Origin of the sequence: Peribacillus sp. NPDC097895 (assembly GCF_050277555.1) — a bacterium.
Classification (GTDB): domain Bacteria; phylum Bacillota; class Bacilli; order Bacillales; family DSM-1321; genus Peribacillus.
In genome coordinates this window covers 230,687-288,357 of record NZ_JBNNSH010000002.1, presented here as the reverse complement: position 1 = coordinate 288,357, position 57,671 = coordinate 230,687, and the positions used below count along the sequence as shown (strand labels likewise).

General features: G+C 39.5%; 61 protein-coding genes, 1 pseudogene and 2 other annotated features (1 of these 64 cut by a window edge). Of the genes and pseudogenes, 45 read left to right on the top strand and 17 right to left on the bottom strand.

The features are described 5' to 3' along the window. The 3 genes from ACQKMH_RS12700 to ACQKMH_RS12690 form a co-directional block, all read left to right on the top strand. A protein-coding gene (locus ACQKMH_RS12700; RefSeq protein ID WP_427587823.1) for an EAL-associated domain-containing protein crosses the window boundary here: on the top strand, positions 1 to 285 show its 3' portion. The gene continues 921 nt to the left of window position 1, outside the view; 285 of the gene's 1,206 nt are visible here — the last part of the coding sequence; its start codon lies off the left edge, out of view; it ends in the stop codon at positions 283 to 285. Between the two features lie 74 nt (positions 286 to 359). Then, positions 360 to 587: a hypothetical protein gene (locus tag ACQKMH_RS12695; RefSeq protein WP_427587822.1), complete on the top strand. Its 228-nt coding sequence runs from the start codon at positions 360 to 362 to the stop codon at positions 585 to 587. Between the two features lie 186 nt (positions 588 to 773). Then, positions 774 to 1,247: a DUF3993 domain-containing protein gene (locus ACQKMH_RS12690; protein ID WP_427587821.1), complete on the top strand. Its 474-nt coding sequence runs from the start codon at positions 774 to 776 to the stop codon at positions 1,245 to 1,247. 94 nt (positions 1,248 to 1,341) lie between these two features. Here ACQKMH_RS12690 and ACQKMH_RS12685 read toward each other — a convergent pair whose 3' ends face one another. Together ACQKMH_RS12685 and ACQKMH_RS12680 are read right to left on the bottom strand one after the other, a co-directional pair. After that, positions 1,342 to 1,575 (bottom strand): glutaredoxin family protein, encoded by a 234-nt coding sequence (locus tag ACQKMH_RS12685; protein WP_061462251.1) that lies wholly within the window; start codon positions 1,573 to 1,575, stop codon positions 1,342 to 1,344. Between the two features lie 92 nt (positions 1,576 to 1,667). After that, positions 1,668 to 2,627, bottom strand: coding sequence for an MBL fold metallo-hydrolase (locus tag ACQKMH_RS12680; RefSeq protein ID WP_427587819.1), 960 nt, complete (start codon positions 2,625 to 2,627; stop codon positions 1,668 to 1,670). Positions 2,628 to 2,810: 183 nt separating this feature from the next. Between ACQKMH_RS12680 and ACQKMH_RS12675 the strand changes: the two genes are divergently transcribed. From ACQKMH_RS12675 to ACQKMH_RS12660, 4 genes are all read left to right on the top strand, one after another. After that, positions 2,811 to 3,050, top strand: coding sequence for a YkuJ family protein (locus ACQKMH_RS12675; RefSeq protein WP_034314086.1), 240 nt, complete (start codon positions 2,811 to 2,813; stop codon positions 3,048 to 3,050). Positions 3,051 to 3,173: 123 nt separating this feature from the next. Next, entirely contained in the window at positions 3,174 to 3,320 is a 147-nt protein-coding gene (locus tag ACQKMH_RS12670; protein ID WP_427587817.1) for a hypothetical protein, read from the top strand. A 123-nt stretch (positions 3,321 to 3,443) separates the two neighbouring features. Then, positions 3,444 to 3,881, top strand: a complete 438-nt coding sequence (gene cbpB / locus ACQKMH_RS12665; protein ID WP_230157540.1) for a cyclic-di-AMP-binding protein CbpB — start codon at positions 3,444 to 3,446, stop codon at positions 3,879 to 3,881. Positions 3,882 to 4,011: 130 nt separating this feature from the next. Continuing rightward, the gene (locus ACQKMH_RS12660; protein ID WP_427587816.1) at positions 4,012 to 5,511 is read left to right on the top strand and encodes an MDR family MFS transporter; all 1,500 of its coding nucleotides are present in this window, start codon (positions 4,012 to 4,014) and stop codon (positions 5,509 to 5,511) included. Here ACQKMH_RS12660 and ACQKMH_RS12655 read toward each other — a convergent pair. Then, positions 5,508 to 6,245: a sulfite exporter TauE/SafE family protein gene (locus ACQKMH_RS12655; RefSeq protein WP_427587815.1), complete on the bottom strand. Its 738-nt coding sequence runs from the start codon at positions 6,243 to 6,245 to the stop codon at positions 5,508 to 5,510. The genes ACQKMH_RS12660 and ACQKMH_RS12655 overlap by 4 nt on opposite strands. A gap of 112 nt (positions 6,246 to 6,357) precedes the next feature. On the opposite strand from ACQKMH_RS12655, the gene ACQKMH_RS12650 reads away from it, so the two are divergent. From ACQKMH_RS12650 to ACQKMH_RS12630, 5 genes and pseudogenes are all read left to right on the top strand, one after another. Then, positions 6,358 to 7,242 (top strand): LysR family transcriptional regulator, encoded by an 885-nt coding sequence (locus tag ACQKMH_RS12650; protein WP_427587814.1) that lies wholly within the window; start codon positions 6,358 to 6,360, stop codon positions 7,240 to 7,242. A gap of 125 nt (positions 7,243 to 7,367) precedes the next feature. Next, entirely contained in the window at positions 7,368 to 8,078 is a 711-nt protein-coding gene (gene dapD, locus ACQKMH_RS12645) for a 2,3,4,5-tetrahydropyridine-2,6-dicarboxylate N-acetyltransferase (RefSeq protein WP_427587813.1), read from the top strand. 74 nt (positions 8,079 to 8,152) lie between these two features. Continuing rightward, positions 8,153 to 9,277, top strand: coding sequence for an N-acetyldiaminopimelate deacetylase (locus tag ACQKMH_RS12640; protein WP_427588495.1), 1,125 nt, complete (start codon positions 8,153 to 8,155; stop codon positions 9,275 to 9,277). A 67-nt stretch (positions 9,278 to 9,344) separates the two neighbouring features. Beyond that, complete coding sequence (locus ACQKMH_RS12635) at positions 9,345 to 10,004, top strand: potassium channel family protein (protein WP_427587812.1); 660 nt, start codon at positions 9,345 to 9,347, stop codon at positions 10,002 to 10,004. A gap of 295 nt (positions 10,005 to 10,299) precedes the next feature. Beyond that, a pseudogene (locus tag ACQKMH_RS12630) lies at positions 10,300 to 10,410 on the top strand (IS1595 family transposase); the annotation flags it as partial. A 428-nt stretch (positions 10,411 to 10,838) separates the two neighbouring features. On the opposite strand, the gene rnjA reads toward ACQKMH_RS12630, so the two are convergent. Together rnjA and ACQKMH_RS12620 are read right to left on the bottom strand one after the other, a co-directional pair. Beyond that, on the bottom strand, positions 10,839 to 12,509 hold the full coding sequence (gene rnjA / locus ACQKMH_RS12625; RefSeq protein WP_427587811.1) for a ribonuclease J1: 1,671 nt from the start codon (positions 12,507 to 12,509) through the stop codon (positions 10,839 to 10,841). A gap of 3 nt (positions 12,510 to 12,512) precedes the next feature. Beyond that, the gene (locus tag ACQKMH_RS12620; protein WP_427587809.1) at positions 12,513 to 12,722 is read right to left on the bottom strand and encodes a DNA-dependent RNA polymerase subunit epsilon; all 210 of its coding nucleotides are present in this window, start codon (positions 12,720 to 12,722) and stop codon (positions 12,513 to 12,515) included. 957 nt (positions 12,723 to 13,679) lie between these two features. On the opposite strand from ACQKMH_RS12620, the gene ACQKMH_RS12615 reads away from it, so the two are divergent. Next, positions 13,680 to 14,447 carry a Cof-type HAD-IIB family hydrolase gene (locus tag ACQKMH_RS12615; RefSeq protein WP_427587808.1) on the top strand — a complete coding sequence of 256 codons (768 nt, stop codon included), beginning with the start codon at positions 13,680 to 13,682 and terminating at the stop codon, positions 14,445 to 14,447. 50 nt (positions 14,448 to 14,497) lie between these two features. Here ACQKMH_RS12615 and def read toward each other — a convergent pair whose 3' ends face one another. Further along, positions 14,498 to 15,052 carry a peptide deformylase gene (def, locus tag ACQKMH_RS12610; RefSeq protein ID WP_427587807.1) on the bottom strand — a complete coding sequence of 185 codons (555 nt, stop codon included), beginning with the start codon at positions 15,050 to 15,052 and terminating at the stop codon, positions 14,498 to 14,500. 238 nt (positions 15,053 to 15,290) lie between these two features. Next, positions 15,291 to 15,446, bottom strand: coding sequence for a YjcZ family sporulation protein (locus tag ACQKMH_RS12605; protein WP_427587806.1), 156 nt, complete (start codon positions 15,444 to 15,446; stop codon positions 15,291 to 15,293). A gap of 216 nt (positions 15,447 to 15,662) precedes the next feature. Between ACQKMH_RS12605 and ACQKMH_RS12600 the strand changes: the two genes are divergently transcribed. The 7 genes from ACQKMH_RS12600 to ACQKMH_RS12570 all read left to right on the top strand — a co-directional run bounded on the left by ACQKMH_RS12600 (position 15,663) and on the right by ACQKMH_RS12570 (position 23,353). Beyond that, the gene (locus tag ACQKMH_RS12600) at positions 15,663 to 16,325 is read left to right on the top strand and encodes a YkyA family protein (protein WP_427587805.1); all 663 of its coding nucleotides are present in this window, start codon (positions 15,663 to 15,665) and stop codon (positions 16,323 to 16,325) included. A gap of 641 nt (positions 16,326 to 16,966) precedes the next feature. Then, a complete protein-coding gene (gene pdhA, locus ACQKMH_RS12595; protein ID WP_427587804.1) occupies positions 16,967 to 18,082 on the top strand; it encodes a pyruvate dehydrogenase (acetyl-transferring) E1 component subunit alpha in 1,116 nt (371 codons plus the stop codon). A gap of 3 nt (positions 18,083 to 18,085) precedes the next feature. After that, a complete protein-coding gene (locus ACQKMH_RS12590; protein ID WP_061462266.1) occupies positions 18,086 to 19,063 on the top strand; it encodes an alpha-ketoacid dehydrogenase subunit beta in 978 nt (325 codons plus the stop codon). A gap of 121 nt (positions 19,064 to 19,184) precedes the next feature. Next, positions 19,185 to 20,543 (top strand): dihydrolipoamide acetyltransferase family protein, encoded by a 1,359-nt coding sequence (locus ACQKMH_RS12585; RefSeq protein ID WP_063231988.1) that lies wholly within the window; start codon positions 19,185 to 19,187, stop codon positions 20,541 to 20,543. 3 nt (positions 20,544 to 20,546) lie between these two features. Then, a complete protein-coding gene (gene lpdA, locus ACQKMH_RS12580) occupies positions 20,547 to 21,959 on the top strand; it encodes a dihydrolipoyl dehydrogenase (protein ID WP_427587803.1) in 1,413 nt (470 codons plus the stop codon). Between the two features lie 263 nt (positions 21,960 to 22,222). Continuing rightward, the gene (locus ACQKMH_RS12575; protein ID WP_356714203.1) at positions 22,223 to 22,480 is read left to right on the top strand and encodes a hypothetical protein; all 258 of its coding nucleotides are present in this window, start codon (positions 22,223 to 22,225) and stop codon (positions 22,478 to 22,480) included. Positions 22,481 to 22,525: 45 nt separating this feature from the next. Beyond that, positions 22,526 to 23,353, top strand: coding sequence for a polysaccharide deacetylase family protein (locus ACQKMH_RS12570; protein WP_427587802.1), 828 nt, complete (start codon positions 22,526 to 22,528; stop codon positions 23,351 to 23,353). A 27-nt stretch (positions 23,354 to 23,380) separates the two neighbouring features. On the opposite strand, the gene ACQKMH_RS12565 is transcribed toward ACQKMH_RS12570, so the two are convergent. After that, positions 23,381 to 23,815 (bottom strand): DUF1885 family protein, encoded by a 435-nt coding sequence (locus tag ACQKMH_RS12565; protein WP_427587801.1) that lies wholly within the window; start codon positions 23,813 to 23,815, stop codon positions 23,381 to 23,383. A 373-nt stretch (positions 23,816 to 24,188) separates the two neighbouring features. Here ACQKMH_RS12565 and ACQKMH_RS12560 point away from each other — a divergent pair, with 373 nt between their 5' ends. Then, positions 24,189 to 24,314 carry a GapA-binding peptide SR1P gene (locus tag ACQKMH_RS12560; RefSeq protein ID WP_072272684.1) on the top strand — a complete coding sequence of 42 codons (126 nt, stop codon included), beginning with the start codon at positions 24,189 to 24,191 and terminating at the stop codon, positions 24,312 to 24,314. A gap of 177 nt (positions 24,315 to 24,491) precedes the next feature. Here ACQKMH_RS12560 and ACQKMH_RS12555 read toward each other — a convergent pair whose 3' ends face one another. Beyond that, positions 24,492 to 25,949, bottom strand: coding sequence for an aminotransferase class I/II-fold pyridoxal phosphate-dependent enzyme (locus tag ACQKMH_RS12555; protein ID WP_427587799.1), 1,458 nt, complete (start codon positions 25,947 to 25,949; stop codon positions 24,492 to 24,494). Positions 25,950 to 26,367: 418 nt separating this feature from the next. Between ACQKMH_RS12555 and ACQKMH_RS12550 the strand changes: the two genes are divergently transcribed. The 9 genes from ACQKMH_RS12550 to trpA all read left to right on the top strand — a co-directional run bounded on the left by ACQKMH_RS12550 (position 26,368) and on the right by trpA (position 34,817). After that, positions 26,368 to 27,327: an NAD(P)H-dependent flavin oxidoreductase gene (locus ACQKMH_RS12550; RefSeq protein ID WP_427587798.1), complete on the top strand. Its 960-nt coding sequence runs from the start codon at positions 26,368 to 26,370 to the stop codon at positions 27,325 to 27,327. 55 nt (positions 27,328 to 27,382) lie between these two features. Next, positions 27,383 to 27,655, top strand: coding sequence for a UPF0223 family protein (locus tag ACQKMH_RS12545; protein WP_427587797.1), 273 nt, complete (start codon positions 27,383 to 27,385; stop codon positions 27,653 to 27,655). A 73-nt stretch (positions 27,656 to 27,728) separates the two neighbouring features. After that, positions 27,729 to 27,966 (top strand) — a binding site (T-box leader). A 35-nt stretch (positions 27,967 to 28,001) separates the two neighbouring features. After that, positions 28,002 to 28,239, top strand: a binding site (T-box leader). A gap of 147 nt (positions 28,240 to 28,386) precedes the next feature. Beyond that, a complete protein-coding gene (gene trpE, locus ACQKMH_RS12540) occupies positions 28,387 to 29,781 on the top strand; it encodes an anthranilate synthase component I (protein WP_427587796.1) in 1,395 nt (464 codons plus the stop codon). Continuing rightward, entirely contained in the window at positions 29,778 to 30,383 is a 606-nt protein-coding gene (locus tag ACQKMH_RS12535; protein WP_427587795.1) for an anthranilate synthase component II, read from the top strand. The genes trpE and ACQKMH_RS12535 overlap by 4 nt, the downstream gene beginning before the upstream one ends. A 27-nt stretch (positions 30,384 to 30,410) precedes the next feature. Beyond that, positions 30,411 to 31,433, top strand: coding sequence for an anthranilate phosphoribosyltransferase (trpD, locus tag ACQKMH_RS12530; protein ID WP_427587794.1), 1,023 nt, complete (start codon positions 30,411 to 30,413; stop codon positions 31,431 to 31,433). Continuing rightward, the gene (trpC, locus tag ACQKMH_RS12525) at positions 31,434 to 32,210 is read left to right on the top strand and encodes an indole-3-glycerol phosphate synthase TrpC (RefSeq protein WP_427587793.1); all 777 of its coding nucleotides are present in this window, start codon (positions 31,434 to 31,436) and stop codon (positions 32,208 to 32,210) included. A gap of 10 nt (positions 32,211 to 32,220) precedes the next feature. Then, complete coding sequence (locus tag ACQKMH_RS12520) at positions 32,221 to 32,835, top strand: phosphoribosylanthranilate isomerase (RefSeq protein ID WP_427587792.1); 615 nt, start codon at positions 32,221 to 32,223, stop codon at positions 32,833 to 32,835. A 4-nt stretch (positions 32,836 to 32,839) separates the two neighbouring features. Next, positions 32,840 to 34,045 carry a tryptophan synthase subunit beta gene (trpB, locus tag ACQKMH_RS12515; protein WP_427587791.1) on the top strand — a complete coding sequence of 402 codons (1,206 nt, stop codon included), beginning with the start codon at positions 32,840 to 32,842 and terminating at the stop codon, positions 34,043 to 34,045. Next, positions 34,038 to 34,817, top strand: a complete 780-nt coding sequence (trpA, locus tag ACQKMH_RS12510) for a tryptophan synthase subunit alpha (RefSeq protein ID WP_427587790.1) — start codon at positions 34,038 to 34,040, stop codon at positions 34,815 to 34,817. The genes trpB and trpA overlap by 8 nt, the downstream gene beginning before the upstream one ends. A gap of 103 nt (positions 34,818 to 34,920) precedes the next feature. On the opposite strand, the gene ACQKMH_RS12505 is transcribed toward trpA, so the two are convergent. Then, positions 34,921 to 35,541 carry a YktB family protein gene (locus ACQKMH_RS12505; RefSeq protein WP_427587789.1) on the bottom strand — a complete coding sequence of 207 codons (621 nt, stop codon included), beginning with the start codon at positions 35,539 to 35,541 and terminating at the stop codon, positions 34,921 to 34,923. Positions 35,542 to 35,741: 200 nt separating this feature from the next. Between ACQKMH_RS12505 and ACQKMH_RS12500 the strand changes: the two genes are divergently transcribed. Further along, positions 35,742 to 35,939 carry a hypothetical protein gene (locus ACQKMH_RS12500; RefSeq protein WP_034314018.1) on the top strand — a complete coding sequence of 66 codons (198 nt, stop codon included), beginning with the start codon at positions 35,742 to 35,744 and terminating at the stop codon, positions 35,937 to 35,939. A gap of 406 nt (positions 35,940 to 36,345) precedes the next feature. Next, entirely contained in the window at positions 36,346 to 37,149 is an 804-nt protein-coding gene (locus ACQKMH_RS12495; RefSeq protein WP_427587788.1) for an inositol monophosphatase family protein, read from the top strand. A 144-nt stretch (positions 37,150 to 37,293) separates the two neighbouring features. Here ACQKMH_RS12495 and ACQKMH_RS12490 read toward each other — a convergent pair whose 3' ends face one another. Beyond that, on the bottom strand, positions 37,294 to 37,476 hold the full coding sequence (locus ACQKMH_RS12490) for a YlaF family protein (protein WP_427587786.1): 183 nt from the start codon (positions 37,474 to 37,476) through the stop codon (positions 37,294 to 37,296). A 124-nt stretch (positions 37,477 to 37,600) separates the two neighbouring features. On the opposite strand from ACQKMH_RS12490, the gene typA reads away from it, so the two are divergent. The 3 genes from typA to ACQKMH_RS12475 are packed head-to-tail and all read left to right on the top strand — an operon-like array spanning position 37,601 to position 40,068. Continuing rightward, positions 37,601 to 39,448 (top strand): translational GTPase TypA, encoded by a 1,848-nt coding sequence (typA, locus tag ACQKMH_RS12485; protein WP_427587785.1) that lies wholly within the window; start codon positions 37,601 to 37,603, stop codon positions 39,446 to 39,448. Positions 39,449 to 39,470: 22 nt separating this feature from the next. Further along, on the top strand, positions 39,471 to 39,779 hold the full coding sequence (locus ACQKMH_RS12480; RefSeq protein ID WP_427587784.1) for a YlaH-like family protein: 309 nt from the start codon (positions 39,471 to 39,473) through the stop codon (positions 39,777 to 39,779). A gap of 4 nt (positions 39,780 to 39,783) precedes the next feature. Then, on the top strand, positions 39,784 to 40,068 hold the full coding sequence (locus tag ACQKMH_RS12475) for a hypothetical protein (protein WP_427588494.1): 285 nt from the start codon (positions 39,784 to 39,786) through the stop codon (positions 40,066 to 40,068). A gap of 37 nt (positions 40,069 to 40,105) precedes the next feature. Here the strand turns inward: ACQKMH_RS12475 and ACQKMH_RS12470 are convergent, their stop codons facing one another. The 3 genes from ACQKMH_RS12470 to ACQKMH_RS12460 all read right to left on the bottom strand — a co-directional run bounded on the left by ACQKMH_RS12470 (position 40,106) and on the right by ACQKMH_RS12460 (position 41,480). Further along, positions 40,106 to 40,585, bottom strand: coding sequence for a hypothetical protein (locus ACQKMH_RS12470; RefSeq protein ID WP_427587783.1), 480 nt, complete (start codon positions 40,583 to 40,585; stop codon positions 40,106 to 40,108). Continuing rightward, positions 40,521 to 40,721 carry a YlaI family protein gene (locus ACQKMH_RS12465; RefSeq protein WP_230157486.1) on the bottom strand — a complete coding sequence of 67 codons (201 nt, stop codon included), beginning with the start codon at positions 40,719 to 40,721 and terminating at the stop codon, positions 40,521 to 40,523. Before ACQKMH_RS12465 ends, ACQKMH_RS12470 begins: the two co-directional genes overlap by 65 nt. Positions 40,722 to 40,880: 159 nt before the next feature. Next, positions 40,881 to 41,480, bottom strand: coding sequence for a YhcN/YlaJ family sporulation lipoprotein (locus tag ACQKMH_RS12460; RefSeq protein WP_427587782.1), 600 nt, complete (start codon positions 41,478 to 41,480; stop codon positions 40,881 to 40,883). A 264-nt stretch (positions 41,481 to 41,744) separates the two neighbouring features. Here ACQKMH_RS12460 and ACQKMH_RS12455 point away from each other — a divergent pair, with 264 nt between their 5' ends. Then, entirely contained in the window at positions 41,745 to 43,076 is a 1,332-nt protein-coding gene (locus tag ACQKMH_RS12455; protein WP_427587780.1) for a PhoH family protein, read from the top strand. A 65-nt stretch (positions 43,077 to 43,141) separates the two neighbouring features. Here ACQKMH_RS12455 and ACQKMH_RS12450 read toward each other — a convergent pair whose 3' ends face one another. Then, entirely contained in the window at positions 43,142 to 43,654 is a 513-nt protein-coding gene (locus tag ACQKMH_RS12450; protein ID WP_427587778.1) for a peptidyl-prolyl cis-trans isomerase, read from the bottom strand. A 213-nt stretch (positions 43,655 to 43,867) separates the two neighbouring features. On the opposite strand from ACQKMH_RS12450, the gene ACQKMH_RS12445 reads away from it, so the two are divergent. Next, positions 43,868 to 44,149, top strand: a complete 282-nt coding sequence (locus tag ACQKMH_RS12445) for a YlaN family protein (protein ID WP_034313996.1) — start codon at positions 43,868 to 43,870, stop codon at positions 44,147 to 44,149. Positions 44,150 to 44,793: 644 nt separating this feature from the next. After that, the gene (gene pyc / locus ACQKMH_RS12440; protein ID WP_427587777.1) at positions 44,794 to 48,231 is read left to right on the top strand and encodes a pyruvate carboxylase; all 3,438 of its coding nucleotides are present in this window, start codon (positions 44,794 to 44,796) and stop codon (positions 48,229 to 48,231) included. 191 nt (positions 48,232 to 48,422) lie between these two features. Here pyc and ACQKMH_RS12435 read toward each other — a convergent pair whose 3' ends face one another. Next, on the bottom strand, positions 48,423 to 49,409 hold the full coding sequence (locus tag ACQKMH_RS12435; RefSeq protein WP_427587776.1) for a COX15/CtaA family protein: 987 nt from the start codon (positions 49,407 to 49,409) through the stop codon (positions 48,423 to 48,425). Positions 49,410 to 50,012: 603 nt separating this feature from the next. Here ACQKMH_RS12435 and cyoE point away from each other — a divergent pair. The 7 genes from cyoE to ACQKMH_RS12400 all read left to right on the top strand — a co-directional run bounded on the left by cyoE (position 50,013) and on the right by ACQKMH_RS12400 (position 56,895). Beyond that, entirely contained in the window at positions 50,013 to 50,951 is a 939-nt protein-coding gene (gene cyoE / locus ACQKMH_RS12430; RefSeq protein ID WP_427587775.1) for a heme o synthase, read from the top strand. A gap of 250 nt (positions 50,952 to 51,201) precedes the next feature. Next, complete coding sequence (gene coxB / locus ACQKMH_RS12425) at positions 51,202 to 52,284, top strand: cytochrome c oxidase subunit II (protein WP_427587774.1); 1,083 nt, start codon at positions 51,202 to 51,204, stop codon at positions 52,282 to 52,284. 24 nt (positions 52,285 to 52,308) lie between these two features. Beyond that, a complete protein-coding gene (ctaD, locus tag ACQKMH_RS12420; RefSeq protein WP_427587773.1) occupies positions 52,309 to 54,180 on the top strand; it encodes a cytochrome c oxidase subunit I in 1,872 nt (623 codons plus the stop codon). Continuing rightward, positions 54,180 to 54,809, top strand: coding sequence for a cytochrome (ubi)quinol oxidase subunit III (locus tag ACQKMH_RS12415; protein WP_427587772.1), 630 nt, complete (start codon positions 54,180 to 54,182; stop codon positions 54,807 to 54,809). Before ctaD ends, ACQKMH_RS12415 begins: the two co-directional genes overlap by 1 nt. 3 nt (positions 54,810 to 54,812) lie before the next feature. Beyond that, positions 54,813 to 55,148, top strand: a complete 336-nt coding sequence (gene ctaF / locus ACQKMH_RS12410) for a cytochrome c oxidase subunit IVB (RefSeq protein WP_427587771.1) — start codon at positions 54,813 to 54,815, stop codon at positions 55,146 to 55,148. A gap of 153 nt (positions 55,149 to 55,301) precedes the next feature. Beyond that, positions 55,302 to 56,204: a cytochrome c oxidase assembly factor CtaG gene (ctaG, locus tag ACQKMH_RS12405; protein ID WP_427587770.1), complete on the top strand. Its 903-nt coding sequence runs from the start codon at positions 55,302 to 55,304 to the stop codon at positions 56,202 to 56,204. Between the two features lie 229 nt (positions 56,205 to 56,433). After that, the gene (locus tag ACQKMH_RS12400) at positions 56,434 to 56,895 is read left to right on the top strand and encodes a DUF420 domain-containing protein (RefSeq protein ID WP_427587769.1); all 462 of its coding nucleotides are present in this window, start codon (positions 56,434 to 56,436) and stop codon (positions 56,893 to 56,895) included. A gap of 94 nt (positions 56,896 to 56,989) precedes the next feature. On the opposite strand, the gene ACQKMH_RS12395 is transcribed toward ACQKMH_RS12400, so the two are convergent. Further along, on the bottom strand, positions 56,990 to 57,352 hold the full coding sequence (locus tag ACQKMH_RS12395) for a YugN family protein (protein WP_427587768.1): 363 nt from the start codon (positions 57,350 to 57,352) through the stop codon (positions 56,990 to 56,992). Between the last annotated feature and the right edge of the window lie 319 nt (positions 57,353 to 57,671).

Below are 57,671 nucleotides of genomic sequence, written 5' to 3'. Positions count from 1 at the left end.
ATTTGTGATGAAGAGGGATATCAAAAATCACCCAATATCCTTCAAAAGGACGGACAATGGTTAGTCCAACCGAGTTATATGAATAAAAATTGGAGCTGGAGACCTTATTTTCTCGAAAATATAGTAAAGATGCGCAATGAGAAAAAAGGAATTTTATCCGATTTATATAGTGATATCGAATCAGGCGAAACCATCAGGACCTTTTCATATCCTCTTAATAATAAGGAATACATTTTCTTTGATCTTTCTTATAGTTATTTATATGAAAATGACGCACTTTTATAGAAAAACATCCATGCATATAATCGCTCGAAATGTGTAACGATAAGCAGAAATGATGCGCTTGGAGGAGACATATTTTGAGCACCTACATCTGGATATTACTCATAATTGTAACAATCATGGCTTTATATTTGCTCTATTATACTTATTCAGTAGCAAGGTCACAGAAAGTGAAAGCGAGATATGATTCAACTCTCGATGATTCTGTTAAGGAACACCCTTATTTAAAAAACCCGGTATTCGTTTCTCTTTTTGTTGGAACGATTTTGGTTGCCGGTTTTATTTTTTACTATGCATTTCAATAAATGTAAGAAGGAGATTTCACTTCCATGGAATCTTCTTTTTTTAATGTGAAGAAAAAATCATCTGTAGCAGGATATCATAAGACTTTGGCATTTTGTAGTTTGGCTTTGTTCTGGACGGGTATTGAAATACATAGGCAGTAATAGGAACCATTAGGAGATAAATACTATAACTAGGAGCTGATAGGAATGAGTAAATATTTAGTTGCATGTCTAGCCAGTGTTCTTCTTTTTTTAGGAGGCGGGTTCACAGCTTCAGCGGAGGGCTTACATAGAGAGGAAGTACTTTCTTTAGTGCAAGATGCAATGGATAATCAAGGCTCGATCAGTGAGGAAGTACGTACGAAAGAGGCGATTAAAGGGAAGTTGGATAAACATTTTACAGATGATTTCATAGAAAAGTTCGTTCAAGCTAATGTAGTGAAAGTCGATGGAGGGTATACTGCATTTGGATCGGATTTTGCACCCTATTATATCCCATTTTTCAGTTACGATGAGAATACAGAAGTTGTATATGGGGAAAATGGAGAATTCATTTATGTTCAGGAAGAATTCCAAGAATCTGGGGACGGCCCTGTATCAATGGAAAAACATGTTGAATCAGTTACATTGAAAAAAGAAAATGGCGTTTGGAAGGTAAATAATGTAAAGTACGAAAAGTGAAATGAGATTTTTTTTAGGAAAGCTCGTCAAAGTTGAAAACATGGAGGGCGAACATGAAAAGTCTAGAGGAGGTTAGCCTTCTCTAGACTTTTTGTTATATATTCAGTTCTTTTTTTATTTCGTCAAGTTCAAACCCAATAATGGCTTTCCCATCGATGACGACCGTTGGTGTGGAATAAGCGCCATATTTATTCGTTAGTTCTTTACGTGCATGTCCATCTGCTTTAATATCTTTTTCTTTGTATACGACATTATTATCATCAAAGAACATTTTCATGATTTTGCAGGGAGGGCAATCAGGCTGGGTATAAAGCGTAACGTCTTTCATTTCATTCCTCCATGTTTGCTTTAGGTATGGTTTACTTTTTCATTATAGAGAAAGCCAAGACATTTGAATAGGAAAAAAACTTGAAGACCCTTTTACTTTTTACTGTCCTGTTTTACCAGATAATCTATCAATCCCATGGAACAAACCTTTAAGTCCATGGCGATGATTTCAAAAACAGGATGGTCAGTTGTAATTCCTTTTTCCCCTAAATGAACCGTGACCTCCGTGAAAAGATTTTTACTTGTTGCTGCGACCTGTTCCTCAAAGGAATTATAATCCCTATATGCCGATTTTGCAGTCTCGACGAATTTAGGCAACCAGTAATGAAGCTGTTTATAAACTTCATTTGGATTTTCCGATACTCCGTAATGGCCAAAATATATACGCTCGGCGCCGATGCTTTCATACAATTTTGCTGCGGCAAGCATTGCTTCAGGATTAAATTGATTTGGTGATGTGGAAGGTAAATAAAATTCCAAACCGTCATCATCGAGTTCACGATAGTAGATACCTACGGTGTCACCTGAAAATATCCCTTTAGAAACGGAATCGTAAATGCTTAAATGATGGTTTGCGTGCCCTGGGGTGTCATAAAAAATCAACGAGGATTTATCGCTGATTTGTAGGGTGTCCCTATCATGCTTCGTCATCATTCTTTCAAATGGTATAGGTAAAATCGGATTGAACAGCTCGTTGAATTCTTCGCCATAGACAGCTTTGGCCCCTGCGATCAAGCGTGTTGGATCTTCCAGATGCCTTGCTCCTTTCGGATGAACGATCACTTTGGCGTTCGGGCAATGTTGTAAAAAAAGTCCAGCTCCACCTGCATGGTCCAAATGAATATGGGTAAGAATGATATATGTAATATCCTCGAGGGCGATTCCCAGCTCATCTAGTCCCTTTAATAAATGGGGGATGGAAGGGCTGGCGGAAGTTTCAACTAAAGTGATGTCTGTATCGGCAATAACATATGTTCCTGTTCGATTTCTTCTATCCAAATCAAAACCGTCAATCAAAGAAATGCGATAACCAAGTTCACTAATGTTTTGCAATGGAATCTACCTCCAGAAAATTTTTCATGTACAAAATCCATTCCTTATTTTATTCTGTTAATAGTGCCATGTAAAGAATGAAGTTTTAAATTATTCTGAATTTATTTCAGCGTGGATACTGGATAGAAAAGTATGGTATAGTGAAACCTATCGAAAAGGTTTTATTCAGAAAGGAGAGGGAGTATGTCTCAATTACAGGGCATTCTTACCAGATTGAAAAGTCTTCAAGAGCAAGCAAAGGAATCTGAATCTGCTCAACGTTTTTTTGAAATAGATGGTGTGAAAAAGTGCCAAGTTACATATTTCAGCAAAACAGAAATGTTCGAGCTTGAAGTATACAGTGATAAAGGGAAATCATCAAAATATCAATTCGATAATATTGATATGATTACCATTGAAATCTTTGATCTTCTTCAATCCTAAGAAAATCACGAAAAGCCGACTTCCTTTTGGAAGCGGCTTTTTATTTTATATGAAGCCGTTCCCTTTTCACTTTTTGAATGAAGAAGTGATTTTAACGACATCTTATTAATTGGAGGGATGTAAATGAAAAATCCGATGGTAATATGCCCTGTTTGCGGTGAGGAAAGGGAAATGGATCATGTTTTGACGGCACAATCCAACCAAAATGTGATTTATCAATGCCCGGAATGCGGTTTTAAGCAGGTTAATATTAAAACTAGTAAGGGATAAGGATCTCTTGCAAAAATCCCACAGTTTGGGATTTTTATTGGTCTAGGAATGAGCCTTTTCTGCTTACATATGTTAAACTATAGAAAGAGCTGTATATAAAAACATATGGTAAGGGGTTTTAACATGATCGGTACTCATGATGGGGATTTATTGGAATCCAGCGTTAAAGACTTAATGATTTCTTCTGAACGCGTGGCCCACGTGCAGGTAACCAATAATTTAGAACATGCGCTATTGGTATTGACAAAGAGTGGATATACGGCCATTCCTGTTTTAGATCCGATGTATAAATTGCATGGCTTAATTAGCACACCAGTCATTCTTGATTCAATCTTGGGACTGGAACGAATTGAATTTGATAATCTTGAGAATAAAAAAGTTTCGGAAATAATGAATATAGACATACCTCGCCTGCATATTGAAGATACATTGACTAAGGGTGTGGAATTGTTAATAGATCATCCTTTTGTCTGTGTGGAGAATGACGATCATGTATTTGAAGGTATCTTAACGAGAAGAGCAATCTTGAAAAAGGTATTTAAACAAAATACAGCTGAATGAATATGCATGGCTAAACATTATGGGTAACCTCACGACTCGCCAATTGGCGAGTTTTCTTTTTTTACATATTTATTTCAGGTGCAGGTAAAACCTATATACTGCTATTGCAAATTTGGAAAGGATGCGAAAATTGGTACAAGCATTGGATCGTACAAAAGTACAGAATAAAAAATTGAAACGTCCATTCATTTTAGCTGCCATCATGTTGGCTATGTTTATGAATGCTATTGAAGGAACGATCGTTTCGACAGCAATGCCGGCGATTGTAAGTGATTTGGGTGGTTTTTCTCTTTACAGCTGGGTGTTTTCAGGTTATTTGTTAATGAATGCCGTGACAGTCTTGATATATGGAAAGTTATCCGATATTCTGGGGAGAAAACCTGTTTTATTATTCGGAATCGTTGTTTTCTTAATAGGCTCCCTTCTTTGTGGCATCGCCAATTCCATGACTGAACTCATTATTTATCGCTTCGTACAAGGTTTTGGGGCGGGGGCTGTAGCTCCTGTAGCTTCCACGATTGTAGGTGATATCTATAAAAATGAAGAGCGGGCACGCGTTCAAGGGTATCTATCAAGTGTATGGGGCATTTCTGCGGTCATGGGGCCGGCTTTAGGCGGCTTGCTCGTTGAATCCCTTACTTGGAAGCTTGTATTCTGGGTGAATATTCCTTTGGGCTTACTATCTTTTATTGGTATTTGGCTTTTCCTTCATGAAAATATTGAAAAGAAAAAACGTGAGATCGATTACCTGGGTGCAACGCTACTGACTTTATCCATATCTACTCTTATGGTGATCCTTGTAGAAGGAGGGGTAAAATGGTCATGGGCTTCAGCTCCGGTCATTTCCTTAGCATCAGTGGCCATCATCGCCTTTATTATGTTTATTCTTCAGGAAAAGAAAGCAGCCGAACCGATGATGCCATTTGAAATCTGGCAGGAGCGCTCCATCTTGATCGCAAATCTTGTTTCTCTGACGACTGGAATAATGATGATTGGATTGTCGAGTTTTCTTCCAACATTCGTTCAGGGTGTGATGGAACGTTCGCCAACTGTAGCTGGCTTTACATTGACGGCCATGTCAATTGGCTGGCCAATCGCATCGATGATTTCAGGCAGGTTATTGATGAAAATAGGATTCAAATCAACTTCGCTGCTTGGAGGGGGGGCATTGATCCTTGGGAGCATCATCCTAGTATGGATGAAGCCAGAAGCAGGGCCGATTATGGCTGCCATGGGATCCTTCTTTGTGGGAGTGGGGATGGGCTTGACTTCGACTTCATTCCTAGTCGTCATTCAGAAAACCGTCAGCTGGGAACGCAGGGGGATTGCGACAGCATCTAATATGTTCATGCGTAATTTAGGAAATACGGTAGGCGCAGCTTTACTTGGAGGAATCATGAATACGAGACTTCAAGCTTATTTAAACGAGCATGCACCAGCAGGCTCGGGGGTGACGATTGATACGGCAAATAAACTGTTGAACAGTGAAGAACGCAGGTTGCTTCCTGAAGATGTGGTAAAGGTTTTACAGGAAGGACTCACCCTGTCTCTACAGACGATTTATATCATTGTTCTAATCTTCTCTGTAATCAGCTTCATATTACTAACGAGACTAAGAAAGAATCATTAAGGAAATGCGACGCGGATAATCAATTGGATCAATAGGGCGATCGTGACCATATGTAAAATGAATTTCAACTGTCGGGTAGAAATTTTCTGAGCCACGCGTAAGGCTAGCTGTGATCCGATAAGGGAGCCAATCGTGTAATAAATGGCAATCTCCCATGCAAGGTTACCGGCAATGAAATAGGTGATGAATGCAGCTGTACAGCTGATGAAAGTTTGAAATCTGGTAAAGGCCAGGGATTGAAGGTAAGTGGCTCCATTTCTTAAAAAGGTATACATAAGCATGGTGGCCTGTCCTGGTCCGAACATTCCGTCGTAAACACTGATTCCGAATAGGGTTGGATAAACTCTTTTTGGAAGGTGCCAAATCGGTTCAGTAGAGGGTTTTGGTTTCTTGATGAAGTTCATGATCAAAGCGATCGACAAAAGGCAGATGGCTAACAAATTCATCATCTTTTCAGAGAATGAATTAGCAAGCAGACCACCACAAAAACCACCGAATAAGGCATAGGGGATCAATTTGAGTGCATCCTTCAGTTTTAACTGTTTTTTCTTGAATAAAGTATAAAAACTGGAAAAAGAAGAAAACATATTCGAAAACTTGACGGAACCAATAACCTGGTGGATCGGTAACCCTATCAATAGGAGGGATGGCATGCCAATAAGACCGCCGCTGCCAGCCAAGGTGCCTACGAAGGATGCTGCAAAACTGATGACCAGCAATAAAATGATCGTCAATGGATATCACTCCTTTTCTTTTCCCTTGTATTATAAGCGGACTTTGTTGATAATTAAATTTAAATAATTTAAATCATCATCATAAGAATTAATTATCAAGAGGCTGGTGTATATGTCGTTTTCAGAATTTCATTTATTATCCGTACTTGCTCAGGAAATGAATATGAGAAAAGCTGCTGAGCGGTTGTTCGTTTCCCAACCGGCGTTATCACAGCGTTTACAATCAATAGAAAAGGATTGGGGCTCGAAACTGTTTCTGCGTTCACAAAAAGGACTATCGTTGACTCCTGCAGGAGAAGCGGTGATTCGTTTGGCCAATGAGGTAATAGAAAAAGAAGAAAAAGTAAGGGAAAGTATCCAAGCTATGGATCATGAAGTATATGGCACTTTGAAAATTGCCTGTGCTTCGATTGTCGGTCAAAACTGGCTGCCGCAAGTATTGAAAAAGTTTGTCCAAAAATATCCGTATGCTAAAATTTCTTTAATCACAGGCTGGAGCAGTGAGATTTTAAAGTCTTTGTATGAAGGCCAAGTACATATTGGCATCATAAGGGGAGCCCCGGATTGGAAAGGGGTAAAACAGCATTTGTTTACAGATATGCTTTATTTGGTCGATACTGAAATGAAGGAACTGAATCAGGTGTTCGAAACGGACCGGCCATTCATTCAATTTAAAAGTGACTCGAATTATTATCAGGAAATTCAGGACTGGTGGCATCGGCAATTTAAAACGACACCAAAAAACACCATCGTCGTGGATCAAATCGAAACGTGCAAACAAATGGTGTTCAATGGTATAGGTTATGCGATCCTGCCTGCCATCACTTTACATGATAAAGATACGAATATTTTTAAAATCCCACTTTTAGATGGGCATAATCATTCTATAGAACGGGATACATGGCTTTGCGGCTATGAATCTGCTTTCCAGTTAAAGCAAGTCCAAGCATTCACTGAAGTGGTGAAAGAACATATTCGCGACCAAGGAATGTTATAGGTCCGATGACGCCAATGTCAATAGGGCAGAATAATATATTGTCGTGACATTCAGCTTGTCTTGCAGACAGTTGTCTGTTAAATTTAAAACGAGTAATGATACATATTTAGGAGGTTTTACCCGGAATGAATAAAATGGATGCAAACGAGATTATTGCTTTTATCTCAAATAGTAAGAAATCGACACCAGTAAAGGTATATGTCAAAGGCGAATTAGAAGGCATGGATTTTGGAACGGCTTCTAAAACTTTCATTACAGGGAATACAGGTGTGGTATTCGGTGAATGGTCTGAAATCGAAGAGGCAATCAAGGCTGCGGGAACTAAAATCGAGGATTATGTAGTAGAAAACGATCGCCGTAACTCTGCCATTCCTTTATTGGACCTTAAAGGCATCAAAGCCCGTATCGAGCCTGGCGCTATAATCCGTGATCAAGTATCGATTGGTGACAACGCAGTGATCATGATGGGTGCATCAATCAATATCGGCTCTGTCATTGGCGAAGGTACAATGATTGACATGAATGCAATACTTGGCGGACGTGCAACAGTAGGTAAAAACTGTCACGTAGGTGCTGGTGCAGTTTTAGCAGGTGTCATCGAGCCTCCTTCCGCACAACCGGTCATCTTGGAAGACGATGTTTTGATCGGAGCTAATGCGGTCGTACTTGAAGGAGTGAAAATCGGTCAAGGTTCAGTTGTAGCGGCCGGTGCCGTTGTAACAAAAGACGTTCCTCCATACTCTGTGGCTGCTGGTATCCCGGCAAAGGTCATTAAACAAATTGATGAAAAAACCAAGTCAAAAACAGAGATCATGCAAGAACTTCGTCAACTTTAATTCTTACGTGAATATTGTCAAAAGCGTGGATAATTTTATCCACGCTTTCTGTATAGGGAGGGAATAATGTGAAAATAAATCCATTTGCCGAGATCCGGCGTGATTTGCATCAAATTCCGGAAATAGGTTTTAAGGAATTCAAGACTCAGAAGTATCTATTGAATTACATAACGAATTTAGCCTCGGAGCGTATCGAGATAGAAACTTGGCGAACAGGGATATTCGTGAAAGTGAAGGGAAGGAACCCGAGGCAAACAATTGGCTACCGAGCTGATATAGATGGTCTGCCGATTAAAGAAGAAACCGGATTGCCTTTTGCATCCACCCATGAAGAATATATGCACGCCTGCGGACATGATTTTCATATGAGCATCGGTCTGGGGTTATTAACCTATTTCACCGAGAATCCGATCGATGATGACTTATTATTCATTTTCCAGCCGGCCGAAGAAGGACCTGGCGGAGCTGAACCGATGCTGAAATCGGATACCATGAAAAAATGGAAACCGGATATGATTCTTGCCTTGCATATTGCTCCAGAGTATCCAGTTGGAACGATCGCCGTTAAAGAAGGCCTTTTATTTGCCAATACATCTGAATTATTCATCGATTTGAAAGGGAAAGGGGGGCATGCAGCTTACCCACATGAAACAAAGGATATGGTCATTGCTGCTTGTTCTCTTGTCGGGCAGCTACAAACCATCGTTTCCCGGAATGTCAATCCACTTGATTCAGCTGTCATTACAGTTGGGAAGATTACAGGAGGAACCGTTCAAAATATTATTGCGGAGACAGCGCGGTTAGAGGGTACAATACGCACGCTTAACCCAGAATCGATGGTAAAGGTCAAGTCGAGAATAAAAGCGCTTGTCGACGGCATACAAGTTGGCTATGAATGCTTGGCAGAAATCGACTATGGTGCGATGTACCACCAGGTGTATAATGAAGAACTTTTGACCCAGGAATTCATGGAGTTTACGGAGAAGTCATCTTCCGTTCATCTGCATCGCTGCACTGAAGCGATGACAGGTGAAGATTTTGGATATATGTTAAAGGAGATTCCGGGTTTCATGTTTTGGCTAGGTGTATCATCAGAATATGGTTTGCACCATGCTAAGTTATGTCCGGATGAAGATGCCATTGAACTTGCAATTAACCATTTAACTAACTATATAACGTTTAAAGGAAACGAAGCTTAACTGTTCTTCCTTACTGGAATTTAAATCATGCTAAAAGGAAAGAACGAATGATGTAGGAGGGCTTGTTGTGAAAAAAGAATTTGCAGTGATTGGACTCGGCCGTTTTGGCGGCAGTATAGTCAGAACGTTAGCTGAAGAAGGATTAGGAGTTCTGGCTATCGATGCAGATGAAGATCGTGTCAATGAATTCGCCAGAATTGCTTCACATACCGTAGTAGGGGATACCACTGATGAAAATGTGCTGAGAAACATAGGGATTCGTAATTTCGATCACGTCATTGTTGCAATAGGTGAGAATATTCAGGCGAGTATATTGACAACTCTTATACTTAAAGAATTGGGTGTCGGCAATGTTACGGTAAAAGCGCAGAATGATTATCATGAGAAGGTGCTTCGAAAAATCGGAGCTGATTTTGTCGTGCATCCCGAAAGAGATATGGGGAGAAGGATTGCGCATAAAATGGGCTCCAACAATATTCTTGATTATTTGGAGCTTTCAGATGAACATTCCATCGTTGAAATTGTTGCAAGCCAAAAGATGAATGGCAATTCTATATTTGATCTGGATATCCGCGCCCACTACGGGCTGAATATCGTTGCGATTAAAAGAGGGAATGAAATCAATGTCTCTCCTCAAGCTAACGATTTAATTCATAAAGGCGATATATTAATCGTCATTGGAGCAGATTCAGACATCAATCGTTTCGAAAAAAAGATTGTAGAATAAGAAAGTGTCCTGCTAAAATCGAACAGCGCTCACTTTCTTTTATCAAAGGAAAACAAAAGGGTTTCGGAATGGTCTCATTCCGAAACTTTGTTTTTTTATTGGATTTGAAGCAGTTATAGAGAATAGCTGCATCGATAATTTTTTAAGCCCCCTTAAAGTAGTCCTACGAATACCATTCTTTTCTTTTGCATCAACGAATACACGCAATATCTTTACTTTGCGTTTCGCATATTTACACCTGCATTATGACGCCGGTGATCTGATTCTTCTATAATTTTTTCCAAATGGCTCACCATGGATCATGCGATTCAAAGGTGTTGCAACAAAATATTTGCAACACTATTTGGGTTGGTTTAATTTCTTGGATACACTTGCTTTTAATACAGATGAACGTAGTATTCGCACGTTTGCGGTGGAAAGTTGCTTACACCCAATAAACGAAACAAACGCAACGAAGAAAAGAGAAGGTGTTTTTGAAAAGTTGACTATTTTTAAGATTGTATATTAGCATTTAATTTAGTTTTTTTATCAGGAGGAATTGTTTTATGGATTTTTTATAAGCGTTATAAAGATAAAGAAGTTTATGTTCTTACATTGCAACGTATCATTACAATTATGATAATTCTTATTATTTCGGATATATTGTTAGGGCTAATTAATGTGTTTTTGGATTTTTCGGGAGGCAATTATTAATTATTCGCTTTTTAATTTGAATGAAATCAACAATCAAGTTAAACATGGCCTAAAACAAAAAAAACTGTAGACAAACTCAATTATTATAGAGATTGTCTACAGTCTGAAAAACCCAGCCGAATGATGGCTGGGTTTTTTTGTTTATTGAACTTCCATGATGATCGGTAGGATCATTGGACGGCGTTTAGTTTTTTCATATAAGAATGGAGACAATGTATCTGTAATTTCATTTTTAATTTCAGACCATTGTGTAGTTTTGCGATCCATCACTTTATTCAAATGCTTTGTGATCAAGGATTGAGCATCGCTAATTAGGTCTCCTGATTCCCTCATATAAACAAATCCACGTGAGATGATGTCAGGGCCGGATGCAATTTTGAATTCCTTCATATTTATGCTGACAACGACAACGACAAGGCCTTCTTCAGAAAGAATCCGACGATCGCGTAAAACGATGTTACCGATATCCCCGATGCCGCTTCCATCGATATAAACCGAACCCGAAGGAATTTTACCAGCGATTTGTGCTGTGTTTTCACTTAAGGAAAGTACTTCACCATTATCCATGATAAAGCAATTTTCCTCAGGGACACCGCAATCGACTGCATGGCGGGCATGAAGTTTTTGCATACGGTATTCTCCATGGATTGGCATGAAGAATTTTGGCTTGATCAAACGAAGCATTAGTTTTTGTTCCTGCTGTCCGCCATGCCCAGATGTATGAATATCATTCAGTGGACCTGAAATGACGTCAGCTCCAGCACGATATAATTGATTAATCGTTCTGGAAACACTGATTGTGTTACCTGGAATTGGTGAAGAAGAAAATACGACTGTATCACCAGGAATGATTTGAATTTGACGGTGAGTGCCATTTGCAATCCGCGAAAGAGCTGCCATTGGTTCACCTTGGCTGCCAGTACAAAGGATGGTTACTTTGTTCGCAGGCATACGATTTAATTGCTGTACATCAATGAATGTATCTTTTGGCGCTGTGATATAACCAAGGTCTTGGCCAATTGATATGGCAGAATCCATGCTACGCCCAAAAACAGCTATTTTACGTCCATTAGCCACGGCTGCTTCAACCACCTGTTGAAGACGATGGATGTTCGATGCGAATGTTGCAAAAATAATCCGGCCGTCCACCTTGCGGAAAATATCTTGAATGGTATCGCCGACACGGCTTTCTGACATAGTGAAATTCTGCACTTCACTATTTGTACTATCCGAAAGTAAGCACAATACGCCTTCTTTTCCGATTTCAGCCATCTTGGTCAAGTTGGCTGGCTCGCCTACTGGAGTAAAATCAAATTTAAAATCACCAGTATGAACAATTTGTCCTGGTGGCGTTTTTACAACAATTCCATATGAATCGGGAATACTGTGAGTTGTACGGAAGAAAGAGACGGAAGTCTTCCGGAACTTAATCACTTCATCTTCACTGATTTCAATCATCGTCGTCTGGCGTAAAAGGCCGTGTTCCTCCAATTTATTACGAAGCAACCCAAGTGCTAGCTTTCCGCCGTATACAGGAACATTCACTTTTCTAAGTAAATAAGGAATCCCGCCAATATGGTCTTCATGGCCATGAGTGATGAAAACACCTTTAATTTTATCTACATTTTTCTCTAAATAGCTGTAGTCTGGAATCACATAATCAATACCTAGAAGTTCATCTTCCGGAAATTTAATTCCAGCATCAATGACGATGATCTCATCTTGAAACTGAACAGCATATGTGTTCTTACCGATTTCGCCTAAACCGCCCAGGGCGAATACAGCTGTTTGATCATTTTTTACAAATTTCATAAATTATAGCTCCAATACTTTGTAATCTTCATTTTGTTTTTCATATTCTAAATATGCTCCTGTTACAGGTAGTACAATTTCGACGTTATAAGGTTCTTTTTTTAATTTTAAACGGACGTCACGAACGGATTCACCTTCGACGAACATTGTTTTAGTATTCTCCCTGATGGGAACCTCTGCTATGGTTACTTGATAGTATACCTTAAAAACCATTTTAATCTCTCCTCACTTGTTTGCATTGCTTTTTTCATTATATATAAAAACAACAATTTTTTCATGTTTTTCAACATCATGTAAAAATAAACCCAGCTCCGCCATAAAAACGGAAGGGGTTTTGATGAACTCAATATACCAATGTCTTAAGTATATAAAAAATAGATGGCAATTTCGGGTATCAATCCAATTGTAGCTTCCTCTATCCTCTATCCTATCCGTTTTTACTATGTGTAAAACTTAAATCGACAAAGAAAGTTTCTGACCACTCGTTTTCATTCGGAATTCAGTTTATCTCACTTTACCTTAATTAAACAAAATCATTTTTTTCGCAAACGATTTCTTTCATAATTAATATAGTACCACTGGGTACAGCGTTTCATGGAATGACAACGGCTCATATTCTAAATAGAAATATGTATTCACTTGGCCATTTACAAAGCCAAGGTAGAAAGAATGCTTATCAAGAACTTTACAACAAGGAAGAAGCCCTCCGCAAGTTTTTGAAGGGCTGTCCGAAAAAAACTCGCATACGGATGACGGCCATGGCAGAATATGAATGGCAAATCATGCGATAGATTTTTTTCTTAAAAGATCTTTCCATTGTTTAACAAGCTTTTTACGAAGCTTTTTTAACATGGCGATCACACTCCCTTAGTTATTATTGTATAGGATTATTCAATAAAGTAAATATGTCTTTACAAGTACTTGGTCCATTTTTGAAAAAAAAGGCTCATTAATACTGGTAACTGTGATTTTAGAGGCAAGAAGGAGGGCGAGGCACTAAACTGAAGTTAAGGGTTACTACTATATAAGAGTAGTATATGCTCATTCGTGAATAAAAAACTAAACTTCGAGAGTGGAATTCAGTGGAGTTACTTGACTTATCTTGATGACAATTATTAAATGAGTACATATTAAAAAGGAAAAAATGAATGAATTGGAAGTGAATCGTTAGTGAAAATCGTATTTTTTGATATTGACGGAACATTGCTTGATCATGAAAAAAAGTTACCTGCCTCAACGAAAAAAGCAGTTAAGCAGCTACAGGATAACGGGGTTTTTGTGGCGATTGCCACTGGCAGGGCTCCGTTCATGTTCGAGTCTTTGAGGGAAGAGCTAGGCATAGATACATTCGTAAGTTTCAACGGACAATATGTTGTTTTTGAAGGAAAAGTCGTTTACAAAAATCCTTTGAACAAACTTGAGATAAAACGTCTTCACGAACATGCTGAAAATAATCAAATACCGATCGTTTTCATGAATGAGGAGACAATGAAATCCAGTGTGCCCCATCATAATCGAATCGAAGATGCATTAAGCAGTCTGAAGTTCCCCCACCCAGAACAAATGGCTGATTTTTATGAGGACCATGATATATACCAAGCGTTATTATTCTGCTCGGAAGATGAAGAAGGGAATTTTGTTGGGAACTATGATGACTTTCATTTTATTAGATGGCATACGTACTCTACGGATGTACTTCCATTCGGAGGTTCAAAAGCAGAAGGTATTAAAATATTAATGGAGAAAGTTGGGTTCGCTCTCGAGGACGTTTATGCCTTCGGAGATGGGTTGAATGATATTGAAATGTTAAAAGTAGCGGGATATGGCGTGGCAATGGGGAATGCCGGTCAACTGTTGAAGCAAGAGGCAGACTTTGTTACGAAAGATGTCGATGACGATGGCATACTTTTTGGATTGAAGGAACTTGAACTGATTTAAAAATAAAAACTCCCGTCAAACAATAGACGGGAGTTTTTAGATTATTACGCTCACCTTTCTACCGCGATGGAATTTTCCGGAACGGTATAGGGGTCATCTTGATTGATATGATCATAAAACATGATTCCATTAAGATGATCGATTTCATGCTGGAAACAAATAGCTGCGGTGCCTTTAAGGCGGAGTTGAACCGACTTTCCTTCCAGGTCCGTTCCCACTACCGTTATTCGAGCATAACGTGGCACATAGCCGGAAACGGGCCGATTAACGGAGAGACAACCTTCTCCGGTTGTTAAGTATGCTTTTTCCACTGAATGACTGATGAGTTTAGGATTAAAAAGTGCATAGCTATACAGTTGATCATCTTTTTCTTTCAAATGAACTGCAATCATCCTTTTTGACACATTAACCTGTGGTGCAGCCAAGCCAATTCCTGCTCTTAACCCGTATAGGGCAGCAATATCAGGCATTTGGCTGTTTTGGACATATTCCATCAAGCTGGCTAAAATTCGCTTATCTTCATCTGATGCCGGAAGTGGGACTTCCAACGCGACTTTCCTTAAAATAGGATCATCTTCTTTAACAAAATCATCCATAGTAAGCATAATTTTTCACCCCATAAAAATTATTATTATATGTATAGGGTTATTTTAACAAAAAAAATGCTGAAAGTTAATGGACTGGTCTAATTAAACAGAATGGGATAGGGATGGAATCATTTGATCATTCCCTATCCCAGCCATTATTTTATTATCTTGTTGTACTTTTTAAAAAAATACATCATTTTTGTGAAACAGGGTAAATAGATATCATATTCGGGTAAAGGTAATAAAAATTACCTGTTTAGCATAAGCAAGCTCCGACAATGATGAGCAGAATGAAAAGGACAATGATTATGGCGAAGCCGCTACCAAAGCCCCCACCACATTGTTCACCATAACCAAAGCTGGGTGCAACGGAAACCGGATAACAACAATCCTGGGTGTAACCTCCATACATAATTTCATACCTCCGTTTTTGTATTGTTAATTTGTTGACCACTTTGATTTGAAACGGTCCCTACAGCCTATGCAGTATGATATAAAGGGTGTAGGCTTACGCCCAGTAATGAAAAATTCCTGTTCGGAATATGTTTTAGTACGAGTGTCTGCAGCTTAAACAGAAATTTAGAGAAATATAAATCTTAGAAGAACTATCAGAAGGAGAGAGCTGTCTATGTTAAAGCGTTTTGGCCCATATGTTATTTTACTTCTTTCTTTAGCGATCATGACCGGTTGTTTTAATGGTTCGCCTGAAGAGAAAATCCACAAGATCCTAGAGAAAACGGCAGAAAAGGAAGGTGATTTCAACGAGAATCAAGTGCCACTCAATGAATTGGAGAAAAAGGAAAAAGAACAGTATGAGAAAATCATTAAACTTGGAATGGATGAGTACCAACAAATCATAGAGCTCTCAGATGAAGCGACCAAGAATATCGACGAACGCGAGGATATAATTGAAAAGGAACAAAGCAGTATGCAATCGTCAAAAGAACAGTTCAAAAAAATTGATGAACAAATTGGAAAAATAGAAGATGAAAAGATAAAAAAAGAAGCGACTGAAATGAAAAAAGTCATGAGTGAACGTTACAGCACATACGACGACTTATACGATGCCTATCAACAAAGTCTGGTTTATGATCGTGAATTATATGAACTGTTTAAAAAAGAGGATTTGAAAATGGATGAATTACAAGGTCAAATCGAGAAAATTAATAACTCTTATACAAAAGTTTTGAAAGCGAATGACCAATTTAATGCATTAACGGAAAAATCCAATCAAAAAAAGGAAAGTTTTTATGATAGTTCTGGCATAGAAATGGCTGATTCAACGAAATAATAACTAATGATGGGCTGTGATCCTCACTCACAGCCCATTTTTGTGCATCCCGTTCATTTATCGATAGAAAAGTCCCGGAAAAAATTTTTTGAGCAAACCGATGATATTAAAAATTTCAGTACCTGTACTAAAAAAAAACGAAAATAGAAAATCAAACAGCAGCCTGAAATGAAAGCGGTTGAATATTTTTTTGGAATATTATCTTACCTGCTCAAATGCCCTTACTTAAAGCGGTTTTGGAATCGATGGGATTTGCGAAGGAAATGAAATATTATCCTTCGTCCTCCCCAATATGATAATTTAGGCCAATTTATTAGTACAGTTATAAAACCAAAACTAATACAGTGGAGAAGAATTAGGAATGGGAATTCAATTAAATCAAAAAGATAAGGAACTCCAAGTGATTGACTTGAGGATATTTCTTCTTGTAAACTTAAATTATAAAAATTTCTTGTATCATATATCTTGATTTTTTTTATAGTACAGAATAAGATTGAGACATATTAAGCAGATCCACGTTTGAGGGATTGGTCTTAAGGGAAAAATAAAAGAATGCATTGTTGCAAAAACTAAAAAGCAAACTATTTTTGCTTTATAGAATAATAATAGCAAACCTTTTTAATGAAAGGATGAGGTGCCAAATGGCTCAAAAAACTAAGCAAGCTAAAATTAATATCCAAGATCAGCTTAAGAAAGTGGAAGAACAATTTGAAACTTTTCAAATTTTAAATGAAGAGGGAGAAGTCGTCAACGAAGCGGCAATGCCTGATTTAAGTGATGAACAATTGCAAGAATTAATGCGTCGTATGGTTTATACTCGCATCTTGGATCAACGTTCCATATCACTGAACCGTCAAGGTAGATTAGGGTTTTATGCACCGACTGCCGGTCAAGAAGCTTCTCAAATCGCTTCACAGTATGCTTTGGAGAAAGAGGATTTCATTCTACCTGGTTACCGTGATGTTCCGCAAATCGTTTGGCATGGTCTTCCGCTATGGCAAGCATTCTTATTCTCCCGGGGACATTTTAAGGGAAATCAAATTCCTGAAGACGTTAATGTCATTTCCCCGCAAATCATTATCGGCGCTCAATATATCCAAGCTGCCGGAGTGGCTCTTGGTTTGAAAAAACGCGGCAAAAAAGCTGTAGCGATCACATATACGGGTGACGGTGGAACCTCACAAGGTGACTTCTATGAGGGAATTAACTTTGCAGGTGCATTTAAAGCGCCAGCTATCTTCATCGTGCAAAATAACCGTTTCGCAATCTCGACTCCGGTTGATTTACAATCAGCAGCGAAAACATTAGCCCAAAAGGGTGTGGCTGCAGGTATTCCTGGAATCCAAGTTGATGGTATGGATGCGTTGGCCGTATATACAGCAACTAAAGAAGCACGCGAACGTGCAATTAATGGTGAAGGCCCAACATTGATTGAAACATTAACTTACCGTTATGGACCGCATACGATGGCTGGGGATGACCCGACACGTTACCGTACTTCTGATATGGATAACGAATGGGAACTGAAAGATCCATTGGTGCGTTTCCGCAAGTTCTTGGAAAACAAAAAACTTTGGAATGAAGAACTAGAGAACGAAACGATAGAAAAAGCAAAAGAAGATATTAAAGAAGCAATCAAATTGGCAGATGCAGAACCTAAGCAAAAGGTTACAGACCTAATTGAAAACATGTTTGAAGAAATGCCTTATAACTTAAAAGAACAATATGAAATTTATAAAGAGAAGGAGTCGAAGTAAGCCATGGCTCAATTGACGATGATTCAAGCAATTACAGAAGCATTACGTACAGAACTTAAAAATGACGAGAATGTACTCGTTTTTGGGGAAGATGTTGGTCTTAATGGAGGAGTTTTCCGTGCAACGGAAAATCTTCAAAAAGAATTCGGCGAAGATCGTGTATTCGATACACCTCTTGCTGAATCTGGAATCGGTGGATTAGCGGTCGGTCTTTCTTTACAAGGTTTCCGTCCTGTTCCTGAAATTCAATTCTTCGGATTTATATATGAAGTAATGGATTCCGTAAGCGGTCAGCTTGCTCGTATGCGCTACCGTTCAGGCGGACGTTACAGTGCGCCGGTTACAATTCGCTCACCTTTTGGCGGTGGAGTTCATACTCCTGAAATGCATGCTGATAGCTTAGAAGGTTTAATGGCACAGCAACCAGGGTTAAAGGTAGTTATCCCTTCCACTCCTTACGATGCAAAAGGTTTATTGATTTCAGCGATTCGTGATAATGACCCTGTCATTTTCCTTGAGCACATGAAATTGTACCGCTCTTTCCGTCAGGAAGTTCCTGAAGAAGAATATACAATTCCATTAGGAAAAGCGGATGTGAAAAGAGAAGGAACGGATTTATCCATTATTACTTATGGTGCGATGGTACAGGAATCCATCAAGGCTGCTGAGGAATTGGCTAAGGAAGGTCATTCCGTCGAAGTGGTCGACTTACGGACTGTATCTCCATTGGATATTGATACAATCATTGCTTCTGTAGAGAAAACTGGACGCGCTATCGTTGTTCAAGAAGCACAAAAGCAAGCTGGTATTGCAGCGAATGTTGTAGCGGAAATTAACGAACGTGCCATTTTGAGCTTGGATGCACCAGTACTGCGAGTGGCGGCTGCTGATACGGTATTCGCGTTTTCACAAGCTGAAACAGTATGGTTACCTAATTATAAAGACATTATTGAAACGGCGACTAAAGTCTTGAAATTTTAACAATCTTAAGTATTGGGAATGAATGTCCTTCATGGGAAAGTAATTTCGCATTATCGGTAATGCAAGATAAAGGACTTTATTCAAAGCACTAAGTATGATTTAATATAGGAGGTTGAACTCAGTGGCATTCCAATTTAGACTCCCTGATATCGGAGAAGGTATACACGAAGGTGAAATAGTGAAATGGTTTGTAAAACCAGGAGATAAGATTCAAGAAGATGACGTGCTTTGCGAGGTTCAAAACGACAAGGCCGTTGTTGAAATCCCATCACCGGTGGAAGGTACCGTTGAAGAAATCCTTGTTCAAGAAGGAACGGTTGCCGTTGTTGGCGATGTACTTGTAACATTCGATGCTCCAGGTTATGAAAATCTTCAGTTTAAAGGGGATCATGGAGAAGAAGCGAAGGCAGAAGGCGAGAAGGATACGGAGTCCCAGGTTCAAGCAACTGCTGAAGCTGGACAGGAAGTCAAGAAAGAGGCTGCTCCGGTTCAAGAAAATAATGGAGTAACGGGCGCGGGATCACAACCACAGGTTGAGGTGGATCCTTCACGACGTATTATCGCCATGCCTTCTGTTAGAAAATATGCACGCGAACAAGGGGTAAATATTCGTGAGATTTCTGGTTCTGGGGATAACGGCCGCATCATGAAAGAAGACATCGATGCTTTCAAAAACGGCAAAACGGCTCCACAGCAACCAGCAGCTCAAAGTGAAGCTTCTCAACAAAATGATACGGAAACAACCGAAAAACAAAAAGTGTCAATTCCAGAAGGGCAATATCCTGAAACTCGCGAGAAAATGAGCGGCATGAGAAAAGCGATTGCCAAAGCGATGGTTAAATCCAAACAGACAGCTCCGCATGTAACATTAATGGATGAAGTCGATGTGACGCTACTGGTTGCTCACCGTAAGAAATTCAAGGAAATTGCTGCAGAAAAAGGAATCAAGCTTACATTCCTACCTTATGTTGTTAAAGCGTTAACAAGTGCATTGCGTGAATTCCCTATGCTTAACACATCATTTGATGATGAGGCTAGTGAGATTATCCATAAACACTATTACAATATCGGAATTGCGGCAGACACAGACAAAGGACTGCTCGTTCCAGTTGTAAAAGATGCAGATCGTAAATCAACTTTTGCTATTTCACAAGAAATTAATGAATTAGCGACGAAAGCTCGTGACGGCAAATTGGCTCCTAATGAAATGAAAGGTGCTTCTTGCTCCATTACGAATATCGGTTCCGCAGGCGGTCAATGGTTCACACCTGTAATCAATCATCCAGAAGTTGCCATTCTAGGGATTGGACGCATTGCCGAAAAAGCAATTGTACGCGACGGGGAAATTATCGCCGCTCCAGTTCTGGCATTATCACTGAGCTTTGATCACCGCATGATTGATGGAGCAACAGCTCAACATGCATTGAATCATATCAAAAAGTTATTGAACGACCCAGAATTATTGTTAATGGAGGCGTAAACAATGGTAGTAGGAGATTTTCCAATCGAAACAGATACTTTAGTGATCGGTTCAGGCCCAGGGGGATACGTTGCCGCAATTCGCGCAGCACAGCTTGGACAGAAAGTAACGGTCGTTGAAAAAGGAACAATCGGCGGAGTTTGTTTGAATGTAGGCTGTATCCCATCGAAAGCGTTAATTTCAGCGGGACACCGTTTCCATGAAGCTCAGCATTCAGAAGACATGGGTATCTTTGCAGAAAAAGTTACTGTTGATTTTTCTAAAGTACAAGCTTGGAAAGGTACTGTTGTAAAAAAATTAACTGGCGGCGTAAGCAGCTTGTTAAAAGGTAATAATGTTGAGGTAGTAACAGGCGAAGCTTATTTCGTTGATGAAAACAGCATCCGTGTTATGAATGAAGACTCAGCCCAAACATATACATTTAAAAACGCAATCATCGCTACTGGTTCATCACCAATCGAGATTCCGTCATTTAAATATACGAAACGTGTACTTAATTCTACTGGTGCTCTTGCTTTGGAAGAAGTTCCAAGTTCGATCGTAGTAATCGGTGGAGGTTACATTGGTACTGAGCTTGGTGGAGCTTTCGCAAGTTTTGGCACTAAAGTAACTATTCTTGAAGGTACGGAAGAAATTCTTTCTGCAGGCTTTGAAAAACAAATGGCAGCACTTGTTAAACGCAACCTTAAAAACAAAGGTGCTGAAATTGTTACAAAAGCAAATGCTAAAGGCGTGGAAGAAACTGAAACAGGCGTAACCGTTACTTATGAAGTAAAAGGTGAAGAGAAAAAAGTCGAAGCTGATTACGTTTTAGTAACTGTGGGACGTCGCCCTAATACTTCGGAAATCGGTATTGAACAAGTTGGAATCAAAATGACTGACCGTGGTCTTATCGAAACTGATAAACAATGCCGTACAAGCGTGAAAAACATCTATGCTATCGGTGATATCGTTTCTGGACCTCAATTGGCTCATAAAGCTTCTTATGAAGGTAAAATTGCTGCAGAAGCCATTGCAGGACATTCATCTGAAATCGACTATCTTGCTATTCCGGCTGTTGTATTCTCTGAACCGGAACTTGCTTCTGTCGGTTATAATGAAAAAGAAGCGAAGGAAGCTGGAATTGAAGCGCTTGCTTCTAAGTTCCCATTCGCTGCAAATGGACGAGCTCTTTCATTAAACAATACGGACGGATTTGTGAAGCTTATCACTCGCAAAGAAGACGGATTGGTAATAGGAGCACAAATCGCAGGACCAAACGCATCTGATATGATTGCGGAGCTTGGTTTAGCTATCGAAGCGGGAATGACTGCCGAAGATATCGCGATGACAATCCATGCACATCCAACTTTAGGGGAAATTACAATGGAAGCTGCAGAAGTGGCCCTTGGAACTCCTATTCACATCATTAAGTAATTGAACTATAGTAAGCGTGCTGCCTAGGCAGTACGCTTTTTTTAGTGGCCAGATCTTGATTGAATTCACCCCCAATCAAGATTTTCTTTCTACTATTTAAATGAAAAGGACAAAAAGGGCATAAGCTATAAAAAGGACTTCTTACTTTTTTCCTTAAAAAGGTTTGAATAAGGTAAAAGAGGATAAAAAATAAGATGAGCGATGTCGAAAGAATAATTTTGTCAATACAAATAGTATGGCTGATTTATTCATTTTAAAATGGGGTGGATCACTTGAAAAATTATCTGGTAATCCTCTTTCAACTAATCGTATGGAGCGGGTATACACTAGTTGAATGGCTATCTGTTAATGATCGGTTTGTTTTCAAAGTATTCATGTTTCTGGTCTTTTCTTATTTGGCTATTTACATTGGTAAAATGATTTTGAAATCCAATAAGCGAACCATGCTTGTTACTGTGATAAGTCTTTTATGTTATGGAGTTTTGCAAATCCTATTGGAAACCCTAGTACCCGTTTATTGAATTTTTCGTAAGCTCGCAAACGACACATCAAATAACGGAGGAACCATGATTAACAAAGTGTTATTTTTATTTGCATTAGTAGCCCTTTTTTTAATCGGCTGCAGTGATTCAGATTCTGATCGAACAGAAAAAGAGAATCATAAAAGTGTGGAAACGACCACATTCATCCATGATGAAAGCGAGCAAGAAAAAAATGTGAAAGTAGAGACAGCCAAAACAAATACGGAAGCGAAAGTAAAGGCAGAATATCGGGTGGATAAAGGGAATTGGTCATTTAAACCGATTGGTGATCCAGATCCGAAGGTAGTCTTGTTGACATTTGATGATGCACCTGATAAATATTCGCTTGATATTGCCAAAACGCTTAAAAGACTCGGGGTTCCTGCGATCTTTTTCGTAAATGGACACTTTCTTGAAAATGATAAAAATAAAGCGATGTTAAAAGACATTTATGAAATGGGTTTTGCTATCGGCAATCATACATATTCACATGTAAATTTAAAAGAGTTGCCTGAAAAGGAACAGGAGAGAGAAATTATAAAATTAAATAATTTGGTTGAGGGCATCATAGGAGAACGCCCTAAGTACTTCAGGGCGCCTTTTGGAGCGAATACCGACCATTCAAAAAAAGTTGCTGAGGAAGAAAAAATGTTGGTCATGAATTGGACGTATGGATACGACTGGGAAAAGGAGTATCAGGATAAAAAAGCATTAACAGAGATCATGTTGAACAGTCCTTATTTAGGAAATGGTGCGAACCTGCTGATGCATGATCGAAAATGGACGAGTGAAGCGATAGAGGATATTGTGAAAGGTTTTCAAAAGAAAGGGTATAAGATTCTTGATCCCAAATTAATTGATACGCCTGCATGAGCTGAATTTTCAGCTTGTGCAGGTCTTTTATTTCCTTGGATAGTAATACATCACGCGTTTATTAAAGAGATGGAGCTGTCCCTTTAATTTCTTTGCGAGGAACTTGCATAACTCATTCGCTTTTCCTTTATCACCGAAGGTTGCTGTTTCAGGGAGGGTGAATTGGATATAGGATTGAATGCGCTCTAGCCCATCCTCATCCTTCACGACTTCCTGGTCAACCCCTATCAATATCATGTGATAACGATCCTCTTTGGATTGAAGATAAATGGCCTTATCTTTCATTCTTTCAGGTTCTTTCATTTCATAAGGAAATGCTTTCTTATCATAATCCCAATCCAGTTGCTTTCCGGTTTTTGCTGTGATCATTTGGTAATAGGTCAGCAATTCCTTCACGTCCTCGATGGTTACTGTCGATTTCACGGACTCAGGAACAAGCTTTATATAGGCATTTTCAGACATCTGGATCCCCCTTAGATTCTATCGCATGTATGAATATATTAACATTTTATGGTTGTAATATATACATATCTATATGTAAAATTGTAGGCGAAATTCCTTTTTCCCCTTGCCTGGCTGAAAAAGGAGTGTGATGGATTATGTAAAAAGAGATTCTAGAGCCTTTCATTTTTAAAAATATTCGCACGTATTATAAAAAGAATCGGTATAAAGAACGATTGGAATCGTTTTCCCCCACATGAGGTTTCTTTATATGGGTAAAAATATATATGTTATACTTTTTAGCTTGAAATAATAAATGTGTTATATTATAATTCATTTAAAGCGGTTACATTATGTAATTGATGCATACAATATAGAGGAAGGGGTTGTAAAAATGGGAACTATCGTATGTCAAACTTGCAATAGCACGATTGAACATTTTGAAGATGAAAAAGTAAGTGTACTTTATACACACAATCACAACTGCCAAAGCTGTGATACAGCTGCCTCTGAAAAATAAATGGAAAAAGACTTTAAGATTAATAGAATTTAAGGGTGTTTCAGGATTGTAACCTGGAGCACCCTTTTTATAGGAGTTAATTTGAGGATATTCTGGGTTTTCATCCGCAGCTCTTTGCAAAATGAAATGGGCAAAAGAAACCAGAGCATGCGTCTGCTCTGGTTTGATGAGTCTCGTTCAATTTTTAATGATGCGTAAATATTTTATCTCTGGATCCTCTGGACCTTGTACTGGTAGACCAGCCTCGATGTTTTTCTGGATGTAATTGATATTATCTTCAGTAATCAGCTCGCCAGGTATAAAAATAGGGATTCCAGGCGGGTAAACCATGATGAATTCCGCACTGATTTTGCCGACGGATTCTTCGATGGGAACCACTTCGGTTTCTGCATAAAATGCCTCCCTTGGCGATAAAGCAAGAGGTGGTGTATCGGGAAGGAGGACTTCGATTTTCTCATGTTCAGCAGCCATTTCCTTAAACTCATCCGATAGGTCTCTAAGGGCGGCAATCAAAAGGTCCGCTTCTTTTTTTGAATCTCCCGGTGTAATCAGGCAAAGTATGTTATACAAGTCAGAAAGTTCAACTTCGATATTATGCTTTTCCCGAAGCCATTTCTCAACGTCGTACCCGGTAATATTCAATTCCTTAATGGAGATGATCAGTTTTGTTGGATCATAACTAAAGGCTGCTTTACTGGATAGAATTTCCTTGCCAACACAGTATAGATAAGGAATCTCATTCACGGCCTCCCGGATATATCCAGCAAGATTGATGGCATCATCGATCATTTCCCTGCCTACGGTCGCAAGTTGTCTTCTGGCTGTGTCCAGGGAAGCTAGAAGGATATAGGAGGTTGAGGTGGTAGTGAGCATGCTCAATATTGCTTGAACCCGATTTGCGGAAACCAATCCATTCTTAACATTTAAAATGGAACTTCCCGTAAGTGAACCACCCAGTTTATGAACGCTCGTTGCGGCCATATCTGCTCCAGCTTGCATGGCTGACATAGGCAAGTCTTCATGGAAGTGAATATGGACACCATGTGCTTCATCTACGAGGACTGGGATTTGGTAGGAATGAGCAACTTCCACTATTTTTTGCAAATCAGCAGAAATGCCGAAATAGGTTGGATTGATGACAAGCAATCCTTTGGCATCACTATGTTCCTTTAAAGTTTTTTCAACGGCATCGACGGTGATTCCGTGTGAGATGCCCAAATCTTTGTCTATTTCAGGATTGATGAAAATGGGAACAGCTCCGGAAAATACAATGGCAGACATTACGGATTTATGTACATTCCTCGGGACGATGATTTTGTCCCCAGGTCCGCAGACTGTCATGACCATCGTCATGATTGCTCCACTTGTTCCTTGAACGGAAAAGAATGTATGATCGGCACTAAAGGCTTCAGCGGCAAGATCCTGAGCTTGTTTAATGATCCCCTTTGGCTGATGGAGATCATCGAGTGGGGCGATATTGATTAAATCTATGGATAATGCATTTTCTCCAATGAAATCACGGAAGTCAGCGTCCATTCCTTTTCCTTTTTTATGACCGGGAATATGAAATTGAACGGGATTTTTTTTGGCATGCTGCAATAAGGCAGTGTATAAGGGTGTTTCATTCTGTGACAATTCTTTGTGGCCCCTTTTCAATATAATAAGTACGAATATTGGGGGAGAAGATACTCCCTTTCTATTAACGATAAGTATGTTTGTCCGATCCCGTAAACATCCAAATGGTTAGTGAGCTTATGGAAGGACATAAAACATATGAATTATAGCACGTCTTATAATAAATGCCTAGCGTGACTTTAATGTCCTTACATAAACAATGCCTAAAAGAAGTGGATGTTAAGGGAATCAATAAAATATAACAGCCAGTTATAATTGTCTATATACCTAGTATTAACAGGATTGACTCAAGAATTCTTTTTTTATAAACATTAAAAACTATGAGTTTAAAAATTGAACGGTAAAACAATATTTGCCATAATGAAGTTATGATATAGAATATATAACTTCATTTTAAATGAATAGGGAGATGAGGAGCTTGAAGTGGAATACGCGTGTGACCGATTTGTTAGGAATCCAATATCCAATTGTACAAGGGGGATTGGCGCATTTAGCCTATGCAGAATTGGCTGCGGCCGTTTCGAATGCAGGAGGGCTTGGACAGGTAACTGCCATGTCTTTGGACAACCCCGAACAATTGATAGATGAAATAAGGAAAACTAAATCATTGACGGATAAACCGTTTGGTGTGAATTTTGCGATTGGTCAGCATGGAAGACCTTATGAACACATGCTTGAAGCAGCCCTGAAGGAGGAAATCGCAGCTGTTTCCGTAACGGGCGGTAACCCAGCACCATTCCTTGATTTCGTCAAAGGTACTGGAGTGAAAAAACTTGTGCTTGTTGCTGCAAGAAGGCAGGCAGTGAAGGCCGAACAGCTGGGCGCAGACGCGGTGATGGTGGTTGGTCAGGAGGGTGGTGGACATTTAGGACGTGATGATATTGGAACTTCTGTATTGATTCCTCAAGTCGTGGATTCCGTTAAAATTCCGGTCATCGCCTCGGGTGGCTTTGGAGATGGGCGCGGTCTGATGGCGGCATTGACCCTTGGAGCCGAAGGAATTGAGATGGGAACCAGATTCATTGCAGTCAAGGAGTGTGTTCATGCACATGAATTATATAAAAATGCCTTGGTTTCCGGCACAGAAAATGATACCGTTGTCATTAAGCGGTCCATTGGTGCACCTGCAAGGGTAATTGCTAATAGCTGGACCGATAAAATACTTGCAATAGAAAAAGAAAATGGTGGATATGAGCAACTGAAAGAATACATAAGTGGGCAAGCGAACCAGCGTTATATCCATGACGGTGTTGAAGGAGAAGGTTTTGCCTGGGCTGGACAAGTAATGGGGCTGATTCATGATGTACCATCGACGGCTGAACTATTCAGTCGGATTATCAACCAGGCAGAGGCAATCCGTTCAAAATGGGCAGACTGATGGTAAATGGTCTCCAGAACAACATGAAAACCAACTAGAAGGAGCGTGTTTAGATATGGATTATCAATATCCAATGGATCTTGATTGGTCAACTGATGAAATCGTCGATGTTATTAAATTCTTTGAAGCGGTCGAAAAGGCTTATGAAAATAAAATACAAAAGGAAGAATTTATGAAAGCCTACCGCAGATTCAAGGAAATAGTCCCTGGTAAAGCGGATGAAAAAAAGTATACGGATGAGTTTGAGTCAGTCAGCACTTATTCCGCTTATCTTGTCATCAAGAAGGCAAAAGGGATAGAAGACGGCGAATGGATCAGAATGAAATAAATTTTTAAAAAATTTTTAGAAAACTTCATTGACTTACTGAAAAGTTTGTTTTAACATAATAATCAAGAAAAAGATAAAGGCAGTGACGAAGAAGAGTACCTTAATGCCGTTCTGTAGAGAGCCAGTGGTTGCTGAAAACTGGTGGACGAATTTAAGCGAATGGACTTTCGAGCCCCAAACCGAAACGGATCGACGGAGTAGGCTTTGGCGATTATCTCATCGTTAATGGAGATAGGCATGTAATGAATTAATGCCGTAAAGTGAGCTAATTTAGCTAATTAAGGTGGTACCACGGGTTCCTCGTCCTTTGGATGAGGGCCCTTTTTGCGTTTTTATGATAATGATAATTAAATCTATGAATAAGAGTAGTAATCTTTTTAGATGCGTCACAGAGAACCGGGATTGGTGGAAACCGGTACGATATAAGAAGATGAATGGACTTATGAGTGGTTTCTTGAAATAAGTAGGGAAACTCGGTAGCCTCCGTTAAAGGGTTTTGGTAAGAAATTTTGATTTCTTGCTTAAGAGGGAAAAACGATACGTTTTTCCAACTTGAGGTGGCACCGCGGTATTCCGTCCTCTGCAGACACATATTTGTGTTTGCAGGGGATTTTTTTATGGATTTTCAATACCTTTTAGTCGAAACGCAGTATTAACAAATTAATGGATGCTTATAGGGTACGGCTACCGCCAGTTTACATGACCATAATAAGTATCAGGAGGTAATTTTGATGAACAATTTGGGTGAAAAAAAAATACTCCGCTTCAAAATGGAAACCATTGAAGGAGATATTCACACACCGATCGCCATATTTCAGAAATTAGACGATGAACAGAAATTTTTATTGGAAAGTTCAAATTCGCATCATGACAATGGTCGCTACTCTTATCTAGGTTCAAATCCATATCTGGAGGTAACATCATTTGCTGAACAAGTATATGTAAAGGATTCGATAACAGGGGACCAAATCGTAAAGAACATCAATATCATTGAGTTTCTAAAAAATGAATTGTTAGTGGAGATAGGAGATGCCCCCGTACATCTTCCGCCATTTAATGGGGGAGCAATCGGATATATGGGCTATGATATCATTCGCCTATATGAAAATATTGGTTCTATGCCCCCAGATTCACTACAAATGCCTGATGCTCATTTTCTTTTTTTTAAGGAACTGTATATATTCGATCATGTGCTGCAGAAGATTCATCTTTTGACCGCGGAAGAGGATAGTGAAAAAAGCTTATTGGGGATGAAGGAAAAAATCAACCAGCCAAGTAAACCTTCGAAGGAAATATCGTCGGAATATTTGGAATTCAAGTCGAATTTCAGTCAAGATGAATTCGAGAAATTGGTTCTTGAAGTGAAAGCAGCGATTGTTGCTGGTGAAGTGTTCCAGGTTGTTTTATCACAAAGATTTAAAGCGGAATTCGATGGGGAGCCTTTCGATGCTTACCGTCGTCTGCGGTTGGCCAACCCATCTCCTTATATGTTTTATATTGAATTTGGTGACTATACCATTTTAGGCTCGTCTCCAGAAAGTTTGATCAGTGTTTCTTCAGGAATGGTTCATGTTAATCCCATTGCAGGTACACGGCCGAGAGGGAAAACGGACGAAGAAGATAAGGGCTTGGAAAAGAGCTTACTGATGGATGAAAAGGAACTTGCTGAACATAGGATGCTTGTTGATTTGGGAAGAAATGATCTTGGAAGGGTTTGCGAAATAGGTTCTATCCATCTTACCGAGGAAATGGAAATTCAAAGATATCAGCATGTCATGCATATTGCTTCGAAGATTAGTGGAAAGCTTAGGGAAGGTTTCACGAGTTTAGATGCTTTGACTGTCTGCCTTCCTGCTGGAACCGTTTCAGGAGCCCCTAAAATCAGGGCAATGCAACTCATCAATGAACTTGAAAATTGCAAACGAGGGATGTATTCCGGCTCAATAGGATTCATAGGTTTCGGAGGGGATCTGGATATGGCTTTAGCCATTCGGACGATGATCATAAAAGATGGTAAGGCCTATGTACAGGCAGGGGCAGGAATTGTATATGATTCCGATCCAAAAACGGAGTATGAGGAAACACAAAATAAAGCACGCGCTCTAATGGAGGTTCACACAAAATGATTTTATTAATTGATAACTATGACTCGTTCACTTTCAACCTTTATCAATATTTAGGGGAAGTGGAAAAAGATATCATCGTAAAAAGAAATGATGAAATCACCATTGCTGAAATCAAGGAAATGAATCCAATGGCTATCGTCATTTCCCCGGGTCCCGGCCGTCCGGAAGATGCTGGTATCAGTATGGATGTCATCCGTAATTTTTATGAGAAGGTTCCGCTTTTAGGAATATGTCTGGGGCATCAGGCCATTGGTGCAGTTTTTGGAGCGAACGTGGTTGGGGCAAAACAGATCATGCACGGGAAAACATCGATTATCGAGCATGATGGAAAAGGGGTATTTGCCAATCAGGACTTACAATTCCCAGTGATGCGCTACCATTCACTTGTAGTGGAAAGGGGTAGTTTGCCAAATGAACTGACCGAGACGGCAGTAGCACTGGATGATGGGGAAATTATGGCCCTGAAACATCAAGATTTCCCGCTATACGGTTTACAGTTCCACCCGGAATCAATCGGTACGAAAATCGGCAAGGAGTTATTACATCAATTTTATAAGATTGCCGGTACCTTTCAATCAGAGAAGAAACAATCCATTTTATAAATAAAAAAACGACTGGGGGAGTTAGCGGTGAAGGAGTATTTAGCAAAGTTAGCAGAGCGTCAAACATTGACGGAAGATGAGATGAGCAGAGCAGCCCAAGCGTTATTTTCTAAAGATATCACTGAAAGCGAGATGGCAGCTTTCATCATTGCCCTAAAATCCAAAGGAGAAACGGCAGGAGAAATAGCAAGCCTTGTCCGAGTCATGAGAAAAGAAGCAAGAAGTGTGGAAACAAGCTCCCTTAATGTAATGGATAATTGCGGAACTGGTGGAGATGGATCACAAAGCTTCAATATAAGTACCGCATCAGCCTTCGTACTGGCTGGGGCAGGTGTCAAGGTTGCCAAACATGGAAACCGAAGCATTTCAAGTAAAACTGGCAGTGCAGATGTATTGGAAGAGCTAGGCGTTAATTTGTACTTGGAGCCTGACGTGTTAAAAGAACAGTTGGAGGAAAATGGGATCACTTTCTTATTTGCCCCATCCGTCCATCCTAATATTGCACGGATCATGAAAGTGAGGAAAGAATTGAAGATCCCGACCATTTTTAATCTAATAGGACCTTTGACGAATCCAGTCCAACTCGACACGCAATTATTGGGAATTAATCGGCGCGATATGCTAGAGCTATTCGCAGAAGTCCTACATAAATTAGGCAGGACACGTGCGGTCGTGATCAATGGTGCCGGTTTTATGGATGAAGCAAGCCTGCAGGGAGAGAATTCACTCGTGTTATTGGAACAAGGGGATATTATCCCGTTTACGCTGCATCCTGAAGAAGTGGATCTGCCGATATACGGAAATGATGCGATTCGTGGAGGCGACGCCAAACAAAATGCAGATATTATGCTTCGCCTTCTAAAAGGGGAAAAAGGAGCCTATCGTGATACGGTTTTATTGAATGCGGGGTTGGGGTTATACGCACACGGAACGGCAGACACGATTAAAAAAGGAATCTCCATGGCCAAAGAAAGCCTGGATAGTGGATCGGCTCTAACAAAATTAGAAAATCTAATTGCTTATGGCAAAAGAAATAAGGTGGTCATGTAAATGGAAAATATCTTAACGAAAATCATCGAACAGAAAAAGGTCGAGGTCGCAAAATTAAAGGAATTGAAATTAAATGATTCCGTAATGATCGACATAGTCAGACCATCTCTTGTAGAAAGCTTGAAAGCGGCGAAATCAATGGCGGTCATCGCGGAAATAAAACGGGCTTCCCCTTCAAAAGGGGACATTAAAATGGATGTTAATCCGATCGAGCAGGCTCTTTCATATGAAAAGGGCGGGGCGGCAGCGATATCCGTTTTGACGGATGAGGTTTTTTTTAAAGGGTCCATTGACGATTTGAAAACCGTAAGTGAGGCCATAAAAATTCCAAGGTTGTGCAAAGACTTCATCATCGATGAAATCCAAATCGATCGTGCCTCACAAGCGGGTGCAACCATCATTCTATTAATTGTGGCAGCACTTTCTAAAAAACGTCTTCATGAATTATATGAATATGCGAAAAATAAAGGGCTTGAAGTCTTAACGGAAGTCCATGATGAAGCAGAATTAGAACGAGCTCTCGAATTAAATGCAGAGCTCATAGGGATTAACAATCGGAATTTAAAGACATTCAAAGTAGATTTGGCTGTCACGGAACGACTGGCGAAGTTACTTGATCCAAAACGCCACATCATTATCAGTGAAAGTGGAATCAAGACAAAAGAAGACGTTTTTCGTGTGAAGGAAGCTGGTGCTAAGGGAATTCTAGTGGGAGAGACATTGATGACTTCATCAAATCTTCCATTTACGATGGCCGAATTGCAAATGAGTATTTAAGGAGATTAATATGTTAGTGAAAATTTGCGGAATAAAAACATTGGCTGCAGCACAAGAGGCTGTTAAATCCGGGGCAGATTTCATTGGGTTCATTTTTGCCGAGAGCAGCAGGAAAGTCAAACCTGAATTGGTAGCAGAAGTGGGAGTGAATCTACCCGGACATGTTAAAAAAGTCGGAGTGTTTGCCAATCAAACGGAGCAAGAAGTAATAAGATGTGCTGAAATTGCAGGATTGGATTATATTCAGCTGCATGGTAACGAGTCTGCCAGCTTTGCTCGCAGAATGCCCCTCCCGGTGATCAAGGCCTTTTCTATCCAGTCAAAGAAAGATCTTGAAAACCTTCATGAGTACCCAGCTGATTTGCTTTTAGTAGATCTTCCTAAAGGTTCTTCCGGCAAGGGACTGACTTTGGATTGGGGTATGATCCGACAGGCGGATCTGCCCCGGGGAAAGGTGATTCTTGCAGGAGGGCTGACTCCGGAAAATGTCGGAAAAGCGATTAGTGCAGTTTCACCATTCGGTGTCGACGTAGCTAGTGGTGTTGAAACAAACGGATTGAAAGATGCTGTAAAAATAAAAGCATTTATTAATGAGGCGAAATATACAGCCGGAAAAGAGGAATGAATTGATGAGTACTTATACACAGCCTGACAAAACTGGACATTTTGGAGCATATGGAGGCCGTTTTGTTCCGGAAACTTTAATGGCGGCGATTACGGAGCTAGAAGAAGTATATGATCAATCTAAAAAAGATCCGGAATTCCAAGAGCAACTGAGCTATTACCTGAAACAATATATCGGTCGGGAGACACCTCTTTATTTTGCGGAGAACCTAACGAAATTAGCTGGTGGTGCCGATATTTATCTGAAGCGTGAAGACTTGAATCATACAGGAGCCCACAAAATCAATAATACGATCGGTCAGGCTTTGCTGACTCAGAAAATGGGCAAGAAAAAGGTGATTGCCGAAACGGGTGCGGGACAGCATGGAGTGGCTACAGCAACAGTGTGTGCCTTGCTGAAGTTGGAATGCATCATTTTTATGGGTGAGGAAGATATCAGGAGACAGAAATTGAATGTGTTCCGGATGGAGCTTTTGGGAGCAAAGGTCGTATCAGTATCACAAGGAAGCGGGACTTTAAAGGATGCAGTAAACGAGGCGTTACGATATTGGGTAGCAAATGTGGATGACACTCATTATATAATGGGATCCGTTCTTGGGCCGCATCCATTCCCAGTCATTGTACGCGATTTTCAAAGTGTGATAGGCAAGGAAACAAAACGGCAGTATACAGAGGCGTTCCATTCCCTTCCGGATGCAGTAGTCGCATGCATAGGAGGGGGAAGCAATGCAATGGGGATGTTTTATCCCTTCATTGAGGATGAAACGGTTAAATTATATGGAGTGGAAGCGGCAGGTCATGGCTTGGATACACATTTGCATGCTTCAAGTTTGACGAAGGGCAAACCTGGGGTGCTTCATGGGGCATTCATGTATGTATTGCAGAACGAAGATGGACAGATCCAGGAAGCACATTCAATCTCAGCTGGGTTGGACTATCCAGGGGTAGGACCTGAACATAGCTACTTAAAAGATACCAATCGGGTGGAATATACTTCAGTTACCGATGAGGAAGCATTGGAAGCTCTAGTGATGCTTTCAAGGGAGGAAGGGATCATCCCTGCATTGGAAAGTTCACATGCTATTTCCTACGGTTTAAAACTTGCCAAAGAAATGGGAAAAGGGACTGGGTTGGTGATTTGCCTATCTGGCCGGGGAGATAAGGATGTAGAAACGGTCCAATCATTATTAGGGGGTAGCGAGCATGAATAAATTAACAAAAGCGCTTGAAGAATGTCAGACTAATCAGGAAAAAGCATTCATTCCTTATATCATGGCAGGTGATGGAGGTCTTGACCGGTTAAAGAGCCAGCTTCTTTTCCTGGAAAAAAGCGGGGCAACAGCTGTTGAACTAGGTATACCATTCTCTGACCCTGTTGCTGATGGACCGGTTATCCAACAAGCTGGCATCCGTTCTTTAAAGAATGGTACAACTTTAAAGGCTGTCCTGAAAAAAGTGATGGAAATCAAAAATGATGTAAACATTCCAATCATTTTGATGGGTTATTCAAATTCTATCATGGCTTATGGACTTAAAGAGTTTACGGAAGACTGTCTTCAAGCTGGAATTTCCGGGTGCATCATCCCTGATTTACCGATTGAAGAAGAAGCCATCTTTACATCTATAAGAACTGCTGGAATCTTGCTTATCCGACTTGTGACACTCACGTCTTCCCAAGAGCGCATCACAGAGATTACAGCAGGGGCAGAGGGCTTTATCTATGCAGTTACAGTCAAAGGCATTACAGGAACCCGTGACGTGTTTGGAGGAGAACTCGGAGGCTATTTAAAGAAGGTAAAAGACCTCAGTCCCGTTCCCGTTCTGGCCGGGTTTGGCATTTCGACCCCAGACCATGTCCGTGATGCGATACAATCCTGTGATGGTGTCATTGTCGGCAGCAAGATCATTGAATGCTTTGAAACAGGAAAAGAAAGTCAAATCAGTGAATTGATCCAAGCTAGTAAAGGTTTAGTGCGGAAATAAGAAAAGGGGAGCCATGGAGGCTCCCCTTTTTTTCTTAACCAGTTTTAAGGATGAAAGGAATCATCATCCCGCACTTCTTGTCGAATGTGAACGGAAAATGTGTTTAGTTTAATTTATATAAGGGTAAAAGATGTTCAAACGCATCTTGAATGGTTTTAATGAAATCATCATCATTTAACTGAATGGCATCATCACGGGAAATTTGTATACCACAAAGGATTTCTGCTTTCTTTACAGTTTGCAAACGATTGAACATTGCATTCAAATCCTCGACACCAAGAGACTCATGAGGGATGACTTCAGGTTTTGTATGATCCATTGACCAAACATAATGGGAGGGAATGTTTTTTACTAAACGGTCCGCCTGTTGTTCCAGATTCTTTCCGATTTCCATTTTATTAGGAGCCTCATAAATGACAGCGTACCAAATGAACATATGCGTTTCCCACAACCCAATTTGAAAATGCGGCATCATTTTGTAGCCTCGGCTGTTTGCGGCGAAAGCCACCCATGTATCTTTAGGAGGATTCACTTTCCTTCGAGCATGCTTTGCGACATGGGGGAACATTTCATCCCCCGTCATTACTGACAGCCGATGTGAAAAGTGCTCTCCGAGAGCTTGTAATTTAGGTTGGATCCGTTCTTTTAAAGCATCCATACGTGGTTCCAATCCATCAATTTTAAAAACGTTAAAATCATCAGCTGTAAAACTTGCTATATTCATTATCATCTCTCCTACCGTAATATCTGCACATATTGTAGCATAAGTAAAAATAAAATTTAAAAAATACGGTTTGGATTTGCGCAGCAAAATTCCTTATGGGTTACAACACAAATTAGTTGCTATTTGTGAAAGGAAGACATATGATAAAATATAAACAAATTCAGAAAATTACGTTAATTGATGAAGGGAGAATGTTAATTATGAAACAAGTCATGAACCAAGCATTAAAGGCTAAAGAAGTTGAAAGACATAGAGCTGCAGTGTTAAGAATGGAAATGGACTATGAATTAGCAACCCTTTTTGAAGCAATTGGTGAAGAGAATGACCAAAAGAGGTCACAGTGCAAGCAAAGGCTTGAACGCATTAGGTTGGAATTATTGAAACTGAAAGCCTTGTAAAATGTCTGGCTGCAGAGATCGTGAAGGAGAATGACTGAAAGAAATGAATCAATTTCAATACAAAGAATTTCATTATAGATGAACGGACACTTATTTTATAAAAAATAATGTGTCCGTTTTTCATTAAATGTCCAATATATATAAGATGGTTATCAAACATCATGGTGTTTCATCCTATTAATAAGGAAGGGGGACGTCCAAGAAATGGAAAAGGTTGAAAAGTAGGTATGTCAACTTTCCCTTAAAGGGGTAAATGGCTAGATAAAATAACCTTCATTAATCAATAGGTTTTTAAAAATGGGAAATTTAAGATGTTAAAAACTTGAAGACAAGTTATATTTGCTTTAATCTTTATAAGAGGATCATTTTTTATGCAGTTTCTGATCATAAAGGACGGGGATATATAATGGCATCGGTTAAGGAAATGGATACATATGCAAAATTATGGATGAAAGAAGCGGGATCGAGGCTAAGGGCGTCATTTACAACCATATTGAATATTGAAATGAAATCGAATCCTAATGATTTGGTTACAAATATGGATAAGGGAATAGAGAAGTTTTTTTGCGATAAAATTGGCGAAGTCTTTCCTGAACACCGGATTTTTGGGGAAGAGGGAATGGGCCATGATATTAAAGAGCTAAAAGGAACGGTATGGATCATCGATCCGATTGATGGAACATTGAACTTCATTCATCAACAGCGGAATTTTGCCATTTCTCTTGGTGTTTATGAGGATGGCGTCGGGAAAATTGGCATGGTTTATGATGTTGTTAGTGATGAATTATATCATGTGATCAAAGGGCAGGGGGCCTACATGAATGATCAAAGGCTCCCTTCTCTTGAAGAGGCGTCAGTAAGTAAAGCCATCATTTCCATAAATGCAAGCTGGGTAACGGAAAACCGAAGGATTGACCCAAGTCTGTTAGCACCACTTGTCCGTGATGCACGAGGGACACGTTCATATGGCTCGGCAGCATTGGAGCTCGCATTCGTGGCAGCTGGCAGGATTGATGCGTATATAACCATGAGGCTCAAGCCTTGGGACTTTGCCGGAGGCGTTCTGCTTGTTGAGGAAGTGGGCGGGGAAGTAAGTAATATTAAAGGTAACAAATTGGACTTTCTAGAAGGTGACTCCCTGTTCGTTTCTAAACCGGGGCTGCACAAGGAAGTATTCGACAAATACTTATCAGGGACTTCCGGACCTTAATACCCTGGCCTACGGTATCGGTAAGGCAAGAAGGTGAGAATAGATATGTATAGGACGAGACCAATTTCTTGTAAAGATGGAATAAAATACTCATTTTGAAATAATTAACAAAAAAACTCGCTGCCGGACAGCGAGTTTTTTATATTAAAGCTTTCCTGCTTCGCGTAATTTCTTCTTTTGAGTGAAACCAAATCCCATAATTCCGCAAAGTACAACGATTGCAGCTATTATTCCAATTAAGCTTTTTTCAGCAATGAAGATGCCAATGGAGCCAATACTGCATGCTGCCAATATCGCTAATATTAAGAAATTCCATTTAATATTCATTAATATCACCCCTAATATGTCTATTGTACATAATTTCTGTATTTGTTTCTAGTATGTTTGTGATATAATATGTAAGTTAATACTAGTGATACGTTATACACAAACTTTTTTAGGAGTGAATTTTTTGAAATTAAGAGAAAATATTCGTAATATAGCCATCATTGCCCACGTTGACCATGGTAAAACAACGTTAGTGGATCAGTTGCTTAAGCAATCTGGTACTTTCCGTGAGAATGAACATGTGGAAGAACGTGCGATGGATTCTAATGCGATTGAAAAAGAACGCGGAATTACGATTCTTGCGAAAAATACAGCAGTTCAATATCAAGATACAAGAATTAACATTTTGGATACACCTGGTCATGCCGACTTTGGTGGTGAAGTGGAACGGATCATGAAAATGGTTGATGGTGTTCTTCTTGTTGTTGATGCATATGAAGGATGTATGCCGCAAACTCGTTTCGTGTTGAAAAAAGCATTGGAACAAAAGATTACGCCAATCGTTGTCGTGAACAAAATCGATAAAGATTCTGCACGTCCTGATGAAGTAGTCGACGAAGTAATTGACTTATTCATCGAGCTAGGAGCCGAAGAAGAGCAGTTGGACTTCCCTGTTGTCTTCACTTCAGGTATTGCTGGTACTGCAAGCTTGGATTCAGATCCTGCTAAACAAGAAAAAGACATGACCCCACTATTCGAAACAATCGTCGAAACGATCCCTGCACCAATTGATAACTCAGATGAACCACTTCAATTCCAAGTGGCTTTACTTGACTACAATGATTATGTAGGACGTATTGGTGTTGGTCGTGTATTCCGCGGTAAAATGCATGTAGGTCAACAAGTTTCATTAATGAAACTTGATGGTTCGGTCAAGCAATTCCGTGTAACGAAAATCTTTGGTTATATTGGCTTGAAGAAAGTTGAAATCCAAGAAGCTGTTGCCGGTGATTTAATTGCCGTTTCAGGTATGGAAGATATTAACGTAGGGGAAACGGTTTGTCCGATTGAAAATCCTGATGCCCTTCCAATTCTACGTATCGATGAGCCAACATTACAAATGACTTTCCTTGTAAATAACAGCCCATTCGCAGGCCGTGAAGGTAAATTCGTCACAGCTCGTAAAATTGAAGAGCGTTTGAAAAACCAATTGCAAACGGATGTCAGCTTAAGAGTCGAAAATACTGATTCTCCGGATGTCTGGATTGTTTCAGGTCGTGGGGAGCTTCACCTTTCCATCCTGATCGAAAACATGAGACGTGAAGGTTATGAACTGCAAGTTTCTAAACCGGAAGTTATCGTTCGTTTGATTGACGGTGTCCGTTGTGAGCCGGTTGAACGTGTACAAATCGACGTACCTGAAGAGCACACTGGTTCGATCATGGAATCAATGGGAGCTCGTAAAGGTGAATTGTTGGATATGATCAATAGCGGAAGCGGTCAAGTTCGTTTGTTATTCACGATTCCAGCTCGCGGACTTATTGGTTATTCTACTGAGTTCTTAACGATTACACGTGGTTATGGTATCATGAACCACTCATTTGACAGCTACCAACCAATGGCCCAAGGTCAAGTCGGCGGAAGACGTCAAGGTGTACTTGTTTCCATGGAATCTGGAAAAACTACGCAATACGGTACGATGCAAGTAGAAGACCGCGGCGTCATTTTCATTGAGCCAGGTACGGATATTTATGAAGGCATGATCGTCGGGGAACATAACCGTGATAGCGATTTGACTGTTAATATCGTTAAAGCTAAACAAATGACAAATATGCGTTCGGCTAATAAAGACCAAACTTCTTCCATGAAAAAACCAAGAATTCTGTCTCTTGAAGAAGCGCTAGAATATTTGAACGATGATGAGTATTGTGAAGTGACTCCGGATTCCATCCGTCTTCGTAAAAAAATTCTTGATAAAAACGAGCGTGAAAGAGCAGCTAAAAGAAAAAAAGTGGCTGTTGAAGAAAAATAAGTAGCAAGAGGAGGAGAAAAGATTGGATATCCAAGAGCGATTATCATTTTTTGCAGCATTGTACAAAGTGGATGAAAATCCTGAAGCGGGAATGTGGTATTTGTATTTGACGATTTTTGGATTATGCATCCTTGTCTATCAGTTAGGTTTTGCCAAAAGGTTACCTTTGCTAAAAAATGTGGTCATTTATGCGGTAATGGCACTTGGATGTACCCTTCTTTCTTTCTTTGCGGTGTTTCTTCCTATGGGGGAAGCATTAGTCATCGCTTCACTTGTTCTTGGGATCTATAGGTTCCGTCTTCATAATTCGAGAAAAGAAGAACAGGCTTAAGATGATGAAATCATTACAGGATGCTTTATACAATTGGTTGACGATCAAAGTTGTCTGTGATGCAAGACCTGATGATACAGCTGCGCGTGATACAGAAATGTTTTTCATGCAGATGTTGAAAGACAATCATCAAGTAACCATTGATTCGGTTTCAAAAACAGAGCCTTTTTATTTCGTTGAGTATCTATTGGGAGATGAAATGAAAAAGCAACGTTTTCCGATTGAATTGATTGATATCATGTTAGATCAAATTGAGCTAGAGCCAGATAAGTATAAAAATGTCGAGTAATGATAAAAAGAACCGTGCGATATTCGCACGGTTCTTTTTATATTGCCTTAGGGAGGAAGAGTGCGTATATAAGGTGTAAGATTGACCATAAAAAGAAAGCTGTCAAATCAGATGGAAGGACAACTTCTGATTTTGACAGCGCGGATAATGGAAAGTAGAGCATGATGGCAGGAATAATCGCGAAAACAGCAAGTGTGTGTTTGTGCCATCCCCTGAAAATTTTCCAACGAATTAGGAAAAAAACGTAAATAAAAGTAATGGCCAGTGAGAAGAGAAGATGAAAAAAGAACAAAGTCGGCTCACTCCAAGAAACAGCTCCGAATACTGGAAGGAAATCGACATTCAATAAAAGCGTATACACTTGTTTTCCAGAAAACATTTCTACCCACTTCATTATCAATCCAAGCATGATTCCATTGATGAGACCAATTAGGCATGCTTTATAAAATGTTTTACCATTCATCTTCATTTTTGATTGTGCGGTAGAGACGGAAGTTTCCAGTTGCAATCCGTTCATTCGTACGATCTTCTATGCGTTGATTGCACGTATTGCACATATAGGTATGTATAGGACGGTTACGAAGTTTCTTCGCTTCTGGGCTATCGTCAGGGATGGATTCAATTTGATCGCATATTACACATTTAACCTTCATATTATTTGAACCTCACTTCAATTTGAATATGCTTTTAAGTATACCAATATTTTTATGGTAAAACGAGGATAAAATGAAAACTACATTTGCTCATTAACGTTATTGGGTTTATGGCGGATATGGAAAAAAACCCGAAGATTCACTTCGGGTTGGGAAAATTCATTCTTTATGGTGATTGGATTGATCATTTTGCTCTTTATCAAGCAGGTTTCTTTCCTTATTATCATCGAGTTTATTCTTTTCATCATCAATTGCTTTTGATGGCGTCGGGGTCAAAATATCACCTGGAACCTCAGGAATGACCCGACTTGTGATATCAGCCAGTTCATTTAGTATCCCTCTTACCGGTTTACCGTCTTTAATATCCTTGGCGACTTCCCTGATTCGTTCATTTAAATCCGGATCAGCGACAATCATGGCATTTGCACCGTTGGGATCGTGTTTTAAAGCTTCTCCCACGGAGTATTTAATCGTTCCCACCTGTGATCGCTCAATATCTTGGTCAATATCTATTCCGACTATGGCGTATTTGCCTAGTACAACTGCGGTGGCATCATTCACCTCGGGAATGGATTTTGCTAGACCAGTAAGTCGTGTTGCTGTCTGCTGCCCTGTATTTCTGTCGGCTTCCTTAATGGTCGAGTTATTGACTTTCGTTATATTGTTTTTAGCATTATCTTCAGCCGCTTCATTTTTATTATTCATTGAGCAACCTGTCATCAACAGAATAGCGGCTAGTGACAATATAATTTTTTGCAATGTACAACCTCCTTAATGTCTCATTAGTTACAGCCTGTCCACACCAACTAAGTCTGATGCATATTGGCCTAAAATGCCGTAAAACATGGGGTGATCCATATTGGATATAGATTTCTTTTCTGGAAGTTTTCTTTATAGTCTGTAAATGTTCTTCTATCTTTATTCAAAGGAACATATATTTTATCAACAGTCTCGTCCGCTACATAACTGCTGAGTGTAGTAAATGGTAAGGCATATCCTAAAGAGCAGGCAGGAGGCGTCATATTGGGGAAAAAAATATATGTATTAGATACGAATGTCCTTTTGCAGGATCCGTATTCGATTTATTCATTCGAAGATAATGAAGTGGTCATTCCGGCAGTTGTATTAGAAGAATTGGATTCAAAAAAAAGATATATGGATGAAATCGGAAGAAACGCCCGACAAGTATCAAAATTGATCGATGGCTTTCGTGAAAAAGGGAAGCTTCATCAAAGCATTCCGCTTCATAATGGTGGCAGCATAAGAATTGAACTCAATCACCGTTCATTTCATAAGCTTCAGGAAATTTTTGTAGAGAAAACGAATGATAATAGAATATTGGCAGTTGCGAAAAATCTATCTTTGGAAGAAGAGACAAAGGAAGATGGAAAGACGGTCATTTTGGTTAGCAAAGATACGCTTGTCAGAGTGAAAGCTGACGCAATCGGTCTTGAGGCAGAGGACTTTTTAAATGATCGTGTCGTCGAGATGGATCATATATACGGTGGACATAAAGAGGTATTTGTTTCAATTGATAGTTTGAATAAGTTTTACGAAAAGAGTTTTCTGGCACTTGAAGAACTGACAAAAGATTCTTATTATCCAAATCAGTTCCTGTTGATGAAGGACACGCTTGGCAGTTCTGCTTCTGCGATTGGGATAGTGGATGAGAATTGCAGGTTCGTTAAGAAATTGTTGTATGAAGGGGAACATATTTGGGGAATCAAGCCGAGAAACGTCCAGCAGACTATGGCCCTTGATTTGTTGCTCCGTTCGGATATTCAACTTGTGACGCTTATTGGGAAGGCAGGTACAGGTAAGACATTATTGGCATTGGCTACAGGATTAATGCAAACAGAGGATTTGTCTCAATATAAGAAACTTCTTGTTGCAAGGCCTATTGTGCCGGTCGGTAAAGATATTGGTTACCTACCAGGGGAAAAAGAAGAAAAATTAAGACCTTGGATGCAGCCCATTTTTGATAATCTGCAATATTTGTTCAATACGAAAAAACCGGGGGAATTGGACGCGATTTTAGCGGGCATGAGTTCAATTGAAGTGGAAGCCCTGACCTATATCAGGGGAAGGAGTATCCCGGATCAGTTCATCATCATCGATGAAGCGCAGAATTTAACAAAACATGAGGTAAAGACCATCTTGACGAGAGTCGGGGAGCGGAGCAAAATTGTATTAATGGGAGATCCGGAGCAAATAGATCATCCGTATTTGGATGAATACAATAATGGCTTGACATATGTGGTGGAAAAATTCAAGACCGAGCGTATTGCCGGCCATGTTAAATTGATAAAAGGGGAAAGGTCGGGATTAGCACAACTCGCCGCTACACTTTTATAATGCAAGCGGCAAGGGCCTTCCCTTGCCGCTTGCATTAGTGCTTTATGAACATCATGGGTTCATTCTTATTTAACAGTGAAAGACCGTACATTTTTAATTGGATCATTGATATTGGAAGCATCCCCTAAATAAATTTCCATAGGCCCGCCTTCGGCCATTTTAAGCGGTTTTCCATCTTTGGAAAACCCAAGGAAAAACCCAAGTGCCACTTCCAATGGAAATGTAAGCTCTTTATCATCAGTTGTAACAATGACTTCCGTTACCCCATTTTCAGGTTCGGCATTTTTTAAAAAAGGCTCAAAAGGGATGCCGAAAGTCCCTTCCATCAACCTTTGCTTCTCGAACTTGCGCTCCGTTTTTATTGTAGGGGGCATGATTGCGCCCTCTTGTATTTCCTTTTGCCAATGTTTGGAGGCGGCAATCGTATACTCCTCCAATTCATTGACCTGAACTCTTTCAGCGTGGAAATATGTATCAATTTCAACTTTACGGTCATCAAAAATCCAGACTCCTGGATCTAGCGTAATTGGATATTTCACTTTTCCATTAATAAACACGATCGGTTCCAAATATCTCATTCCTTTCTGTTGCTCTGTAATAATTATAATCAATATTAATTGAATTGTCACATCATCACGAAGGGTGGCTAAATTTCCAAGGCTGGCTAATTTAGCGGAAAGGTGATTGGGCTATCTCAATGGGAAATTGTTTGTCAATGTTCTTGCTTTTTCACAAAACTAAAGGTAGAATTTAAAGATAAGATTTAATCGCTCTGAGCGGGGGGATTTAACATGGCATCTGATATGCTTGTCAATCATCGAGAAAAAGCTTATGCTTTATTAAAAGCAGATGCTGACAAGATTCTAAAACTGATAAAAGTTCAAATGGAGAATCTCACAATGCCTCAATGTCCTTTATACGAAGAGGTACTTGATACGCAAATGTTCGGCCTATCTCGAGAAATTGATTTTGCCGTACGTTTAGGTTTGGTAGAGGAAACCGAGGGCAAATCCCTTTTGGAAACTCTTGAACAGGAATTGTCAGTTTTGCATGAAGCATCATTAAAAAAATAATAGATAAAACATACTAACTCAAACAAATCTCGATGATTGTTTGAGTTTTTTATTTGTGTACAATAATAGATAAAAAGGTTATACTATATTCAAAAGTGTCATACTAATTAAGCGCATAAGTCATACTAATTAAACACATAAATAGAAGCTCAAGTGTAGATTTTTAAAATAATTGAATTTTCAAAGCTAAAATTATAAGGGTTTCCTACAATTCCACCTATTTAAAACTTTGGTATTAAGTGGAAAAATAATTATCCGATAGCATGCCTTGCTAAATTAGTCGGGGGAATTCCTTGTGTTTTTATAGGAAATATACGTAATTTTTTATTTTTTTATTGTATTCAGTTTATTTTAGTATTATGGTTATATTAATCGTTTTTTAAATCCAACAGGACTTTATTATAATATATTATAATAACTAAATTTTCTTTTTTAACTGATATTGTTTATTTTTTATGTAGTTAGGATACATGAAAAGATAAATGTGAAAATATATCAAAATAATACAATAACGATAAAATGGACCTTATCAGATCGGTGTCCTTTGTTGGGGAAATAAACTTGTGATTAAAAAGTGGTGTAACCATCACGCTTTTTTTCTAAATATTTAATAAATAAAATACATATTGATGAGGGTGGTAGCAATGGGGAAACGTATAGAAAAAGTACTTGCGGCTAATCGTGGAGAAATAGCGATTCGGATTTTTCGGGCATGTACGGAATTAGATATTCATACAGTTGCAATCTATTCAAAAGAAGATTATGGCTCTTATCACCGATATAAAGCGGATGAAGCATATCTCGTTGGGGAAGGCAAAAAGCCGATTGATGCCTATCTGGATATTGAAGGTATAATTGCGATTGCCAAAATGAGCGGAGTCGATGCAATTCATCCTGGTTATGGTTTCCTTTCAGAAAATATTGATTTTGCGAAACGTTGTGAAGAAGAAGGAATAATCTTCATCGGGCCAGAATCAAGACACCTAGATATGTTTGGTGACAAAGTAAAAGCAAGAACACAAGCTGAACTAGCTGATATCCCGGTCATACCTGGTAGCGATGGACCAGTGACCAGTGTAAATGAAGTCAAGGAATTTGGTGAACAATACGGTTTTCCAATTATTATAAAAGCCTCTTTAGGCGGCGGCGGACGTGGAATGCGGATTGTCGAAAAAATTGAAGAAGTTGAAGAAGCTTATGATCGGGCAAAATCCGAAGCAAAAGCAGCCTTTGGTAATGATGAAGTCTATGTTGAGAGATTCATACAAAATCCAAAGCATATTGAAGTTCAGATATTGGCTGATACTCATGGGAATATCGTCCATCTATATGAACGCGACTGTTCCGTACAGAGACGGCACCAAAAAGTTGTGGAAGTTGCACCTTCCGTTTCCCTTACGGAGGATTTAAGGGTAAGAATTTGTGAAGCAGCAGTCAAGTTGGCGAAAAATATCGACTATGTCAACGCTGGTACGGTCGAGTTCCTCGTAGCCAATGGCGAATTTTACTTTATTGAAGTCAATCCAAGGGTACAGGTTGAACATACCATTACTGAAATGATTACTGGCATTGATATCGTTCAATCCCAAATCATGGTTGCCGAAGGGCATGAGCTTCATGGCAAAAAGATTGGAATTCCAGAACAAGCAGGAATTAAAACACATGGGTATGCCATTCAATCACGGGTGACGACTGAGGACCCATTGAATAATTTCATGCCCGATACCGGGAAAATGATGGTATACCGTTCCGGTGGGGGATTTGGTGTCCGTCTGGACGCAGGGAATGGGTTCCAAGGTGCGGTGATCACACCTTATTATGACTCCCTTCTCGTTAAACTTTCCACTCATGCACTTTCATTTGAGCAGGCAGCTTCTAAAATGGTTCGTAATCTTAAGGAATTCAGGATCCGTGGGATTAAAACAAATATCCCCTTCCTTGAAAATGTTGTTAAACATGAAAAATTCATCAATGGAGAATACGATACATCCTTCATTGATTCAACACCGGAATTGTTTAGCTTCCCGGTCAGGAAAGACCGTGGGACAAAAATGCTCTCATATATCGGAAATGTTACGGTAAATGGTTTCCCGGGTGTTGAGAAAAAGAAAAAACCTGTCTTCGATCCTGCTCCAATTCCGAATGTTGGTGGCCTGCCGCTTATTTCGGGTACAAAAAATATACTGGAACAGCAAGGTGCAGATGGACTTGTTAATTGGATTAAAGAGCAAAAAGAGGTATTGATTACAGATACGACTTTCCGTGATGCACATCAATCTTTATTGGCGACGAGAATTAGATCGAAAGATATCCTTGATATCGCTGAGCCTACAGCAAAACTCCTTCCTGATTTATTTTCAATGGAAATGTGGGGCGGGGCGACTTTTGATGTAGCTTATCGCTTCTTGAAGGAAGATCCATGGGACAGGCTGTTAAGTTTCAGGAAAAAAGCACCGAACGTACTTTTACAAATGCTTTTAAGGGCGTCAAATGCAGTTGGCTATAAAAATTACCCTGATAATGTCATACGTGAATTCGTAGAGAAATCAGCGGATGCAGGTATTGATGTATACCGTATTTTCGATAGTTTAAACTGGGTTAAAGGGATGGAAGTTGCTATAGATGCTGTCCGTCAATCTGGCAAAATTGCCGAAGCGGCCATTTGTTATACTGGGGATTTGAATGATCCATCACGCAGCAAGTATAATATCGACTACTATAAAAACATGGCGAAGGAATTGGAACATGCCGGTGCCCATATTTTAGCGATCAAAGATATGGCTGGTCTCCTGAAACCGGATGCCGCTTACCGTCTTGTATCGGAATTGAAAGAAACGACATCCCTTCCAATCCATCTGCATACTCATGATACAAGCGGGAACGGGATTTACATGTATTCAAAAGCGATTGAAGCAGGTGTGGACATCGTTGATACGGCGATTGGGTCTTTAGCCGGGCTAACTTCACAGCCGAGTGTACAAACCTTACATTATGCACTGGAAGGGTCAAGCAGACAGCCTAAATTGGAAGTCGATTCTCTAGAGCGCTTAGGAGAGTATTGGGGAGAGGTCAGGAAATTATATCATGACTTCGAAAGTGGCATGAATGCACCTCATACTGAAGTATACAAACACGAAATGCCTGGCGGTCAATATAGCAATCTGCAGCAGCAAGCTAAAGCTGTGGGGCTGGGGGAACGCTGGCATGAAGTGAAAGAGATGTATCAGCGCGTCAATGCTATGTTCGGTGATATCGTTAAAGTAACACCTTCTTCCAAAGTCGTTGGGGACATGGCTTTATTCATGGTTCAAAATAACTTAACTGAAGAAGATGTTCTGACAAAAGGCAAAACCATCGATTTCCCTGATTCAGTAATAGAGTTATTCGAAGGCTACCTCGGTCAGCCGGTTGGTGGATTCCCGAAAGAGCTACAGGAAGTTATCCTAAAGGGGAAAAAACCGATAACAGTAAGACCGGGTGAATTATTGGAAGATGTGGACTTTGGTGCGCTTAAAGAAGAATTATTCAAGGAATTGGGACGAGCTGTCACTGATTTCGATGTACTTGCATATGCTCTATATCCAAAAGTATTCTTGGATTACGATAAAACCATTGATCTGTTTGGCGATGTTTCCAACCTTGATACCGCTACTTTCCTATATGGAATGAGACTAGGGGAAGAAATTGAAGTTGAAATTGAAAAGGGTAAAACGCTCATCGTTAAATTAGTATCAATTGGAGAACCGTTGGCTGATGGGACAAGGGTTGTGTATTTTGAGTTGAATGGACAATCTCGAGAAGTGATCATCAAAGATGAAAATATTAAATCTTCTATTATATCAAAAATGAAAGCTGATCCAAAAAATAAAGAACAAATCGGTGCGACAATGCCAGGTACGGTAATTCGCGTGGTCGTCGAGAAAGGCGATCAGGTCAAACAGGGTGATCACTTGATCATTACGGAAGCGATGAAAATGGAAACTACCGTGCAAGCACCTTATTCCGGAACCATTAAAGACATTTATGTGAAAGATGGAGAAGCGATTAGTACCGGTGATTTATTGATTGAATTAACTAAGTAATATCGTTGACTGGGACCTTTTGGTTGATTTGGGTCATATTGGGCTGGCTTGAAGTTTCAAGCTGCCCTATACCCTCCTTTAGGCAGTGTGTTGTCATATGGAATGTCTTTTTAAGAAAAGAAAAAACCACCATTCTCGGGAATGGTGGTTTTTGTATTACCTTATTTTCTTATTGATTGAACAATCAGACATTAACGAGCGGGGATTGTTGGCGTTATATCCTGTTCGTCCTGTCCGTTGACAATGTGGGGGGAGCTTCCTTTTTGCTTGGCTAGGGCATTTTTTTTGCTTCTTGAAGTCAATAGCATCAAGTAACTCATTACTCCAAAAAAGCAGGCAATGAACAATGCATGTGCCAAAGCGATATATAAATTCTGCCTTGAGATAATGATAAAGGCTCCGGCGGTAACTTGTAAAAAAACGAGAATGAATGCAGTAATCCAACCGCCATATAATACTTTTTGATTTTTGTAATATTTATGAGCAATATAGGTTACATAAGATACCCAAATGAAAATCGTGCCAGCTATTGCACGGTGCCCCATTTGAACCCATTCATAAAGGTTGGAGGGGAGCGCAAGGCTGTCATTCACACATAAAGGCCAATCCTTACAGATTAAACTCGATTCTGTATGCCTCACAAGGGCACCCGTATATACCACTATTAGACTGAAAATCAATACGCCGATAATATGGAATTTCATTCGTTTATCAACTATAAGTTTTTCTGCTTCGAATTTCTTGTCCACTTCAAAAATCAATAGTGTTAGTAAAAGGACGGAAGCAAAGGAAATGAGTGATATGCCAAAATGAAGGGCCAGAATGAAATCGGATTGTGACCAAAGGACGGCTGCTGCTCCAATCAACCCTTGTAGTAACAGAAAACTAAAAGAAAGAACGGATAAGAAGCGTGCTTCGCGAATATGGCCAATTTTTCGCCAAGATAAATACGATAACATTAAAACCAGGAATCCTCCGGTACCTGAAACGAGTCGATGGGAAAGCTCGATGATCAATTCAAGGGTGATTTTGTCAGGGAACAATTGACCATTGCACAATGGCCAGGACCTGCCGCAGCCCATGCCGGAATCCGTCTTCGTGACTAAAGCTCCACCAAGTAAGATGAAAAGCATTACAATCGTAGTTAAAACAGCAAACCATTTAAGAGACGATTTCACTAGTAGTCCCACCTTTTTCTCTGTAGACAAGTTAGTTTATTCCATACAATTCATAATAACATAATATTTACATAATATTTGTCGAACTTCCTCGATATTACACAAAATAGAATGATTTTACAAGTTCAGTTAATATTATGGCTATTAATTAAAATGCCCGAAATAGTTGAAAGTTGCAAAAGACTTTGATAGAAATAAAGGGAGTGTAAACCTTCAAGTAAGTGCAAAATAGAGATAGACTTAGGGGATGATCATAATAACGTATGATTCGTGTTCTTGATGACAAACTTATCATGTGCAGTGAAATTATCGAGACACAAATTGGTCAAAAATATACAAAAAATTTTCACAAAAGCTTCCAAAAATATGCTTTAATATATTGAAGAAATGATTTTACTAAATTTTACTGTTTTTAAGCATGATATTAAGAATGATAGCTATTGATGGATTCCGTTGATAACGGTCATTGGTAAATAATTTACTTTTTGTTTACGCTTCTTTGGTTACAAATATCAAAAAGTATGAAATAATGTTCTATAGCATATGTAAGTATTTTTTTTTACATTTGCGTCTTTGCTGAATGGATTTAAAGGAGGAAAACAAATGTCAGAAACAAGGGGTTTGTCGGAAGCTGTCATGAAGGACAGTAAAGCCGCCCTTCAATCGGATATACCGGAAACAACTGCTTGGAAGGATTTTCTCGCACTGATAAAAGTGGGGATTGTCAATTCAAATATAATTACAGCCTTTACCGGCGTATGGTTAGCTCTTCATTTTTCGGGGCTTAGCTTCTTAAGTAATTTGGATGTAGTGTTTTATACACTTGCAGGCTCGGCACTTATTATGGCGGGATCTTGCAGTTTCAATAATTATTATGACCGTGATATCGATCATTTAATGGAAAGAACGAAAAATCGGCCAACGGTAACTGGGAAAGTACAACCATCAAAGGTATTGGCGTTAAGCTTTGGCTTAATTGCCGCCGGGCTGATTTTACTCGCATTGACAAATATGACAACTGCCATCCTTGGTGCACTTGGCGTCTTCGCCTATGTTGTCTTATATACCATGGTTTTTAAACGCAGATTTGTTTCGAATACGATTATAGGCAGCATATCCGGAGCGGTACCTCCACTTATCGGGTGGGCTGCCGTTGACCCTGACCTTGATATGATTGCTTGGGTTTTGTTTGCAATCATGTTCTTGTGGCAGCCGCCTCATTTTTATGCACTTGCAATGAGGCGTGTCGAAGAATATCGTGCAGCGGGGGTACCGATGCTTCCGGTTGTAAAAGGGTTCAAGGCTGCGAAAAGATCAATTATGTTATGGATCATCTGTTTAATGTTCATTCCTTTCTTTTTAACTCCATTAGGAACTCCACTGGTTATTCTTGCTGCTTTATTGAGCACAGGTTGGCTTATTTTGGGGATTAAAGGGTATAAAAAGAAAGATGATGTTAAATGGGCAACATCCATGTTTGTATATTCTTTAAATTATATGACCATTTTATTTGTAGCGATGGTTATTGTTACACTCATCTAGTTTTGGATAACTAAGCTGAAGCCCTGTTCTTGTACAGGCTTCAGCTTACCAATAATAATGCACTGACCGCCATTCATACATATTAACGGAGTCAACAGGTCATTCATAAGAGCGGTTACATGAATTTTCGTAGTAATTCCTTAGATTAGGGATTCTTTCTTTTTAGAAATTGACATAGAGAGAATATTCGCAATTGCGCCCATTTTTATTTTTGTGAGAAAATTTTGACGAAAGAGGGGTTTCTGAAGCTATGAAAAAAAGGCTGCACAAATGGCGCCTAATTGCTTTGCTGGGTATTGTAGGACTTGTCCTTTCGGGCTGCGGCGAACCATTTCTATCCGCACTGAAGCCAGCTGGCAATGTTGCGCAATCTCAGTATGACTTACTGATATTGAGTACACTAATCATGGTACTGGTTATTATTGTTGTGATTATTTTGTTCGTTGTAGTTTTACTGCGCTTCCGTCGGAAGAAAGGCGACGAAACAATACCGAAACAAATTGAAGGAAGTCATAAACTCGAAATTATCTGGACTGTTATCCCTATCCTTCTTTTAATTGTTCTGGCTATTCCAACTGTCGTCACAACTTTCGACTTAGCTGACACAAAGGCGATGGATAAGAAAGATAAGGATGGAAAAACGAAGGATGCACTTGTCGTGAATGTTAGGGCGAACCTTTATTGGTGGGAGTTTGAATATCCAGACCTTGGCGTTATTACAAGTCAGGATTTGGTTGTGCCAACCGATCAAAAAGTCTATTTCAATCTAACTGCTTCAGATGTTAAGCATTCATTCTGGGTACCGGCTGCCGGAGGAAAGATGGATACAAATACAGAGGGAGTCAATCAGTTTTTCTTAGAATTCGATAGTAAAAAGGCAGAAGATTCGAACAACTTATTTTACGGGAAATGTGCTGAACTTTGCGGTCCTTCCCATGCCTTGATGGATTTTAAGGTCGTACCGAAGTCTAAAAGTGACTTTGAAGCTTGGGCTAAAGATATGAAAGCCGCGAAAGAGCCTGTCGTGGAAGGTGATGTAGCCAAGCAGGGTGAAGCTGTGTTTAATAAAAGTTGTATAGGTTGTCATGCGGTGACACCAAATGACAGCAGGCCTGAGGCTGCTCGTCAGGCACCGAATCTGTCTACTTTCGGTGAACGTCAAAAAATTGCTGGCGTATTGGATCACACTGAAGAAAATGTGAAAAATTGGATCAAGGATCCTGAGAAGTATAAACCGGGTAACACGATGACAGGTACTTACGGTGAACTTTCAGATTCAGATATTAATGCACTGGCAGCTTATCTTTTAGAGCTTAAAGTGGAAGAAAAATAGAACATTAATTAGGGAGGTTAAATCGTGAGTACGTACGCTAATAAAAAAGGATTTGGCGCTACGATTTGGGATTATCTGACGACGGTAGACCATAAGAAAATCGCCATTTTATATCTTATCTCTGGCGGGTTATTCTTTGTAATCGGCGGTTTGGAAGCGATGTTTATCCGTATCCAGCTTGCAATCCCAAATAATGACTTCGTAAGTGCCGGATTTTATAATGAAATATTGACCATGCACGGTACGACAATGATATTTCTGGCGGCCATGCCATTAGTATTCGCTGTAATGAATGCGGTCGTACCCTTACAAATAGGGGCACGTGATGTTGCGTTTCCATTTTTAAACTCGTTGGGCTTTTGGTTATTTTTCTTCGGAGGAGTCTTTTTGAATCTTTCGTGGTTTTTAGGGGGGGCTCCTGATGCAGGCTGGACATCATATGCATCACTTTCCCTGCACTCCGCTGGCCATGGCATAGATTTTTATGTCCTTGGACTACAATTATCAGGGTTTGGAACACTAATGGCAGGGATCAATTTCCTTGTAACCATTATTAATATGCGTACGCCGGGCATGACCTATATGCGTATGCCACTGTTTACATGGTCAACTTTCGTCGTTTCTGCATTGATATTATTCGCTTTTCCTCCGCTTACTGTAGGATTGGTGCTAATGATGTTCGATCGGATGTTTGGCGCGAATTTCTTCGATGTAGCAGCAGGGGGAAATACGATCATTTGGGAGCATTTATTCTGGATATTCGGTCACCCGGAAGTGTATATCCTGATTCTTCCTGCATTTGGTATTTTTTCTGAAATTTTTGCTACATTCTCCAGAAAAAGATTGTTCGGTTATTCCTCGATGGTATTCGCAACCGTTTTAATCGGTTTCTTAGGTTTCATGGTATGGGCCCACCATATGTTTACAACAGGTTTGGGACCTATCGCAAATGCGATTTTTGCTGTAGCTACCATGGCTATCGCGGTACCAACAGGTATTAAGATATTCAACTGGATTTTTACGATGTGGGGTGGAAGTGTCAAGTTCACGGTTCCGATGCTTTATGCAGTTGCCTTTATTCCTACATTTACGATGGGTGGCGTGACAGGTATCATGCTTGCATCAGCACCTGCTGATTATCAATACCATGATAGTTATTTCGTTGTTGCCCATTTCCATTATGTAATTGTCGGTGGGGTTGTATTAGGGTTACTGGCTGGAATCAATTTCTATTGGCCGAAGATGTTTGGAACGATGTTAAGTGAAAAATTGGGGCAAATCACATTTTGGACGTTCTTGATTGGTTTCCATTTAACATTCTTCATTCAACATTTCTTAGGTCTGATGGGTATGCCTCGTCGCGTATTTACATTCCTAGACAATCAAGGTTTCAATACAGGTAATATGATAAGTACCGTTGGAGCCTTCTTAATGGCATTTGGTGTCTTGGTTATGGTCATCAATATAATCATTACATCTGTAAAAAATGAAAAAGTCGGCAATGATCCATGGGGAGATGGCCGTACGCTTGAGTGGGCCATTGCATCACCACCACCGTTTTATAATTTTAAACAACTTCCGCTGGTCCGCGGTTTAGATCCTTACTGGGTTGAGAAAATGGAAGGTAAAAAGGAAATGACTCCTGCAGAACCGCTTGGGGATATCCATATGCCGAATTCATCCATTCTGCCTGTAACCATAGCTTTGGGTTTATTTGTAGCCGCATTCGGTGCTTTATATCATATGGATGACAAGTCATGGACACTGCCTATCATCATCGTTGGGCTTTTGATCACATTCGGTTCGATGCTAATCCGTTCCGTTAAAGATGATCATGGTTTCCATATCCATAAAGAGGAATTAATGGACGATAAAGACAAGGGAGGTAAGGCATAATGCAAACAGATGAAAGATTCACGGATGCCACTTGGCCTGCTGCTCCCGAGAAAGCAACTCTGGAAGGGAAAAATAAGTATTTGGGATTTTGGTTGTTTCTTGGTGGAGAGACAGTCCTATTTGCCTCACTATTTGCAACTTACCTTGCCTTAAAGGATAAAGTACCAAATGGTGAAGCAGCCCTAGCAAAAGATTTATTCGAATTACCACTTACTTTTGTTGCGACCATGCTGTTATTGACCAGTTCATTAACAAGTGTATATGCGGTATACCATATGAAAAATAATCACTTTAAACAAATGCAAGCCTGGTTTGTAATTACGATTGCTCTTGGCTTTGGTTTCCTAGGCCTTGAAATTTATGAATTTAATCACTATGTTCATGAATATCATCATACATTTACAAGTAGTGCCTTCGGCTCCGCTTTCTATACGTTAGTCGGTTTTCACGGTGGGCACGTTGCCTTTGGCTTAATGTGGTTCATATCTCTGATGGTGCGCAATGCAAGAAGGGGTTTGAATTTATACAATGCCCCTAAATTTTATATCGCGAGTCTTTATTGGCATTTCATTGACGTAGTCTGGGTGTTTATCTTTACAGTCGTATACTTAATGGGAATGGTGGGATAACTGATGGCGAATGAACAGTCAAATTCAGCGAACCCGAATGTCGATTTAAAATATCGCCGTAAGAAAAATGCTGAAGAGATGAAACATCAAGTGATAACATTTGTGCTAATGATTTTCTTTACATTACTAGCCTTTGCTGCAGTAGGAATTGAAGGTTTTTCACATTGGTTCATTAAACCGGTCATTTTGCTGCTGGCAGTTATACAAGTGATTTTCCAACTGTATTATTTTATGCATATGAAGCATAAAGGGCATGGTACCATTGCATTGTTTTTATTTTCTGGTCTTGCAGTCGGCTTGATTACTGTCCTTGTATTCACGACGATCGTTTGGTTATAAACCATAAAGAAAATCGGCTATTGAATGATAGCCGGTTTTCTTTATGTGTGTATTGATTTTTCCGAAAAATAATCCAAGTTTATCTATATTTGTTACTAAGTTTTAATTTAGGTATAATAAAGTAAGAAAAAGTTTATGAACGAGGTGATTTTTTTGTCTATTGATATTTTCGGATTTCGAGCTTTATGGAGTCCTTACTTTTTTACCGTCCTCGTACTTATAACCGTTGTCTATTTTTGGCTGGTGACAAAAAAAAGAGAGAAGTTTTCGGGCAATTCATCCCCTTCCGTTAAACAGACAACATATTTTTTAATTGCTATGATCCTTCTTTATATGGTAAAAGGATCGCCACTGGACTTGTTGAGTCATATCATGTTCAGTGCCCATATGTTTCAAATGGCCTTGCTCTATCTGGTGATTCCGCCTTTATTTATCATTGCGATACCAGATTGGGTTTGGAGATCTTTCATAAATTCAAGGGGAGTGAATGCATTTTTTCGTTTTTTCACGAGGCCTCTTGTCGCCCTTTTACTATTTAATGTTCTATTCTCGTTGTACCATATCCCGCTAGTGTTTGACTTTATCAAAACGGGGATGTGGATTCATGCCGGATACACGGTGCTCTTATTTACGACTGCAGTTTTGATGTGGTTCCCACTTGTTAATCAACTGCCAGAACACGAAAGCCTATCGGGTGTAAAAAAGGTGGCTTATATTTTCGGGAGTGGCATTTTAATGACTCCAGCTTGCGCTTTAATCATTTTTGCTAATGCCCCGATGTATGATACATTTACGAATGCTGAATCTTGGGCAAGTGCGATGGAACTTTGCGTTCCTGCTTCAGCACTATCAAATTTAACGCTCAGTGGTCCGGAAATGTTCAATGGATTGCCATTGCTTGAGGATCAACAGCTTGGTGGGGTGTTGATGAAGGTGATTCAAGAAATCGTATTAGGCTATGTATTAGGTGTCATTTTCTTTGCTTGGTTCAAAAAGGAAAATGGCGGGCAAAATGATATCGATCCGGTTCCTTCGGATTTTCAGACTGTAAAATAGTTGAACCTCAAAAGACTTGTCTAGGCCGGACAAGTTTTTTAATATGTCATTGCTGCTAGGTATTACTGGGGAATGGGGGGATCAATTGAAAAGCAAATAGCTAGTGATTTGTCCTGGCTTTTCTATAAAAGTGAGCATTCTGTTAATAATACTTGATTTTATTGTATTTTATGATTACCTCTTATAAAATGGTAGTTGATTAATAAATATAGAGAGGACTACAATTCATATGTCTTTACCAATCCTTCCAACGATAAGTACAGCTTTCATTGTATTAAGTGCCATCACTGTTGCAATAGGCTGGTATCAAATTAAACAACGCAAGATCGAGACCCATAAAAAAACCATGATGGTAGCTGCTGTTTTTGCGGTAATCTTTTTCACTATATATCTTTCTCGTACGGTCTTTATTGGCAGTACGTCATTTGGTGGACCCGCTGACATTAAAATTTATTATACGATATTTTTGATTTTCCACATAACGCTTGCTACAACTGGAGCTGTTTTGGGAATCATCATGCTCACCACTGGGTTTAAAGGGAAATTTGCCATTCATAAAAAAATCGGGCCTACGACAAGTATCATTTGGTTTTTCACTGGGATTACTGGAGTAGCCGTTTACATTCTGCTTTATGTCATTTATCATGGCGGAGAAACAACCTCTTTAATAAAGGCGATCCTAGGATTTTAATAATGAAAAAGCCTGGTGCAAAAGCATCAGGCTTTTGTAATGGATGCAAAAAAAAGAGCATCAAATATGATACCCTCTTTTGTACTAACGGCTTTTACAGGCCATTGAATTGAGTAAGTTCTTCTTTGATCTGAGCGAGGAGTTTTTCGCATTGTTTAACTAGTGATGCTGGGAAGTCCTCTCCTTCGCCATATTCAACTCCATGTGGATAATAGTGTTTCCCTAATAGAGGAACCATTAGTTTGATGACGGCCCTGTGAGCGCCTACATCACCCTCTGTAGCATAGCCAAGTATTCGCAGGTAAAACGTGCCTTCTTTTAATTCGAATTTACGATCGTAACTGACTCTTTCATAATCCCATTGTTCTGCACGTATTAAACCGTACTGCGGCATTAGGTCATCTAATCGGTTTAAGTCGGCTGTGATGTTTTCGATTCCAAAGCTTTCAAATTTCACGAGTAGTACCTCCTATGTTTACTTTTGAGAATTAAAATGACATACCGGGAAAATATTATGTACATGAATATATTAAAAATCTCCAAGTATGTTTATAATATACCATTTTATCCTATATTTTATAATAGTATGAAATGGTGGAAGTTGCAATGAACTAAAACCATGGTATTTTAATCATTCGCAAAAGTTCCACTTTTAAATAAATTTAATGAAGTGGCAGTCTAACGTAAATTAGAAAAATATGATTGAACAATGATATAATCAGGAAAGAAAGGTTTTTGCATTGGATACATAAATTAGATAGAGAGAGGGTGTGTTC

Coding starts and splice junctions, on each gene's coding strand:
- ACQKMH_RS12570 (WP_427587802.1), top strand. CDS start 22,526: ATGATTAACAAAGTGTTATTTTTATTTGCATTAGTAGCCCTTTTTTTA.
- ACQKMH_RS12495 (WP_427587788.1), top strand. CDS start 36,346: ATGGCATCGGTTAAGGAAATGGATACATATGCAAAATTATGGATGAAA.
- ACQKMH_RS12545 (WP_427587797.1), top strand. CDS start 27,383: ATGGATTATCAATATCCAATGGATCTTGATTGGTCAACTGATGAAATC.
- ACQKMH_RS12445 (WP_034313996.1), top strand. CDS start 43,868: ATGGCATCTGATATGCTTGTCAATCATCGAGAAAAAGCTTATGCTTTA.
- ACQKMH_RS12590 (WP_061462266.1), top strand. CDS start 18,086: ATGGCTCAATTGACGATGATTCAAGCAATTACAGAAGCATTACGTACA.
- pdhA (WP_427587804.1), top strand. CDS start 16,967: ATGGCTCAAAAAACTAAGCAAGCTAAAATTAATATCCAAGATCAGCTT.
- ACQKMH_RS12520 (WP_427587792.1), top strand. CDS start 32,221: ATGTTAGTGAAAATTTGCGGAATAAAAACATTGGCTGCAGCACAAGAG.
- trpE (WP_427587796.1), top strand. CDS start 28,387: ATGAACAATTTGGGTGAAAAAAAAATACTCCGCTTCAAAATGGAAACC.
- ACQKMH_RS12470 (WP_427587783.1), bottom strand. CDS start 40,585: ATGAACGGATTGCAACTGGAAACTTCCGTCTCTACCGCACAATCAAAA.
- lpdA (WP_427587803.1), top strand. CDS start 20,547: ATGGTAGTAGGAGATTTTCCAATCGAAACAGATACTTTAGTGATCGGT.
- ACQKMH_RS12675 (WP_034314086.1), top strand. CDS start 2,811: ATGTCTCAATTACAGGGCATTCTTACCAGATTGAAAAGTCTTCAAGAG.
- ACQKMH_RS12685 (WP_061462251.1), bottom strand. CDS start 1,575: ATGAAAGACGTTACGCTTTATACCCAGCCTGATTGCCCTCCCTGCAAA.
- ACQKMH_RS12505 (WP_427587789.1), bottom strand. CDS start 35,541: ATGAATATAGCAAGTTTTACAGCTGATGATTTTAACGTTTTTAAAATT.
- ACQKMH_RS12565 (WP_427587801.1), bottom strand. CDS start 23,815: ATGTCTGAAAATGCCTATATAAAGCTTGTTCCTGAGTCCGTGAAATCG.
- ACQKMH_RS12650 (WP_427587814.1), top strand. CDS start 6,358: ATGTCGTTTTCAGAATTTCATTTATTATCCGTACTTGCTCAGGAAATG.
- pyc (WP_427587777.1), top strand. CDS start 44,794: ATGGGGAAACGTATAGAAAAAGTACTTGCGGCTAATCGTGGAGAAATA.
- trpC (WP_427587793.1), top strand. CDS start 31,434: ATGGAAAATATCTTAACGAAAATCATCGAACAGAAAAAGGTCGAGGTC.
- trpA (WP_427587790.1), top strand. CDS start 34,038: ATGAATAAATTAACAAAAGCGCTTGAAGAATGTCAGACTAATCAGGAA.
- ACQKMH_RS12500 (WP_034314018.1), top strand. CDS start 35,742: ATGAAACAAGTCATGAACCAAGCATTAAAGGCTAAAGAAGTTGAAAGA.
- ACQKMH_RS12600 (WP_427587805.1), top strand. CDS start 15,663: ATGTTAAAGCGTTTTGGCCCATATGTTATTTTACTTCTTTCTTTAGCG.
- ACQKMH_RS12415 (WP_427587772.1), top strand. CDS start 54,180: ATGCAAACAGATGAAAGATTCACGGATGCCACTTGGCCTGCTGCTCCC.
- ACQKMH_RS12450 (WP_427587778.1), bottom strand. CDS start 43,654: ATGAGATATTTGGAACCGATCGTGTTTATTAATGGAAAAGTGAAATAT.
- ACQKMH_RS12465 (WP_230157486.1), bottom strand. CDS start 40,721: ATGAAGGTTAAATGTGTAATATGCGATCAAATTGAATCCATCCCTGAC.
- ACQKMH_RS12620 (WP_427587809.1), bottom strand. CDS start 12,722: ATGGTTTTTAAGGTATACTATCAAGTAACCATAGCAGAGGTTCCCATC.
- ACQKMH_RS12560 (WP_072272684.1), top strand. CDS start 24,189: ATGGGAACTATCGTATGTCAAACTTGCAATAGCACGATTGAACATTTT.
- cyoE (WP_427587775.1), top strand. CDS start 50,013: ATGTCAGAAACAAGGGGTTTGTCGGAAGCTGTCATGAAGGACAGTAAA.
- ctaF (WP_427587771.1), top strand. CDS start 54,813: ATGGCGAATGAACAGTCAAATTCAGCGAACCCGAATGTCGATTTAAAA.
- trpB (WP_427587791.1), top strand. CDS start 32,840: ATGAGTACTTATACACAGCCTGACAAAACTGGACATTTTGGAGCATAT.
- dapD (WP_427587813.1), top strand. CDS start 7,368: ATGAATAAAATGGATGCAAACGAGATTATTGCTTTTATCTCAAATAGT.
- rnjA (WP_427587811.1), bottom strand. CDS start 12,509: ATGAAATTTGTAAAAAATGATCAAACAGCTGTATTCGCCCTGGGCGGT.
- cbpB (WP_230157540.1), top strand. CDS start 3,444: ATGATCGGTACTCATGATGGGGATTTATTGGAATCCAGCGTTAAAGAC.
- def (WP_427587807.1), bottom strand. CDS start 15,052: ATGCTTACTATGGATGATTTTGTTAAAGAAGATGATCCTATTTTAAGG.
- ACQKMH_RS12605 (WP_427587806.1), bottom strand. CDS start 15,446: ATGTATGGAGGTTACACCCAGGATTGTTGTTATCCGGTTTCCGTTGCA.
- ACQKMH_RS12475 (WP_427588494.1), top strand. CDS start 39,784: ATGAAATCATTACAGGATGCTTTATACAATTGGTTGACGATCAAAGTT.
- ACQKMH_RS12670 (WP_427587817.1), top strand. CDS start 3,174: ATGAAAAATCCGATGGTAATATGCCCTGTTTGCGGTGAGGAAAGGGAA.
- ACQKMH_RS12490 (WP_427587786.1), bottom strand. CDS start 37,476: ATGAATATTAAATGGAATTTCTTAATATTAGCGATATTGGCAGCATGC.
- ACQKMH_RS12690 (WP_427587821.1), top strand. CDS start 774: ATGAGTAAATATTTAGTTGCATGTCTAGCCAGTGTTCTTCTTTTTTTA.
- ACQKMH_RS12535 (WP_427587795.1), top strand. CDS start 29,778: ATGATTTTATTAATTGATAACTATGACTCGTTCACTTTCAACCTTTAT.
- coxB (WP_427587774.1), top strand. CDS start 51,202: ATGAAAAAAAGGCTGCACAAATGGCGCCTAATTGCTTTGCTGGGTATT.
- ACQKMH_RS12400 (WP_427587769.1), top strand. CDS start 56,434: ATGTCTTTACCAATCCTTCCAACGATAAGTACAGCTTTCATTGTATTA.